The 57,671-nt window shown below is 63.2% G+C and carries 45 protein-coding genes (1 of these 45 only partly in view); 24 read left to right on the top strand and 21 right to left on the bottom strand.

Annotation, left to right across the window (positions count from 1 at the left end; all coding sequences use genetic code 11):
• Positions 1-167: the start of a sigma-54-dependent response regulator transcription factor AlgB gene (algB, locus tag ACQKEK_RS08515; protein WP_046161539.1), read on the bottom strand. 1,180 nt of this gene lie to the left of the window's left edge; the window shows 167 of its 1,347 coding nt (coding positions 1-167); the start codon lies at positions 165-167; its stop codon lies off the left edge, out of view.
• Positions 168-469: 302 nt separating this feature from the next.
• Between algB and ACQKEK_RS08510 the strand changes: the two genes are divergently transcribed.
• From ACQKEK_RS08510 to ACQKEK_RS08495, 4 genes are all read left to right on the top strand, one after another.
• Positions 470-913 (top strand): ferritin-like domain-containing protein, encoded by a 444-nt coding sequence (locus tag ACQKEK_RS08510; RefSeq protein WP_128120458.1) that lies wholly within the window; start codon positions 470-472, stop codon positions 911-913.
• Positions 914-1,094: 181 nt separating this feature from the next.
• Complete coding sequence (locus tag ACQKEK_RS08505) at positions 1,095-1,331, top strand: hypothetical protein (protein WP_499142038.1); 237 nt, start codon at positions 1,095-1,097, stop codon at positions 1,329-1,331.
• Positions 1,332-1,402: 71 nt separating this feature from the next.
• Positions 1,403-1,573: a DUF1328 domain-containing protein gene (locus ACQKEK_RS08500; protein WP_019341907.1), complete on the top strand. Its 171-nt coding sequence runs from the start codon at positions 1,403-1,405 to the stop codon at positions 1,571-1,573.
• Positions 1,574-2,037: 464 nt separating this feature from the next.
• Entirely contained in the window at positions 2,038-3,267 is a 1,230-nt protein-coding gene (locus ACQKEK_RS08495) for a nucleoside recognition domain-containing protein (protein WP_499142035.1), read from the top strand.
• A gap of 75 nt (positions 3,268-3,342) precedes the next feature.
• Here ACQKEK_RS08495 and ACQKEK_RS08490 read toward each other — a convergent pair whose 3' ends face one another.
• The 5 genes from ACQKEK_RS08490 to ACQKEK_RS08470 form a co-directional block, all read right to left on the bottom strand.
• A complete protein-coding gene (locus ACQKEK_RS08490) occupies positions 3,343-4,365 on the bottom strand; it encodes an AbrB family transcriptional regulator (protein WP_499142247.1) in 1,023 nt (340 codons plus the stop codon).
• 1 nt (position 4,366) lies between these two features.
• Positions 4,367-5,881, bottom strand: coding sequence for a tripartite tricarboxylate transporter permease (locus ACQKEK_RS08485; protein ID WP_101152840.1), 1,515 nt, complete (start codon positions 5,879-5,881; stop codon positions 4,367-4,369).
• Positions 5,882-5,883: 2 nt separating this feature from the next.
• The gene (locus ACQKEK_RS08480; protein ID WP_045423533.1) at positions 5,884-6,327 is read right to left on the bottom strand and encodes a tripartite tricarboxylate transporter TctB family protein; all 444 of its coding nucleotides are present in this window, start codon (positions 6,325-6,327) and stop codon (positions 5,884-5,886) included.
• A gap of 61 nt (positions 6,328-6,388) precedes the next feature.
• Positions 6,389-7,363 carry a Bug family tripartite tricarboxylate transporter substrate binding protein gene (locus tag ACQKEK_RS08475; protein ID WP_499142032.1) on the bottom strand — a complete coding sequence of 325 codons (975 nt, stop codon included), beginning with the start codon at positions 7,361-7,363 and terminating at the stop codon, positions 6,389-6,391.
• A gap of 33 nt (positions 7,364-7,396) precedes the next feature.
• Entirely contained in the window at positions 7,397-8,659 is a 1,263-nt protein-coding gene (locus ACQKEK_RS08470; RefSeq protein ID WP_499142030.1) for an OprD family porin, read from the bottom strand.
• A 179-nt stretch (positions 8,660-8,838) separates the two neighbouring features.
• Here ACQKEK_RS08470 and ACQKEK_RS08465 point away from each other — a divergent pair, with 179 nt between their 5' ends.
• The gene (locus ACQKEK_RS08465) at positions 8,839-9,510 is read left to right on the top strand and encodes a response regulator (protein WP_499142028.1); all 672 of its coding nucleotides are present in this window, start codon (positions 8,839-8,841) and stop codon (positions 9,508-9,510) included.
• A complete protein-coding gene (locus ACQKEK_RS08460) occupies positions 9,503-10,921 on the top strand; it encodes a sensor histidine kinase (RefSeq protein WP_499142026.1) in 1,419 nt (472 codons plus the stop codon). Before ACQKEK_RS08465 ends, ACQKEK_RS08460 begins: the two co-directional genes overlap by 8 nt.
• Here the strand turns inward: ACQKEK_RS08460 and ACQKEK_RS08455 are convergent.
• Positions 10,910-12,829: a sensor domain-containing diguanylate cyclase gene (locus ACQKEK_RS08455; protein ID WP_499142024.1), complete on the bottom strand. Its 1,920-nt coding sequence runs from the start codon at positions 12,827-12,829 to the stop codon at positions 10,910-10,912. The two genes, ACQKEK_RS08460 and ACQKEK_RS08455, sit on opposite strands and share 12 nt — an antisense overlap.
• 168 nt (positions 12,830-12,997) lie before the next feature.
• A complete protein-coding gene (locus ACQKEK_RS08450) occupies positions 12,998-14,584 on the bottom strand; it encodes a methyl-accepting chemotaxis protein (protein ID WP_499142022.1) in 1,587 nt (528 codons plus the stop codon).
• 541 nt (positions 14,585-15,125) lie between these two features.
• Here ACQKEK_RS08450 and ACQKEK_RS08445 point away from each other — a divergent pair.
• Both ACQKEK_RS08445 and ACQKEK_RS08440 read left to right on the top strand, forming a co-directional pair.
• A complete protein-coding gene (locus ACQKEK_RS08445; protein WP_499142020.1) occupies positions 15,126-16,091 on the top strand; it encodes a TAXI family TRAP transporter solute-binding subunit in 966 nt (321 codons plus the stop codon).
• 122 nt (positions 16,092-16,213) lie between these two features.
• Positions 16,214-18,766, top strand: coding sequence for a TRAP transporter permease (locus ACQKEK_RS08440; RefSeq protein WP_499142018.1), 2,553 nt, complete (start codon positions 16,214-16,216; stop codon positions 18,764-18,766).
• A gap of 87 nt (positions 18,767-18,853) precedes the next feature.
• Here ACQKEK_RS08440 and ACQKEK_RS08435 read toward each other — a convergent pair whose 3' ends face one another.
• Together ACQKEK_RS08435 and ACQKEK_RS08430 are read right to left on the bottom strand one after the other, a co-directional pair.
• Entirely contained in the window at positions 18,854-20,545 is a 1,692-nt protein-coding gene (locus ACQKEK_RS08435) for a Na/Pi cotransporter family protein (RefSeq protein ID WP_499142017.1), read from the bottom strand.
• 141 nt (positions 20,546-20,686) lie between these two features.
• Positions 20,687-21,577, bottom strand: coding sequence for a cache domain-containing protein (locus tag ACQKEK_RS08430; protein ID WP_499142015.1), 891 nt, complete (start codon positions 21,575-21,577; stop codon positions 20,687-20,689).
• Between the two features lie 229 nt (positions 21,578-21,806).
• On the opposite strand from ACQKEK_RS08430, the gene recC reads away from it, so the two are divergent.
• The 5 genes from recC to ACQKEK_RS08405 all read left to right on the top strand — a co-directional run bounded on the left by recC (position 21,807) and on the right by ACQKEK_RS08405 (position 32,139).
• Positions 21,807-25,106, top strand: coding sequence for an exodeoxyribonuclease V subunit gamma (gene recC, locus ACQKEK_RS08425; protein ID WP_499142245.1), 3,300 nt, complete (start codon positions 21,807-21,809; stop codon positions 25,104-25,106).
• On the top strand, positions 25,103-28,651 hold the full coding sequence (gene recB / locus ACQKEK_RS08420) for an exodeoxyribonuclease V subunit beta (RefSeq protein WP_499142013.1): 3,549 nt from the start codon (positions 25,103-25,105) through the stop codon (positions 28,649-28,651). The genes recC and recB overlap by 4 nt, the downstream gene beginning before the upstream one ends.
• A 175-nt stretch (positions 28,652-28,826) precedes the next feature.
• The gene (recD, locus tag ACQKEK_RS08415) at positions 28,827-30,677 is read left to right on the top strand and encodes an exodeoxyribonuclease V subunit alpha (RefSeq protein ID WP_499142011.1); all 1,851 of its coding nucleotides are present in this window, start codon (positions 28,827-28,829) and stop codon (positions 30,675-30,677) included.
• Positions 30,678-30,815: 138 nt separating this feature from the next.
• Positions 30,816-31,271 carry a hypothetical protein gene (locus ACQKEK_RS08410; RefSeq protein ID WP_499142009.1) on the top strand — a complete coding sequence of 152 codons (456 nt, stop codon included), beginning with the start codon at positions 30,816-30,818 and terminating at the stop codon, positions 31,269-31,271.
• 85 nt (positions 31,272-31,356) lie between these two features.
• Entirely contained in the window at positions 31,357-32,139 is a 783-nt protein-coding gene (locus ACQKEK_RS08405) for a substrate-binding periplasmic protein (RefSeq protein ID WP_499142007.1), read from the top strand.
• A gap of 31 nt (positions 32,140-32,170) precedes the next feature.
• Here ACQKEK_RS08405 and ACQKEK_RS08400 read toward each other — a convergent pair whose 3' ends face one another.
• A complete protein-coding gene (locus tag ACQKEK_RS08400) occupies positions 32,171-33,088 on the bottom strand; it encodes an AEC family transporter (RefSeq protein ID WP_499142005.1) in 918 nt (305 codons plus the stop codon).
• A gap of 165 nt (positions 33,089-33,253) precedes the next feature.
• On the opposite strand from ACQKEK_RS08400, the gene ACQKEK_RS08395 reads away from it, so the two are divergent.
• A complete protein-coding gene (locus ACQKEK_RS08395) occupies positions 33,254-34,435 on the top strand; it encodes a GGDEF domain-containing protein (RefSeq protein WP_499142003.1) in 1,182 nt (393 codons plus the stop codon).
• Positions 34,436-34,442: 7 nt separating this feature from the next.
• Here ACQKEK_RS08395 and ACQKEK_RS08390 read toward each other — a convergent pair whose 3' ends face one another.
• Entirely contained in the window at positions 34,443-34,844 is a 402-nt protein-coding gene (locus ACQKEK_RS08390) for an acyl-CoA thioesterase (RefSeq protein ID WP_045423569.1), read from the bottom strand.
• Between the two features lie 217 nt (positions 34,845-35,061).
• Here ACQKEK_RS08390 and ACQKEK_RS08385 point away from each other — a divergent pair, with 217 nt between their 5' ends.
• The 5 genes from ACQKEK_RS08385 to phoU all read left to right on the top strand — a co-directional run bounded on the left by ACQKEK_RS08385 (position 35,062) and on the right by phoU (position 42,074).
• Complete coding sequence (locus ACQKEK_RS08385) at positions 35,062-36,036, top strand: PstS family phosphate ABC transporter substrate-binding protein (RefSeq protein ID WP_045423571.1); 975 nt, start codon at positions 35,062-35,064, stop codon at positions 36,034-36,036.
• 215 nt (positions 36,037-36,251) lie between these two features.
• The gene (locus ACQKEK_RS08380; RefSeq protein ID WP_499142001.1) at positions 36,252-38,528 is read left to right on the top strand and encodes an ABC transporter permease subunit; all 2,277 of its coding nucleotides are present in this window, start codon (positions 36,252-36,254) and stop codon (positions 38,526-38,528) included.
• A gap of 108 nt (positions 38,529-38,636) precedes the next feature.
• On the top strand, positions 38,637-40,253 hold the full coding sequence (pstA, locus tag ACQKEK_RS08375; RefSeq protein WP_499142242.1) for a phosphate ABC transporter permease PstA: 1,617 nt from the start codon (positions 38,637-38,639) through the stop codon (positions 40,251-40,253).
• Between the two features lie 80 nt (positions 40,254-40,333).
• The gene (gene pstB / locus ACQKEK_RS08370; RefSeq protein WP_045423577.1) at positions 40,334-41,164 is read left to right on the top strand and encodes a phosphate ABC transporter ATP-binding protein PstB; all 831 of its coding nucleotides are present in this window, start codon (positions 40,334-40,336) and stop codon (positions 41,162-41,164) included.
• 184 nt (positions 41,165-41,348) lie between these two features.
• Positions 41,349-42,074, top strand: a complete 726-nt coding sequence (gene phoU, locus ACQKEK_RS08365) for a phosphate signaling complex protein PhoU (protein ID WP_128120437.1) — start codon at positions 41,349-41,351, stop codon at positions 42,072-42,074.
• Between the two features lie 192 nt (positions 42,075-42,266).
• Here phoU and ACQKEK_RS08360 read toward each other — a convergent pair whose 3' ends face one another.
• Positions 42,267-43,181 (bottom strand): LysR family transcriptional regulator, encoded by a 915-nt coding sequence (locus tag ACQKEK_RS08360; RefSeq protein ID WP_499141998.1) that lies wholly within the window; start codon positions 43,179-43,181, stop codon positions 42,267-42,269.
• Positions 43,182-43,271: 90 nt separating this feature from the next.
• On the opposite strand from ACQKEK_RS08360, the gene ACQKEK_RS08355 reads away from it, so the two are divergent.
• On the top strand, positions 43,272-44,210 hold the full coding sequence (locus ACQKEK_RS08355) for a DMT family transporter (protein WP_499141996.1): 939 nt from the start codon (positions 43,272-43,274) through the stop codon (positions 44,208-44,210).
• 141 nt (positions 44,211-44,351) lie between these two features.
• Here the strand turns inward: ACQKEK_RS08355 and ACQKEK_RS08350 are convergent, their stop codons facing one another.
• From ACQKEK_RS08350 to ACQKEK_RS08330, 5 genes are all read right to left on the bottom strand, one after another.
• Positions 44,352-45,725 carry a GTPase/DUF3482 domain-containing protein gene (locus ACQKEK_RS08350; RefSeq protein ID WP_499141994.1) on the bottom strand — a complete coding sequence of 458 codons (1,374 nt, stop codon included), beginning with the start codon at positions 45,723-45,725 and terminating at the stop codon, positions 44,352-44,354.
• Between the two features lie 156 nt (positions 45,726-45,881).
• Positions 45,882-47,276: a DUF2868 domain-containing protein gene (locus tag ACQKEK_RS08345; protein WP_499141992.1), complete on the bottom strand. Its 1,395-nt coding sequence runs from the start codon at positions 47,274-47,276 to the stop codon at positions 45,882-45,884.
• A gap of 63 nt (positions 47,277-47,339) precedes the next feature.
• Positions 47,340-48,818, bottom strand: coding sequence for a tripartite tricarboxylate transporter permease (locus tag ACQKEK_RS08340; RefSeq protein ID WP_499141990.1), 1,479 nt, complete (start codon positions 48,816-48,818; stop codon positions 47,340-47,342).
• A gap of 24 nt (positions 48,819-48,842) precedes the next feature.
• Complete coding sequence (locus tag ACQKEK_RS08335; protein WP_499167577.1) at positions 48,843-49,346, bottom strand: tripartite tricarboxylate transporter TctB family protein; 504 nt, start codon at positions 49,344-49,346, stop codon at positions 48,843-48,845.
• Between the two features lie 10 nt (positions 49,347-49,356).
• The gene (locus ACQKEK_RS08330) at positions 49,357-50,334 is read right to left on the bottom strand and encodes a Bug family tripartite tricarboxylate transporter substrate binding protein (RefSeq protein ID WP_499141986.1); all 978 of its coding nucleotides are present in this window, start codon (positions 50,332-50,334) and stop codon (positions 49,357-49,359) included.
• A 209-nt stretch (positions 50,335-50,543) separates the two neighbouring features.
• On the opposite strand from ACQKEK_RS08330, the gene ACQKEK_RS08325 reads away from it, so the two are divergent.
• Positions 50,544-51,734 carry a CaiB/BaiF CoA transferase family protein gene (locus ACQKEK_RS08325; protein WP_499141984.1) on the top strand — a complete coding sequence of 397 codons (1,191 nt, stop codon included), beginning with the start codon at positions 50,544-50,546 and terminating at the stop codon, positions 51,732-51,734.
• 87 nt (positions 51,735-51,821) lie between these two features.
• On the opposite strand, the gene ACQKEK_RS08320 is transcribed toward ACQKEK_RS08325, so the two are convergent.
• Positions 51,822-52,934, bottom strand: coding sequence for a glycerophosphodiester phosphodiesterase (locus tag ACQKEK_RS08320; protein WP_499141982.1), 1,113 nt, complete (start codon positions 52,932-52,934; stop codon positions 51,822-51,824).
• A gap of 153 nt (positions 52,935-53,087) precedes the next feature.
• On the opposite strand from ACQKEK_RS08320, the gene ACQKEK_RS08315 reads away from it, so the two are divergent.
• Entirely contained in the window at positions 53,088-53,603 is a 516-nt protein-coding gene (locus tag ACQKEK_RS08315; RefSeq protein ID WP_499141980.1) for a dihydrofolate reductase, read from the top strand.
• A 93-nt stretch (positions 53,604-53,696) separates the two neighbouring features.
• Entirely contained in the window at positions 53,697-54,419 is a 723-nt protein-coding gene (locus ACQKEK_RS08310; protein ID WP_499141979.1) for a YitT family protein, read from the top strand.
• Between the two features lie 4 nt (positions 54,420-54,423).
• Here ACQKEK_RS08310 and ACQKEK_RS08305 read toward each other — a convergent pair whose 3' ends face one another.
• Positions 54,424-54,879: a metallophosphoesterase family protein gene (locus ACQKEK_RS08305; protein ID WP_128120429.1), complete on the bottom strand. Its 456-nt coding sequence runs from the start codon at positions 54,877-54,879 to the stop codon at positions 54,424-54,426.
• Between the two features lie 104 nt (positions 54,880-54,983).
• Between ACQKEK_RS08305 and ACQKEK_RS08300 the strand changes: the two genes are divergently transcribed.
• Positions 54,984-56,102 carry an NAD(P)/FAD-dependent oxidoreductase gene (locus ACQKEK_RS08300; protein WP_499141977.1) on the top strand — a complete coding sequence of 373 codons (1,119 nt, stop codon included), beginning with the start codon at positions 54,984-54,986 and terminating at the stop codon, positions 56,100-56,102.
• Here the strand turns inward: ACQKEK_RS08300 and ACQKEK_RS08295 are convergent, their stop codons facing one another.
• Positions 56,103-57,491, bottom strand: coding sequence for a uracil-xanthine permease family protein (locus ACQKEK_RS08295; protein WP_499141976.1), 1,389 nt, complete (start codon positions 57,489-57,491; stop codon positions 56,103-56,105). It lies immediately after the preceding gene.
• Positions 57,492-57,671 lie beyond the last annotated feature (180 nt).

Raw genomic sequence — 57,671 nt, 5'->3', positions numbered from 1 at the left:
CACAGATCGAACACCTGCCGCTGTAGGATCGCTTCGGCCTGTGAAGCGCTGGCCGCCGTGACCACCGTATAACCGCGGTCCTCGAGGCAGTAGCGGAACGTGCGCAGGATCGCTGCCTCGTCGTCCACCAGTAGGATGCGGCCGCCGGTGTCGGTCGTTTGGTCCATGAATGCTCCAGTCAGGCAAAAGCGGTGAATGTTTGGCGAGTCGTTGGGGTGGAACCTGTGTGCTGCAGTGGCGCGCGGTAGTTCAGCGCCTGCTTTAGTCTACGCAAAGCCTTGCAAGTTGCACGGTATACACAGGTCTTTCCTGCAGACTGCAATCGCGCTTCAAGCGCAACGGCGATGCAAGCTGTTGATTATAAAGGCGCCGGGAGGTTTTTGGCGCTGGCATGGGGCTTGCGGTGGTTACCGGCACGCGCGTGGTCGACAGCGGTCGAGGCGCATCGCAATCTGTATTTGGAGGTCCCATGAACCAGAACATGACCCAACTCAACGAGCTCATCGAGATCACCCGCGACGGTCAGCATTTCTATCAGCACGCGATTGACGAGGTGAAAGACGTCGAATTGCAGCATCTGTTCCGCGATATGGCGCAAGCCAAGACGCATATCATCCAAGCGCTGTCGGTAAAGGTTGCGGCCAACCAGCAGCAACCCGCACAAGGCGGCACTACCGCAGGCAAGCTGCGCGAGATGTATGCCGACACCAAGGCGAGGCTCGGCGACAGCGACGCGGTTTACATCGACCAGCTTGACCAGACCGAAGAGCGCATCCTGGCGGCCTTCGAGGATGCACTGAAAACAGCTGACCCTGATGTGAAGGCATTGCTAGCCATTGAGCTGCCGAAAATACGTGCCTGTCATGAGCGCATTCATACCCTCAATCACAGCGACAGGAACCGCAGGGATTAGTCCGTCGTGCAAATCGCCCGGCGCCATGCATGGGCATCGTGCAATATAAATTGGCGCAGCGATGTTTGGTGAATCTAAGTTGTTGAAATTAAAGGATTAATAGGAAGTCTAACGGATGGCACGAGCCCTGCAACATAACCGCTAAGACAGACATGCCCCGCATGCTTAGAAGGAGTTGAGGATGAATCGTCAAGCACGTTTCCTACTGGTTGGAAAAGGTTTTCTTACCGCCGCTGTGGTCACGTTGATCATCGGAGCCGAACAGCCAATGTCGGAACCGCTCAGCCAGACACAGCATGAGTCAGCGGAACGAATCCGCATGTACGACGCTCAACCTGTAGGGATTGTGCAAACCGGACCTGCCCAGCAGACAATTGATTATTTGCGGGAGCGGTCGGAACAACGTTGGGTTTTCTAGTTGGAGATAGGCGACCCGATCCTTGCGGATCGGTCCGCTGAAGATGTCCTGAACCGAAGAGGAGTTACACCATGCTGAGTTGGGCTATTACGTTTCTGATCATTGCCATCATCGCTGCAGTACTGGGCTTCGGTGGTATCGCGGGCACTGCAACAGGTATCGCCAAGATCCTGTTCGTAGTATTCCTGGTGTTGTTTGTTGCTTCGCTGATTTTCGGACGAGGCCGCGGCCCACGAGCCTGATGCGGAACGCCGCTCATCAGAGCGGCTGCAATATTAGGGAAGTAACAGTGGCTGGATGCCTTTTTTCAAAGCCTTCGCTAAAGCGAAGTGCTGGTACTGAGGTCAATCATCCTTCTGGTGATTACCCATCAGCCCCTACAGCGGGGGAGCCAAGGGGTCGGGACGCTCTTAACGGAGCGACCTAGGGGTACAGGGAGTGCCTCCGACATGGACCGGGCTCGGCGAAAGGCAACCGAAGGTGGGATGCTACCTTCGGCTTGCGATTTCTCCACAGCAGGCCACCCCTAGCGCGAATCTCGCCCTCCCATTGGCGTACCGGCCGCTGGCAATAGCGGTTACTGCACGATCTAGTGCAGCGCCCCAGTCAGATTCGCTGCACCTTCTATAGCTTCGCCCTGTTTGGTTCATGGCCGTTCTCCAGCCGCACCGCTATCATCGCCCGCAGTCATTCGTTGGAGAACCCCATGCTCAACGGCCTCTGGCTGGGCTTTTTTCTGATCGCTGCAGTTGCGGCGCTGGCGCGCTGGTTGCTCGGCGACGATCCGGCTGTGTTCGCCGCACTGGTCGAGAGTCTATTCGCCATGGCCAAGCTGGCCGTGGAAATCATGATCGTGCTGTTCGGTACGCTGACACTCTGGCTCGGGTTTTTGCGTATCGCCGAAAAGGCAGGCCTGATCGAACAGCTAGCGCGCCTGCTGGGTCCGCTGTTCAGTCGGTTAATGCCTGAAGTGCCCGCCGGGCACCCTGCATTAGGGCTTATCACGCTCAACTTCGCTGCCAATGGGCTGGGCCTCGACAATGCTGCTACGCCGATCGGCTTGAAGGCGATGCGGGCATTGCAGGAGCTCAACCCCACGCCTCACATCGCCAGTAACGCTCAAATCCTTTTCCTGGTGCTCAACACTTCAGGCCTGACTCTGCTGCCGGTGACCATTTTCATGTATCGCGTGCAGCAAGGCGCAGAGGACCCCACGCTGGTCTTTTTGCCGATACTGCTGGCGACCAGCGCTTCGTCGCTGGCGGGACTGCTCGCCGTGGCGCTGGTGCAGCGTCTGCGCCTGTGGGACCCGGTGGTCCTTGCCTACCTGATACCCGGTGCGCTGCTGCTGGGTGGTTTCATGGCGTTGCTCGCAGGGCTATCGGCCACTGCACTTTCTTCTCTTTCGTCGTTGCTCGGCAATCTCACGCTGTTCGGCCTGATCATTGCCTTTCTGGTCATTGGGGCGCTGCGCAAGGTTCCGGTCTATGAAAGCTTCGTCGAAGGTGCCCAGGAAGGATTCGACGTCGCCAAGAGCTTGCTGCCGTATCTGATCGCCATGCTTTGCGCGATCGGTGTATTTCGGGCATCTGGCGCGCTGGATTTCGGTTTGGACGGCATTCGCTGGCTGGTAGACGCGCTGGGCTGGGACACCCGCTTCGTCGATGCGCTACCCACCGCGCTGGTCAAGCCGTTTTCCGGCAGTGCCGCGCGCGCCATGCTCATCGAGACGATGCAGAGCCAGGGTGTCGACAGCTTTCCAGCATTGGTTGCGGCGACAGTGCAGGGCAGCACCGAGACGACCTTCTATGTATTGGCCGTTTACTTCGGTGCGGTGGGCATCCAGCGGGCGCGGCATGCGGTGGGCTGCGCTCTGGCGGCGGATGCAGCGGGAATCGTTGCGGCGATTCTGGTTTGCTATTGGTTCTTTGGCTGAATCGGTAATTCGCATGGTCTCGCCCAGACCGCCAGCAAGACGCAGGCGCAAAAAAAGAACCCGCCAGTGGGCGGGTTAAAGCGTGGCTCGTTGCCAAAACCTGAATAGCGGCTCAGCCAGAAACATCACCATAAACAGTCTTAGCACCTGTAGCGCGGTCACCAGTGCCACCGAAAGCTGCAGCGCTTCTGCCGTCAGGCACAGCTCGGTGATGCCTCCCGGCATCATCCCCAGCATCAGCGAGGTCTGGTTCAGTGTGGCGGCCCAACCCAGGATCTCGGCAAGGCCGGCTGCGGCGAGCATCGCCAGCACCGTGAACAGCAGGATGCGCAGCATGAATCGCGGTGCGCTGCGGAAGAACGGCCGATCGAAATGACAGCCCAGCGAGCAGCCGATCAGCCATTGGCCGAACTGACCGATGCCCTCAGGCATACCCAGATGCAGATCGAAAGCGGCGCTGGCAACGGCACAGACCGTGAGCGGGCCCAGCATCCAGGGGTTGGGTTGGCCGAGCCGCTTCCACAGCAATGCCAGCAGCCCGCCCGCCGGCAACAACACCGCCAACCAAGGCCAGCTCACCGGCGCCGGTGGCGGGGCGTCCACAGGCGGCAAACTCCAGGTAAACAGGGCGGGGATAATCAGCACCACCAGCAGCAGTCGCATGCTATGAGCAGCGGCGACCATAGCCGGTTGCGCGTCGTGACGTCCGGCCAGGTTGACCATCTCGCTCGCGCCACCCGGCATGCTGGAGAAGAACGCCGTGGCGCGGTCCGTGCCGCTGCGCAGGAGAATGAAGATGCCGATCAGGCTCAGCAGCAGCGTGCATAGCGCACCGGCGAGAATCACGCCGAAGTGCTGAAGTACCTGCTGCATGACCTCGCTGGTGAAATGCAGGCCGATGGCGCTGGCGATCAACCATTGCCCGACCTGCCGACCCCGGGGGACTTCCCTTACCAGCCAGCCACTGCAGCGAACCGCAATGACTGCCAGCAGCGAACCGACCATCCACGGCAGCGGCCAGTTCGCCAGGCTTGCCAGCCAGCCGCCGAGGGCGCCGACCAGAGGCGTCGCCCACCATCCCGGCAACTGGCGTGGCATCTCAGGCATTCGCCTCGTTCAGCTTGCCGCGACGGCGCTGGCGCCACCAGCGTAGGCCCGGCATGGCCAGCATCAGCGCGGCCATCGCCCAGAGCACCAGCGTGATCGGGCTACCCCAGAGGATGCCCAGATCGCCTGCCGAGATCGACAGCGCACGGCGCAGGTTGTCTTCCATCATCTCGCCAAGCACGAAGCCGAGGATCAGTGACGACAGCGGGAATTCCAGCTTGCGCAGCAGGTATCCAAACACGCCAAGGCCCACCATCAGCACCAGGTCGAACGTCGTGCTGTGCACGGAGTACACGCCGACCACGCTGATCGCGGTGATGGCCGGGACCAATACCCAGTTGGGCACGCTGAGCATCTTCGAGAACAGGCCGACCAGCGGGATGTTCATCACCAGCAGGATGACGTTACCGATGAACAGCGAGGCGATCAGGCCCCAGACCACATCGGGCTGCTGCTCGAACAGCAGCGGGCCGGGGGTGATGTTGTACAGCGTCAGTGCGCCGATCATCACCGCGGTAGTGCCCGAGCCCGGCACACCCAAGGTCAGCATCGGGATCAGCGAGCCGCAGGCGGAGGCGTTGTTAGCCGCTTCCGGTGCGGCCAGACCACGCAGGTCGCCCTCGCCGAACTTGCCGCTGTCGCCTGCCATGCGCTTTTCGCTCATGTAGGTCATGGCGCTGGCGATGGTCGCGCCGGCACCGGGCAGGGTGCCGATAACAAAGCCGGCCAGGGCGCTGCGCACCATGGTCCAGAAGGTGAAGCAGAACTCCTTGAAGTTGAACAGCAGGCGTCCGCTGGCCTTGACCGCCTTTTGGCCGCTGTGGGTCTTTTCCAGCATCAGCAAGACTTCGCTGACGCTGAAGAAACCGATCACCACGATCACGAACTGAATGCCATCGGACAGGCTCACGCTGCCAAAGGTGAAACGGTAGACGCCGGTCGTGGAGTCCACGCCAACGGTTGCCAGACCCAGGCCGATCAATGCCGCCATCAGGGTTTTGACCGGCTTGTCGCCAACCATGCCGCCCAGACAGGCGATGGCGAAGATCATCAGTACGAAGTATTCCGCCGGGCCGAAGGCCACCGCCCATTTCGCCAGCAGCGGCGCGAACAGCACCACACCGCAGGTAGCGATGATGCTGCCGATGAACGAACTGACCGCCGACAACGACAGGGCGATGCCCGCCTTGCCCTGGCGCGCCAGGGGATAGCCGTCGAGGGTGGTCATCACAGCTGCAGCGTCGCCAGGTACGTTGAGCAGAATCGCCGAGATCCGACCACCGTACTCGCAGCCCAGGTACACAGCGGCCAGCAGGATCAGCGCGGTCTCCGGCGGCAGGCCTAGCGCAAAGGCGAGAGGCAGCAGCAGGGCTACGCCGTTGATCGGGCCGAGCCCAGGCAGCAGCCCGACAACGGTGCCAACAAAGGCGCCGAACAGCGCCACGAGCAGGTTCATGGGGCGTGTGGCGACGTCGAAGCCTTGCCACAAGAAATTCAAGGTTTCCATTTTCAGCTCTCCAGCAAGCGCAGCACGCCAAGCGGCAGCGGCACATCAAGCAACAGGTCGAACAGGCCAAAGAGCAACACGCCCATCAGCACGCCGCTGATCAGGCTTGGCAACAAGCGCCCGTTGAACAGCAGGCCAAGGGCGAAGGTGGCCAGCGCGGTGGTGATGACGAAGCCAAGCTGCTCGAACAGCAATGCGTACGCCAGCAGAACCAGGACGCAGTACAGGGCGCGCCGGGCCATGGTCCAATCGAACGGCGGCGTTGGGTCGCCGTGTGGTTTGCAGAGCAGCCAGAGCGCGCCGCAAGCCATCAGGAACAGCAGCAATAGCGGGTAGGCGCGCGGGCCGACCGGGTCGTAGGCGAAGGGCGCCTCGAAACCCCAGGCGAGCAGCGCCAGTCCGGCGCAGGCGAGCAGCCAGGCCGCGGCAAAGACACGAACGTACATGGTGGTTACCTCGGGAGGAGCGGGTAGCGGCTGCCCTTGGGAAGCCGCTACCGGCAGGGTGTTACTTGACCAGGCCGAACTCGCCGGCGAGTTCCTTGTAGTCGGCGACCTGCTTGTTGACGAACTCGGTGAGCTCATCGCCTGTCATCGACAGCGGGAACAGATCGCGTTGCTCGCGCAGCTTGGCGAAGTCCTCGTCGGCCAGCAGCGTGTCGAACTGGGTCTTCCACCAGTTGAAGTCTTCATCGCTGACTTCCGGGCCCATGTAGAAGCCGCGGATCACCGGCCAGCTGATGTCGTAACCCTGTTCCTTGGCGGTCGGGATCTCGGACATCTTGCCCGGCAGTCGATCATCGGACAGCACCGCGAGGATGCGGATCTTGCCGGCTTCGAGCTGCGGGGCGACCTCGCCCAGGCCGCTGCTGGTGACTTGCACGTGCCCGCCAAGCATGGCGGTGAGGGTTTCGCCGCCGCCTTCGAACGCGACGTAACGCAGTTTCTTCGGATCCACGCCCGCGGCGCGGGCGATCAGCGCGGTCTGCATCCAGTCCTGCCCGCCAATGGTGGCGCCCGCACCAAAGACAACGCTGGCGGGGTCTTTCTTCACTGCGGCGATCAGGTCGTCCAGGTTCTGGTAGGGCGCATCGGCGCGTACCGAAATGGCGCCGTAGTCGGTGCCGATGCCGGCCAACCAGCGCACGTCGCTCTCGTCATAGCGACCGAACTTGCCCTGCGCCAGATTCAACAGCGAGCCGCTGGAAAACGCGGTAATGGTCGCCGGGTCGTCGGCACGTTGAGCGATCACAGCGTTGTAAGCCACCGCGCCGACTCCGCCAGGCATGTAGGTGACGCGCATGGGCGATTCGAGCAGGCCTTCGTCTTTCAGGCCGCTCTGGGCCAGCTTGCAGGTCAGGTCGAAGCCACCGCCGGGCTTGGCCGGGGCGATGCACTCGGGACGCTTGGGCTCGGCGAACAGCTGGCTGGACAGGACCAGGCAGGACGAGAGCAGGGCGATACGACGGATTGCTGTCTTCATGGGTGTCTCCTCTGATTCTTATTGTGGACGGCTTTACCAGATGGGCAGGCTGTAGCTGACGATCAGGCGGTTTTCGTCAGCGTCACGGGCGAAATCGGAACGGAACATGGCGTTGCGCATGCGCACGGCCACGTTCTTCAGCGGACCGGTTTGTACGACGTACTTGAGTTCGATGTCGCGCTCCCACTCGCTGCCATTGCTGCCGCCGCTGTACTCGGCGTTATCACCGGAGATATAGCGCGTCAGGAAGGTCAAGCCGGGGACGCCGATCGAGGCGAAGTTGTAGTCGTAACGCGCTTGCCAGGAGCGCTCGTCAGCGTTGGCGAAATCGTTGATCTGGACGAAGTTGACCAGGTAAGGGTTGCTGCCGTCGACGTAGGCGTAGCCGGTGTCACCGTTCATTTGCTGATAGGCGAGGCTGACCTTGTGGCCACCCAGGCTGTAGCCCACCATGCCGTTCCAGGCCTGGTTGTCGATCTTGCCGGCATTGGCTGCGCCGGTGTCATCACTGATCATCAGGCGCAGGTCGGCGGTCAGCGACGAATTCTCGCTCAACGGCTGCACAGCCTGCAGGTTGAAGAAGTGTTGACGATAGATGTCGTCCAGCTCGGCGGCGTAGTAGGTGCCGATCAGCTTTTCCGTGAAGTCATAGCGAGCACCGGCAAAGGTCAGGTGATCGGCCTCGGCAGCGCTGTCGAAACGACCATTCTTGTTGTTGACCTGCAGCTCCTGAGAGTTGGTCGAAGCACGGTCGATGACCTTGTCCAGACGCCCGCCGGTCAGGGTCAGACCGGTCACGTCCTGAGACACCACCAGGGTGCCTTCGAACACCTGGGGGAGGGTTCGGCTGTCGCTGGCGGTAACCACCGGCGTTTCCGGGATGTGGCTGCCGTAACGCAGTTCGGTTTCCGAGAACTTCGCCTTGGCCGTTAGACCGAGGCGGCTGAACTCGTCCGGCGTGCTGCCATCGTCGCGCACCGGCAGCAGATCGGTGTTGGTGCGGCCACCGCCGGAATCCAGTTTGACGCCGAGCATGCCCATGGCATCTAGGCCGAAGCCCACAGTGCCTTCGGTAAAGCCTGATTCGATGTTGAGCAGGAAACCCTGCGCCCATTCTTCACGCTTGGACTGGCCGGTGCCCTCGCGGTAATCGCGATTGAGATAGATGTTCTGGGTTTGCAGGGTCGCGCTGCTGTCTTCGATGAAATCGGCCTGGACCATGGGCGCCAGGGAGGCAGCCGCGACGGCGAGGGCAAGACGAGCAGGGGCGGGTTTAATTCTGACGGCAGTCAGCATCCTTCAATCTCCACTATTGTTTTTGTTGTGGCGGCGTTATGCCGCGCCAGGTGGATCGAGCCACCTGATCCCGATCCTAGGCGGCGAAACTTTCGCCAGGCTTTCACCGGCGAAAGCGGCGTGTGATGTGCCTTGCCGCTACACTGGCGGCCCGTTCCGTGTGTGGCAGAGGACAGGCTATGCGGATTCTCCTGGTCGAGGACCACCCCCAGCTGGCTGAAAGTGTGGCGCAGGCGTTGCGCGCGGCTGGATGGACGGTCGACCTGCTCAACGATGGCGTCGCCGCCGACCTGGCGTTGTCCACCGAGGACTACGCGTTGGCGATTCTCGATGTAGGTCTGCCCAGGCTTGACGGCTTTCAGGTGTTGTCGCGCCTGCGTGAACGGGGCAAGACGCTGCCGGTGCTCATGCTCACCGCCCGCAGCGAGGTCACTGATCGGGTCCATGGGCTCAATCTTGGCGCTGATGATTACCTGGCCAAGCCGTTCGAGCTTTCAGAGCTAGAGGCGCGCGTCAAAGCGTTGTTGCGGCGCAGCGTGGCTGCTGGCGAGCGCCAGCAGCGCTGCGGTTCGCTGGTGTATGACCTGGATGCGCGGCGCTTCAGCCTCCAGGGGCAGCCGCTCAACCTGACGTCACGGGAGCAGGCGGTTCTCGAGGCATTGATCACTCGGCCCGGTCGGGTCATGAGCAAGGATCAACTGGCGGCGCAGGTATTCGGCCTCGACGAGGACGCCAGTGCCGACGCCATCGAGATCTACATCCACCGGCTGCGCAAGAAACTCGAAGGCAGCGCGGTGCGTATCGTCACGTTCCGTGGCTTGGGCTATCTGCTGGAGGCAGCGGATGCGTGAAGCGATACAGCCGCGCGCTGGCAGTTTGCGCGGTGGGTTGCTGCGCAGGCTGGCGATGCTGCTGACCCTGCTGATGCTGTTCAGTGGCTGGAGCGCCTACTGGAACGGGCGTGCGGCCGCCGACACTGCCTACGACCGAACCTTGCTGGCTTCGGCCCGGGCCATCGCCGATGGCCTGGTTGCCAATGATGGGCAGCTACGCGCCAATGTGCCCTACGTAGCGTTGGACACCTTCGCCTACGACAGCGCCGGGCGCATCTACTATCAGGTGCTGGATACCGAAGGCCGGCTGGTCAGCGGCTATGAGCATCTGCCCGCGCCGGGTGCCGAGATCCGTCGCACTGACGACTATCCCGCGCTGGCGCGCTTCTACGACGGGGAATTCCGGGGCGAAGGTGTGCGGCTGGTGAGCCTTCTGCAGCCGGTGAGCGAGCCGGAGCTCAACGGCATTGCTGAAATCCGTGTCGCCGAAACGCTGGGCGCTCGTGAGCGCATGGCCCGCAGCCTGCTGGTGGATACGCTGTGGCGTGTTGGATCACTGGCCATTGCTGCGCTGGTGCTGGTGTGGCTGGCGGTCAGCGCGGCGTTGCGTCCCCTGGGCAAACTCAGCGAGGCGGTCGAACAGCGCCAGCCTGACGATCTGCGACCGCTACCGCTGGTGGCCGTGCAACGCGAGCTGAAACCTCTGGTGGCAGCGCTCAATCACTTCACCGAGCGGTTGCGCGGGCAATTCGAGCGGCAGGCGCAGTTCATTGCCGACGCCGCCCATGAGCTGCGCACGCCATTGGCGGCGCTCAAGGCGCGGATCGAACTCGGCCAGCGTGAACAACAGCCGCAGCGTTGGCAGGAGACGCTTGAAGCAGCCGGAGCCCATACCGACCGGGTGATTCATCTGGCCAACCAATTGTTGTCGCTGGCGCGTATCGAAACCGGCGCGCAGTCGATTGCTGAAGGCGGTGCCCAGCGCCTGGACCTCAGCCAGCTGGCGCGGGAACTGGGCCTGGCCATGGCTGCGCTGGCCCACAAACGGGGCGTCGCACTGGCGCTGGAAGCCGAGCAGCCGGTATGGATCGACGGCGAGCCGACACTGCTGACTGAGCTGCTCAGCAATTTGCTCGACAATGCACTGGCGCATACGCCAAGTGACGGCAATGTGGTGCTGCGGGTGACGGACGAGGCTGTGCTGGAAGTGGAAGACGACGGTCCGGGGATTCCCGAGGCGGAGCGCGCCAAGGTCTTCGCCCGTTTCTATCGTGTGCACCAGCAAGGGCGGGGCGCCGGGCTTGGCCTTGCCATCGTTGGCGAAATTGTTCGTGCCCACCGGGCGACTATCGAGCTGGATCAGGGCGCCTTGGGCGGGCTGCTGGTAAAGGTGCGCTTCCCGCCACCGGCTCCCGACTCAACTAGTTGACGGCTCGAGAGCCTCGTCGGCTTCGGCAATTGCCACCTGATTGCGACCGTTGTGTTTGGCCCGATAGAGCGCCGCATCGGCACACGCCAGCAAGTGTGAAGGGGAGCAGTTGGCAGGCGGCTGCAGGGTCGCCACGCCGATGCTGATGGTCAGTTCCAACCGCTGCTCGCCATGAGCGGGCCGTAGCGCTGCCACGGCTGCGCGGACTCGTTCGGCCTGTTCGCCGGCTTCGCGGCTGTTCATGCCTGGCAGCGCGATGACGAACTCTTCGCCGCCATAGCGTGCAACCACGTCGCCGGCCCGTTGGCCGTGTTGCTTGAGCGTATCGGCTACCAGCCGCAGGCAATCGTCACCGAACGCATGCCCGTAGGTGTCGTTGACCCGCTTGAAATGATCGATGTCCAGCAGCAGCACCGACAATGGCGTCTCGGTGCGTTGGGCGCGGCGGATCTCTTCGTCGATCATCAGGTCGAAATGACCCCGGTTCGACAGCTGGGTCAGCGCATCGGTAACACTCATACGGGTCAGTTGCTCGTTGACCCTCTCCAGGCCGCGCTTGGCCTCTTCCAGCGCCCGAGTTCGTTCGTAGACCCGCGCCTCGAGCGCCTCGTTGTTGCGGATCTGCATCTCTAGCGCCTGCTGTTGCGCCTGGAGGCGTGACTCGCGCTCCTGCGCCAATGCATCGGAGGCCTGCAAGGCACTCTGCTGCGCCAAGATCCGGCGGTCACGCTCGTGATTGATGCGCTCGGCCAATGCCATCGACAGCAGCACGAACTCAGCGAACATACCGATCAGTTGGCCATGTAGGGTCAATGCATTCAGCGGCAACAGCCCCTCCAGCGCCAACAGGTGGGCGATGGTGGCGACCAACAATGTCGACCAGGCGATGGTGAACAGGCGTGCTGAACGGTTGCCTCGAATCCACAGGTTGATGACGGTGGCCATCGTCAGGATGCAGTGAACCAGGGCGACCGGTTCGGCCATCAAGTAACGACCCAGCGAGGGTGCGAACAAGGTGACCAGAATCACCACGCCCCAGTAGCCCATCAGCACCCGGGTGACCAGCCAGGGCCAGCCGCCATAACTTCGGACCTTGAGAAAGCGACTGGCGAACAGCAACGGGGTGAAAAAACACAAGGCTGCCGACAGCGCATAGAAGCGGCGGGCGAAAACAGGCGTGTCGGGCCACAGGAATAACTGGCCGAAGCCGGTTATCGTGAGGACGTAAAACAGCGCGCTGAGAAGATAGGCAACATAGAGCAGATAGGCCGCGTCCCGGGTGAACACGAACAGGCTGCTGTTGTAGAGAAGAATCACCAGCATGCCGCCGAAAAACAGGCTGATCATCGCGACGTCGGTAATTTTTTCGGCTGCGAACGCCGTTTCATCGTAAATGCTCAACGGCAACGCCATGAGTTCATGGGCTCGTACCTGCATGTACACCACGGCGCGTTCATTGCTACGCAGCTCTAAGGGGAAGACCAGGTTGTGGTCTGCTAGCGCTTGATCACGCTTGGGAATGTGATCGCCCGCCTGCATCAAGGGACCCCACTCGCCTTCGGCCGGGTAGAACAGACGTACACGCACCTTATCCAGGACAGGCCATTTCAGGCTCAGGTACCAGCGCTCGGCGCTTGTGGCATTGCTATCAACTTCGAAGCGCACCCATGCGCCGTCCCGCTGTTTCTTGAGATTGGGCTTGGCTAACGGCTGCCACTGCCAAGGGGCAGTGTGAGCGGCTGCGAAGTTGGCATCGGGATGTCCGGGTAGCCACTCCACCGCGCCCATATGGAGTTCCGCACCGCTTTTGCTGACGACGCTTGGAACAAAAGCCGCGATGGCCTGGCCCGACATGAGGCCGGCAAAGGCGGTTAACAGGCAGCAGAGCAAGAGCCGGCGGAATCGCATCAGGTGAGAGGTCTCGTCTAACGACCCATCGCGACGCATAGGCAGCCGTGAGGGTCAGGCAGTGGTTTGGCCATCGAAACGATACGGCTAATGTCGTTTTGATACCACTGCTAGGCTACTAACGGCTCGCCCATCCATCGGAACGTCAATCGGAGCCTTCTTGACCGGCTAACCGCGTCGCCGTGTCCAGAATTGCTGCACCAGCATTTCCATGCTGCCAGCCAACTGAGCGACACCCGAAGCAGTCTCTCGGCTGCGCAGCCCACTTTCTACATGCTGATCGGAGCCGCTACGAATGCTCACGATGTTCTGATTGATGTTCTCGCTGACGGCACTCTGCTGCTCGACGGCCGAGGCAATCTGCATGCTCATGTCGCTGATCTCGTTCACTCGATTGTTGATGTCCTGGAGCGAGCGTGCCGCTTGCTCAGCCTGCTCGACACTTTCCATGGCCTGATCTCGGCTGCGTTGCATCACTTGCACCGCTTGACGTGCACCGCCCTGCAAAGCCGCGATCATCGAGTTAATTTCCTGGGTGGACTGCTGGGTTCGAGACGCCAGGCTACGAACCTCGTCTGCAACTACAGCGAAGCCACGCCCCTGTTCGCCGGCGCGGGCGGCTTCGATGGCAGCGTTAAGGGCGAGCAGGTTGGTCTGCTCGGCGATGCCGCGGATGACATCCAACACCTTGGTTATGTCGTTGCTGTGCGCTTCCAGTTCGAGAATGACATCACCGGCGTGCTGAATATCCTGAGCTAACCGGCCGATAGCCGCCCCGGTCTTATTGACAACATCCGTACCGGTTGCAGCTTCGCTGTTGGCTCGGCTGGCTGCCTCGGCGGTGCGCTGGGCGTTGTTGGCGACTTCCTGCACGCTCGTCGCCATCTGGTTGATCGCGGTGGCAACCTGATCGGTTTCGCTCTGCTGACGCGATGCGCTCTGTGCGCTGCTGTCCATGGCACCCACCAGCTCCCGTGCATGCATGCTCAGCTGGCGTGAGGCATCGCCGATTCGGCCAACCATGGCCCCGGCTTCGGTTTCGAGCAGTTTCATGGCATAGCTAATCTGGCCGAACTCGTCGCGGCGCCCCGTGTAGACCAACTGACCGACCGCATCATCCCCCACCTGACGGGCCTGTGCAGCAAGACGCTGCAGAGGCGCAAGCGCCATGTAAGCAAAGACGCTCGCGCTCAAGGTAGCCGCAGCTGCAGCCGCTACGGCCGCCACGAGGCTTGCTCCGCCTAACAGTGCCCCTCCGATAGCGCAGGGAGCAGCACCCAGGGCGACGAGCAGGGCGACGCGGCTACGCACGCCCAAGGGGGAGCGGCGCAGAGCGGCAGGTGGCCGCTTTTCGCGCAGTTGCGCATACAACGTTTCGGCTGCCGCTACCTGTGCGGCCTGCGGCTTGGTCCGCACCGATTGGTACTCGACCACTTTCCCGTTGCGGCTGATGGGGGTGACAAAGGCGCTGACCCAGTAGTGATCGCCGTTCTTGCAGCGGTTCTTCACCATTCCCATCCATGACCTGCCAGCACGAACGCTGGACCAGAGGTCACCGAATGCTTCGGGGGGCATGTCGGGATGGCGGACTATGTTGTGATGCTGACCGAGCAACTCACGCTCTTCGAAACCGCTGATCTTAATGAAGTCGGGGTTTACATAGGTGATATCGCCGTTGAGGTCGGTGGTGGACAGTATGTTGGCTGTCTCACTGAAGGACACGTCGCGTCCGGTGACCGGTACGTTCAAGCGCATGGTGGAATCCTCTGAAACTAAGTGATTTTTCCGCCACGGACGTCTTGACCGATGCCCAGACTGGACATCGCGCAACCCTGCTATCCACCTTGCGGTGAAATCCTCGGACTTCCAAACGGTTCCTATTCGGGCTTGCTAAATCGAGCCTTTAAACGGCCTTGTTGGTGCTTCGGCCTGCACGTTGCTCTGCTTGTAGGGCGCACTCGCACTACACCGAGTGACGTCATTGTGATATCGGCTGCTGGTCAGCCATCCGACCAAAAGACCGACCCCTTTAGTCGGGTAATGGCCCTGTGCTATGAGGCGATCTTATACATATAAATATTTATGTACAGATATTTGTATAGGTATTTCAGGTTTATTCCGCAGACGAGCAACCCCCCATCCCTAAATGGGTCATAGCCATGGTCACAGGGCGCCCATAGCCGTGAGGTTGAGGTCCGAGCTGTTACCGAGGCAGCGGCCTGCTAGACTCCAAACTTCCCGCGTGGCTCACGAGGCCTGCAGGACAATTCCAAAACAACCAATAAGGAGTGGATCCATGAAAGGCAAATCCTTGGCATGGATATTTTCCGCCGCATTGGCGGGGACTGGTCTGAGCGGCATGGCTCAGGCGCAAGAGCAATTCGTCACTATCGGTACCGGCGGCCAGACGGGCGTCTACTACGTTGCCGGTCAGTCAATCTGCCGCTTCGTCAACCGTAACGCCGAGGACCTGAAGTGCAACGCGCCGGCCAGTGGCGGCGGCGTGGCGAACGTCAACGGCCTGCGCAGCGGCGAATTCAATTTCGGCATCATGCAGTCGGACCACCAGTACAAGGCGATGAAAGGCCTGGAGCCGTTCAAGAGCGAAGGCGCCATGGAAGACATCCGTGCCGTGTTCTCGCTGCAGAGCGAGGTGTTCACCGTCCTGGCGCGCCGTGATGCCAACATCAAGAGCCTGGATGATCTGAAAGGCAAACGCGTCAACATCGGCAACCCAGGTTCCGGTCAGCGTGACACTCTTGAAGAGATCATGAAGGAAAAGGGCTGGGACAAGTCGGCCTTCGCGCTCGCCGCCGAACTCAAGCCGGCCGAGCAGGCCAGCGCTCTGGGCGACAACAACATCGATGCCATGACCTACTTCGTCGGTCACCCCAATGGCGCGATTCAGGAAGCCACCACTACTGTCGACGCTGTTCTGGTACCGATCACCGGTCCTGAGATCGACAAGCTGTTGTCCGAGAAGAGCTACTACACCAAGGCTGAAATCCCAGGTGGCATGTACAAGGGCAACGACAGCGCCACTCAGTCGATTGGCGGCAAGGCCGTGCTTTCAACTACGTCCAAGGTCGATGACGAAGTGGTCTACAAGCTGGTCAAGTCGGTCTTCGAGAACATCGAGCGCTTCCAGCGCCTGCATCCTGCATTCAAGGATCTGAAGCCGGAAGACATGATCAAGGTCGGTCTGTCTGCGCCGCTGCATGACGGTGCCGTGCGTTACTACAAGGAACGGGGCTGGATGTAACGGCCTTTACGGCTCGTTGCATCGCTGTGGACGGTCCGTCCACAGCATTTGCCTGAAAACCCGTGTGCTTCGTGCCGCGGGTTTTCGCGGTTTCCGTTCCCTGAAAAAACAGGCCAGATTTCATGCAAGACAACCATCCTTCTACTGAAGAGCTGATTGCCAAGGACGTCGGTGCTCGGCTGCCCAGCGGCGCAATGGCCAAGCTGATCGCCAGCCTTGCGCTGCTCTGGTCACTGTTCCAGCTGTGGATCGCCTCGCCGTTGCCCTTCATGCTGCGCATCGGCGTGTTCAATAACACCGAGGCGCGTTCGATCCACCTGGCGTTCGCCCTGCTGTTGGCGTTCCTCGTTTATCCCGCATTCAAGCGCTCGCCGCGCGACCGGGTGCCACTGATCGACATCGCGCTCGGATTGATTGCCGCCGCGAGCGCAGGCTACCTGTTCATCGTTTATGAGCAGCTGGCCCAGCGTCCCGGCAACCTCACCACCATGGACCTGATCACGGCGTGCATCGGTATTCCGCTGTTGCTGGAAGCGACGCGCCGCGCACTCGGCCCTGCCTTGGCGGTGATTGCCCTGATCTTCCTCGGCTATAGCCTGGCTGGCCCATACATGCCAGGCCTGCTGGCCCATCGTGGCGTCAGCTTCACGGCGCTCGCCAATCACCAGTGGATTACCACCGAGGGTGTGTTCGGCATCGCCCTGGGTGTCTCCACCAGCTTCGTATTTCTCTTCGTCCTCTTTGGCGCGTTGCTTGAGCGTGCGGGCGCCGGGCATTACTTCATCCAGCTGGCGTTCAGCATGCTTGGTCATTTCCGCGGTGGCCCGGCCAAGGCGGCGGTGGTTGCGTCCGGCATGACCGGCCTAATCTCGGGCTCGTCCATTGCCAACGTGGTGACCACCGGGACCTTTACCATCCCGATGATGAAACGCACCGGGTTTTCCGCCGAGAAGGCCGGCGCGGTGGAAGTGGCCTCATCTGTCAACGGGCAGATCATGCCTCCGGTGATGGGCGCGGCGGCATTTCTGATGGTCGAGTACGTAGGCATCCCCTACGTCGAAGTGATCAAGCACGCCTTTCTGCCGGCGTTGATCTCCTATATCGCACTGGTCTACATCGTTCATCTGGAGTCGCTCAAGCTCGGCCTTACAGCCTTGCCGCGGGCCAACGTGGCCAAGCCCTGGATGCAGCGGCTGATTGGCTTCGCCTTTGGCGTTGCGCTGATCTCCGGCGTCTCGCTCGCCGTCTATTACGGCCTTGGCTGGCTCAAGCCTGCGCTGGGCGACGCAGCGATCTGGGTGGTCGGAGCACTGCTGGTGGCGGTCTATCTGGGCCTGCTGAAAATCGCCGCGAGCAATCCGCCGCTGCCGGCCGAAGACCCCGACGCGCCGCTGGAAAAACTGCCACAGACTCGGCCGGTGCTGCTGTCCGGCCTGCACTTTCTGCTGCCGGTGGTGGTGCTGGTTTGGTGCCTGATGGTCGAGCGCCTGTCGCCTGGCCTGTCCGCATTCTGGGGGTCGGTCATCCTGGTCATCATCCTGCTGACCCAGCGACCGCTACTGACCTGGATGCGCCGCGACGGTACTCACGCGCACGGCAACTTCATGGACGGCGTGATCGACCTGCGCGAAGGGTTGATCGCCGGTGCACGCAACATGATCGGAATCGGCATCGCCACCGCAGCGGCAGGGATCATCGTCGGCGCCGTCTCGCAAACGGGCGTGGGCTTGGTGCTGGCCGATTTGGTCGAGCTGCTGTCCATGGGCAACCTGATGTTGATGCTGCTGCTCACGGCATTCCTCAGCCTGATCCTCGGCATGGGCCTGCCCACCACTGCCAACTACATCGTGGTGTCCAGTCTGCTGGCGCCGGTGATCGTGGCGCTGGGGGCGCAGAGCGGGTTGATCGTGCCGCTGATCGCGGTGCATCTGTTCGTCTTCTACTTCGGCATCATGGCTGACGTCACGCCGCCGGTGGGGCTGGCCTCATTCGCTGCGGCTGCCGTGTCCAAGGGTGACCCGATCAAGACGGGTGTGGTGGCCTTCTACTACAGCCTGCGTACTGCCGCGCTGCCATTCCTGTTCATCTTCAACACCGACTTGTTGCTGATCGATGTGTCGTTCTGGCACGGAATGGTGATCTTCGTCATCGCGACACTGGCCATGCTGATCTTTGCAGCCGGTACCCAGGGCTACTTCCTGGTGCGCAGCCGCTGGTACGAAAACGTGCTGCTGCTGTTGATCGCCTTCACGCTGTTCCGTCCGGGCTTCTGGATGGACATCGTGCATGACCCCTACCGTGACATTCCGCCTACGCAGTTGGTCCAGGCGCTCGAAGCAGTCGAGGAAGACAGCCAGCTGCGCCTGCGCATCCGGGGTGAAGACGCCGTGGGTGACATGCGTGAGTTCAGTCTGCTGATAGCCATCCCGAACGGCGAGACCGGCGCGGAAAAGCTGGAGAAGCTGGGCGTGATGACCTATGAGGAAGACGGCAAGGTGCTGATCGACAGCGTGACCTTCGGCAGCCCTGCCGCCGAGCTCGGATTGCAGTTCGATCAGGAAATTCTGGCCGTGCGCGCGCCGACCGACCGCTGGGCCAAGGAGTGGATGTGGCTACCCGCTCTGTTGCTGTTCGGACTGGTGGTGTGGATGCAGCGGCGTCGGCAGCGGGACTGACCCGTTCGCGACGCTGACTTCAACCCCGGCCATGCTCTGCATCGCCGGGGTTTTTCTTGCCCGCACCGACCATCGGACCCGTCGGGATCAGGCCGGCTTGCCCGGCGGCAGCTGCTGCTTGATCCGCGCTTCTCGCACTGCCTGGCTTTCGCCCGAGACGCGCGGCTTTCCGCTGCCGGAGCCCTCCAATGCCGGGTACGCCGCGCTGCAGAACAACGAGTTCAGTCGCTTCATGTCGGCAATCAGCTCCAGATGGGCGGCGCTGGTCTCGATGCTCTCCACCACCTGCTGGTGCAGCCGATGGACATGGGCGTGGGCCAGTTCGCGCTCACGCTTGCGGAATTGACGCTTCTGCTGCAGCAACTGGCGCGCACTGTGGGAATCACCGGAGAGAAACACCGACAGACCCAGGCTCAGATTGGCGCTGAGCAGGCTGTGCAGCTGACCGAGTTCGTCCAGCCCGCTGTCGGAAAACGAGCGCCGCTTGGAAATCTTCAGGTTCTGCACCTTGCCCAGCATGTGCTCGATGATGTCGCCGGCCTGCTCCAGGTTGATTGCCAACTCGATGATTTCGGCCCAGCGCCGGCTTTCCTGTTCGGCCAGGTCCTCGCGCGGCATTCGCGCCAGGTAGAGCTTGACGCCGCTGTAGAGCGCGTCGACATCGTCATCCAGGCGGCGGATGTCCTCGCCCGGCTCCGGCCGGTCTTCACGCAGGGCTTCGAGCAGGTGTACCAGCATGGTTTCCACCAGATCGCCGATGCGCAGCGTCTCGCGTGTGGCGTTGGCCAGGGCCAGCGAGGGGGTGTCCAGCGCAGTGGGGTCGAGATGGCGCGGCTGCGCAATGCCGTTATCCAGAGGCCGTTCCGTCAGCACCCGCTCGCAGAGCCTGGCCATCAGGCCGACCGTTGGCAGTAGCACCAGGCAACGTAGCGAGTTGTACGCCAGGTGGAAGGCGATGACTTGGGTTTGCGCACTGAAGCCGAGCGTTGCCATCCATTCCACCGTCATCGGCAGGAACGGCAGCACCACAAGGCCTGCGAGCTTGTACAGCAGATTGCCCAGCGCTACCCGACGGGCCGGCACCGGTTGCGGCGTCGCATTGAGCCAGGCCAGCACACCGCTACCGACGTTCGCACCGATGACCACACCCAGCGCCACCGGCAGGCTGATCAGCCCGGCACTGGCCAGCGTTGCGGTGAGCAGAACGGCGGCAAGGCTGGAATACGACAGCACCGCGAACAACGCGCCGACCACCACGGCCAGCAGGGTGTCGCCGGCCAGAGAGGAGAACAGCACGCGCATTCCGCGCGCTTCGGTGATAGGTTCGGCGGCGGCAACGATCAGCTGCAGCGCCAGAATGATCAGGCCAAGGCCGATCAGCACGCGACCGAACTGGCCGGCACGGGTCTGTTTGCGCGAGAGGAACAGGCTGACCCCGACCAGGGTGAACAGCGGAGATAGCCACGACAGGTCCAGGGTCAGCACGCGGGCCATCAATGCGGTGCCGACGTCGGCACCAAGCATGATCGCCAAGGCGGTCGGCAGCGCCATCAAGCCCTGCGCCACGAACGAGATGGCCAGTAGGGCCGTGGCGTTGCTGCTCTGTACCAGCGCGGTGACGCCGATTCCAGCCGTGAATGCCATGGGCGCGTTGGCCATGCTGTGGCCGAGCAACCTGCGCAAGTGCGAGCCATACACCCGCATGATTCCGGTGCGCACGATGTGCGTGCCCCAGACCAGCAGCGCGATGGAGGACAGCAGGTGCAGCAGCGTCAACATCGGGCAGGGTCTCCGGCGACAGAATGATCAACAGACACAGCCAGTCTCGCCAAAGGCGGGAGTTCAGCTGTGGGTTATATCCGGTTGACCATGGTCGGCAGCCGCCCGTTCACGAAATCGTCATGAACCGCTGCGCTTGCATCAGTTGGGCGAGTAGTAGCCCACGCCTAGCAGCACGTCGTCGACCCGACGGATCAGCGAGTGCTTTTTCTCCACCGCATTGGTCGCCGGATTGCGCCAGACATAGTCGACGGTTCCGCTGCCCTTGTTCTTGGCCAGTTCGATCATCTGCTTGAACAGCGGCGTACCGGCGGCATCGGTGACTTCGCGAACATCGACACCCACCAGGTTGGGGGAAGCGCCGCTGGCGCGGTACTGGCCGTCTTCCAGGCCGATAACGAATACATACTCGTCATTCATCACGAAGCCGCCCTGGGGGTCGTTGAAGGCCTTGAACGCAGCCTCGCCACCCGAACGTTTCATCAGCGCTACGGCTTCATCCAGCATTTTCTGCGCGTGCTCGGCGGAAGAGCGCGGGATGTAATACCCCACCGCGAGGATTTGATCGCCGACCTTGCGGTACAGACTGGTCTTGTTCTCGACCTTATTGTCGGCCGGGTTCAGCCAGTGGTAGTCCATCTGACCGCTGTCAGCGGTGCGGGCACCGTCGACGATCTGGCGGATGAAGGGTTTACCGGCGGCGTCCTTGAGGTCCATCACGTTGAGCCCAACCAGCGCGCGCGACGCACCGTTGCTGGCCAGCATCGTGCCGCTCGGGTCCAGGACGAACACATAGTGCTGGCCATCGACGAAGCTGCCCTGGCGGTCATTGAACGCGGCCAGTGCCTGCTCGGGTCCGTTCGCCTTCAGGTGAGCGGTGGCGCGCTCAAGCAGCGCACTGGCCTGGCGCGCATGGCTGCGCTCCACTGAGCCTTTGGCTGGCGCGTTGTCGGTCACTGCGTAGGCCAGCGGGCTCGCGCTGATGGCCGCACCCAACATGAGAGTCAGCAGGTTCCGGTTGTTCAATTTCATCGATTGCTCCTAGCCTGAGGCAGGCGACAGGTTGCTGGGGGCATTGGGACTGCCTGTCATGGAATATCCTATGGCGGGTAGGGGATTGATATTGAACACAAGAACCGTTGAGTTCCTGCGAAAGGAGTAGGAAGGAACGCCGCACCGGCTATCTACGCATGCCTTTGCAGCACCGCTGCGCAACCGGAACTTGTTACCCTTGGCCGCTGATCCAGTCGAAGCCGCCGCCATGCTCAGCCTCTACCACGCCCCTGACCTCGAAACCCTCGGCGAACTGGCCACGCGCCTGCTCGCACAGCCGCTCAGCGACCCCTTCGCCCCGGCACTGGTGATGGTGCCGAGCCAGGGCATGGGGCGCTGGCTCACCCTGGAGCTGGCGCGCAAGCAGGGCATCGCCATGCAGCTGGAGATGCAGTTGCCGGCCAAGTTCGTCTGGGACCTGAGCCGCACTGTGCTCGGCAGCCTGCCCGAACAATCGGCGTTCTCCCCGACCACCCTGACTTGGCGCTTGTACGGCTGGCTCTGCGATCCGGGCAACCTGGAACTCGCACCGCGTCTGGCGCAGTATCTGGACGGCGGTGACGAGCGCCGGCGGCTAAGTCTGGCGGCCAAGATTGCTGATGTCTTCGACCAGTACCTGCTTTATCGCGACGACTGGCTGGCCGCCTGGGAGCGTGGCGAAACCTTCGATCTCGGCCCGGACGAGGCCTGGCAGGCATTGCTGTGGCGCGAGCTGACCAAGGATGGCCACCCGCACCGCGCGCGCCTACTAGGCGATCTGCTGCAACGCCTCTACAGCGACGAACCCTTGCCCGGCCTGCCCGAGCGCCTGCTGGTGTTCGGCATCAGCAGCCTGCCACCACATCACTTGCGTGTGCTTGACGGGCTGGCGCGGCATATCGACGTGGTCGTCTGCGCGCTCAACCCGAGCCGCGAGGCCTGGGGCGAGATCCGTGATATCCGTGAGCTGGCACGCCAGCCCGAGAGCGGAGCAGATGACTGGTATCTCGACGTCGGCCATCCGTTGTTAGCAAGCTTGGGCAAGCAGGGCCGCGACTTCTTCGACTCGCTTTTCAGCCTGACCGCCAGCGAAGGCAGTCAGGAGTTCGGCCTGTATTCCGAGGACGAAGACCTGCGCGACGACAGCCTGCTGCACGCGCTGCAGAACGACATCCTGCGCCTGCGTACCCGGCAGCCCGATGAGCGCATCACGCTCGCCGAGAACGATCGTTCGCTGGAAGTGCATATCGCCCATTCGCCGCTGCGCGAGGTGGAAATCCTCCATGACCAGCTGCTGGCGCGCTTCGCCGCCAACCCTGCTCTGACGCCCGATCAGGTGGTGGTGCTGACCCCCGACATCGAGCGCTACGCACCCTTTATCGAAGCCGTGTTTGCGCCGCGCGAAGGCAGCCCGAGGATTCCTTACAGCCTCGCCGACCGCAGCCTGCGCGCCGAGATGCCGCTGATCGAGGCCTTCCTCGAATTGCTGATGCTGGCGCAGAGCCGATTCGCCGCCGAGGAAATCCTCGCCTGGCTGGAACAGCCGGCCGTTGCCCGGCGCGCCGGGATCGAAAGCGAAGACCTACCGCTGCTGCGCGACTGGCTGCGCGAAGCCGGCGTGCGCTGGGGGCGCGACGGCAGCCAGCGTGTTCGCCTGGGCTTGCCCGACGAGTCGGCCTTTACCTGGCGCCAGGGGCTGGACCGGCTGCTGCTGGGCTTTGCCGCACCGCCGCAACTGGCTGGCCACAACGCACCGCTGCTCGGCGAGCACTGGCCGCTGGATGCGCTGGAAGGCGCCCGTGCGCAACTGCTAGGGCGGCTGGTGGAATTCGTTGATCGGCTCGGCACGCTGGCCGACCAGCTGGCGCGGCCGCGGCCGTTGGTCGAGTGGGCAGATGACTTGCAAGTTCTGATCGACACCCTGTTCGACGAGCGTGAAGCCGGCGACACGCTGCTCTTGTTGTCCCAAGCCTGCGCGGCGTTGCGCGATCAGGCCCAGGCCGCGGACCTGACACGCCCCATCGAACTGGAACTGGTTCACCAGCAGCTCAGCGCCGCCTTGCAGCAGGGCGGCGGCGCCTCGGGCTTTCTTACCGGTGCGGTGACCTTCTGCACCATGGTGCCTATGCGTAGCCTGCCGTTCCGCGTGGTCTGCCTGCTCGGCCTGGACGATGGGGCGTTCCCGCGGCGCACACCGCCGTCGGGCTTCGATTTGATCGGCCGGCATCCGCGCCGCGGCGACCGTGCGCGACGCCTCGATGATCGCTACCTGCTGTTGGAAACCCTCCTCTCGGCGCGCGTGGCGCTGTACCTGTCCTATGTCGGCCGCGACCCGCGGGACAACGCTGTGCTGCCGCCTTCGGTGCTGCTCAGCGAAGTGCTGGAGGCAGTGGACATGACCGCGATGCTGCCCGTTGCTGGCGCTTCTGAGAGTGCCGGCCAGTCCGCAGCCAAGACGGCCAGCCAGAAAATTCTTGTCGCCCATCCATTGCAGCCGTTCTCACCGCGTAATTTCGGCGACGGGCTGTGCGCCGGTTTCTCGCTACCCTGGTTTCGGGCCGCCGGGCGTCTGGCCGAGCCACCGCAGACCCAGCCGCAGCCGTTCGCAAGTCTGCTTGCAGAGCCCGATGAGGCCTGGCTGACCATCGAGCCGTCGCAGCTGTTGCAGTGTTTCCGCCACCCGGCGCGCTTTCTGCTCGAGCAACGCCTTGGTCTGCGTCTGGCCGATGACCAGGAATCGCTCGCCAGCGACGAGCCGTTCGATTTGGAGATGCCAGCCTGGAACGGCCTGCGGCGCCTGTCGCTGCAGGCGATGGAACACGGCTGGAGTGACGAAGATGAGCGGCGCATGGCTTGTGCGGCCGGCTGGCTGCCGACGGGCGAGTTGGGCCAGGCGCTGTGGGGCAAGCTGCGCGGACCCGTGCGTGCCTTCGCGCCGCGCCTGTTCGAACTGCGCCCAGACGCAGTGCCTGAGCCGCTGCCGGTGGACATCACCCTGGCCGGCGTGCGCATACATGGTTGGCTCGATGGGGTGACCCCGGCCGGGCTGTTCGGCTGGAAGCTCGGCAAGCTGGGCGAATGGGACCTGCCGCCGTTCTGGCTGCGCCATCTGCTGCTCAACCTGTCCGCCACGCCCGGTATCGAGCGCCACAGCCTGATGTTGTCGCCCGCCGGTGATTGGCAGCTGGGGCCGTTGCCGAACGCGGCCGAGCTGCTTGAACCCTGGCTCGACGCCTATCGCTGTGCGATTCGTGAGCCGCTGCCATTGCTGCCGCGTAGCAGCCATGCGTTCGCCAAGGGCTACCGCAAGCCGGCCCGCGGCAGTGAGCCGCTCGATTGCGCCCGCAAGCGCGCCCGCGAAGCCTGGCTCGGCGCCGAGTTCAGCCCCATCGCCGCCGAAGCCGAAGACCCCTGGAATGCCTTGGCCTTCCGCGACCGCGATCCGCTGGACCAGCGTTTCGAAACCCTGGCCCAGGAACTGATCGGCCCGGCCTTGGATGCCTTAGCCGATGAGGAGGAGGAAGCATGAAACTCGACCTGCTCGACTCGCCCTTCGACGGCCGCTCACTGATCGAGGCCAGCGCCGGCACCGGCAAGACCTGGACCCTGACCGCGCTGTATGCCCGCCTGCTGCTGGAGCGACAGTTGTCCGTAGGTCAGATTTTGGTGGTCACCTACACCACCGCGGCCACCGCCGAGCTACGCGAGCGCATCCGCGCGCGGCTGGCCGATCTACTCGCCGTATATGACGGTACGCCCAGCAGCGACGACTTCCTCAACCGCCTGTATGCCCGCTATCCGGACGAAGCCTCGCGGCGACGCCTGTTGCTGGCCGTGCATGGTTTCGACGAGGCGGCGATCTTCACCATCCACGGCTTCTGTCAGCGTGCCCTGCAGGATGCCGCATTCGAAGCCGGGGGCGACTTCGACAGCGAGCTGACCGCCGATGACCGCGAGATCATCGATGCGCTGCTCAGCGATGCCTGGCGCAGCGAGCTGGCTGATGCCGATCCGGCCTGGGCGCGCTTTCTGGCCAAGAGCCGGATAACGCCGGTGTGGCTGCGCCAGCGGCTGCGCAGTCATCTGGGCAAGCCGTACTTGCGGGTCGAACCGCAGGGTGCGCCGGTCGCCGCCGACCTGCGTCCGGTCGAGGCTGCTTGGCAGCGCGCCGTTGATCTGTGGAGGGAAGCGGGTACCGCCTGGATCGCCGAGCTCCGGGCCCACGGTGGGCTCAGCCAAAGCACCCACAAAGGCATCAAGTTCGAGCCCTGGCGGAGCGAGCTCGACGCCTATTTTGCCGACCCGGCGGTGATGTTCGATCTACCCGAGGGCGCGGCCAAGTTCGGTGTCAGAGCGTTGAGCAAGGCCTGCAAGAAGGGCCATGACGCACCTGTCTGCGAACTGGCCCATGCGCTGGATGAACTGGCCGATCAGGTGGCCGAAGCGCTGCCGGCCGGCAAGCAGCGGTTGATCGCATTGCAGGTCGCGCTGCTGGAACGGCTCAACCATGAGCTGCCAGAGCGCAAGGCGGCGCAGCGGCTGCTGGCCTTCGACGATCTGCTCAATCGCCTGGATCTGGCGCTGAAAGGTCCGGTCGGCGAGGACCTGGCGGCCTCGCTACGCGCCACCTATCCGTTGGCGCTGATCGACGAATTCCAGGACACCGATCCGATTCAGTACGCCATCTTCAACCGTATCTATGCCAAGGCCAGCGAGGCGTCGCTGTGTTTCGTCGGCGATCCCAAGCAGGCGATCTACGCGTTCCGCGGTGCGGACCTGGCGACCTACATGACGGCCAAGCAGCAGGCCGATCGCGAACCCTTCAACCTGCCCACCAACTACCGCTCGACGCCCGAGCTGATTGCCGCGCTGAACCAGCTGTTCGACCATCCGCAGCCGTTCGCCCAACCTGACCTGCGCTACCCACCGGTGGGTGCCGCCGACAAGCCGCGTGCCAGCCTGCATCTGGTGGACGAGGGCGAAGCGGCGCCGCTGGCGTTGGTCTGGCTAGGCGACGACCCGCTGGGTAAGGGAGAGGCCGCGCAATTGGGCGCGAGCGACACCGCACGGCGTATCGCCCTGCAACTGGCGGGCGCCGCCGAGGGTCGTGCTGGCTTCGACAAGGACGGCGTGTTTACCCCGCTCAAGGGCGGTGACATTGCCGTGCTGGTAGCTAACCATCGACAGGCCGGGATGATCGCCGAGGAGCTGGCGGCGCGAGGCGTGCCCAGCGTGCGTCGCGGGCGCGACAGTGTCTGGCGCAGCGAAGAGGCTACAGAACTCGCCGCGGTATTGGCCGCCTATGCGGAGCCCGGTCGCGAAGGTCTGCTGCGCTACGCCCTGGCCACGCGGCTCCTGGGCCGCAGCGCTGCCGATCTTGCCCGCTGCCAGGATGATCAGCAGCAGTGGGACGCCGAGCGCGAGGCCGCCGAGCGCTATCACCAGCTCTGGCAGCAGCAGGGGTTCATGCGCGTGTTCCGGGCCTGGCTCGACGAGCAGGCGGTGGCCGAACGGCTGCTGGCGCGTGTCGATGGCGAACGTCGGCTGACCAACCTCCTGCACCTGGGTGAACTGTTGCAAGCCGAAAGCCTGCTGCGCCCGGGTCTTGAGCCGCTGCTCGCCTGGTTCAACCTGCAGCGCGGCAGCGAAGGCGCCGGCGAAGAAGCCCTGCTGCGCCTGGAAAGCGATGCCGAGCGGGTGCAGATCGTCACCATCCACACCAGCAAGGGCCTTGAATACCCGCTGGTGTTCTGCCCCTTCCTCTGGGACGGCAAGCTGCTCGGCAAGAACCGCGACAGCGCCCGTTGCCACGATGCTAATGGCCAGCCGCTGCTGGACCTGGGCAGCGACGCGCTGGAAGACCACCTCGAACGCGCCCGCCAGGAAGTCTTCGCCGAACAGCTGCGCCTGGCCTATGTCGCCCTGACTCGCGCGCGCGACCGGCTCTGGTTGCACTGGGGGCCCGTGAATCTCTGTAAACCAAAAAAGGATGGCAGCCTAGCGGACGAAGGTCTGCACAGCAGCGCCCTGGCCTGGCTGCTACACGGCCGCGAACTGCCTGGCGAGCAACCGTTGAGTGAGCTGGGCAATCATCTGGCCGATCTCAACGGTGGCAGCCTTCGCCTGGCCATCGAGCGGCTGGTACAGGGGAGCGACGGTCATATGGCCTGCGTGCCGCTGGAGCTGCGTGAAGCCAGTGCCCAAGGGCCCGGCCGTGCGGCGGCGCCTCAGCAGCTGTCGCAGCTCAATCGCAGCCTGCACAGCGCGTGGCGGATCGGCAGCTTTTCCGGTCTTGCAGCCGGCATGCATATGGAAGCGCCCGACCGCGACGCCCTGGCCATCCCAGATGCTGGCGAGCCGGGCAGCGGTTTTTTCGCCTTTCCCCGCGGAGCCCGTGCCGGGACATGCCTGCACGCCATCCTCGAAGACTGGGCGCGGGGCAAAGGCGAGCTGCCGGAGCTGGTCGAACCTGCGCTGCAAGCCTATGGCCTGCCGCTGGAATGGAAGGAGATCGCCACCGGCCATCTGCAAAAGGTGCTCGAAACCGATATGGACGGCAACGGCCTGACCCTCGCCGCGTTGCAATCGGCCAGACGCCTGCCCGAACTCGGCTTCACCTTCCCGGTACAGGAGCTCGACGTGGCGCGGCTGCGCAGCCTGCTGATCGATCCGGCCAACGGCTTAGCTGCCCCTCTGCGCGAAGCGGCGGGGCGGCTGGAATTCGACAGCCTCAAGGGTTTTCTCAAGGGCTTTATCGATTTGACCTTCGAGCACGACGGCCGCTGGTACATCGCCGACTACAAATCCAACTGGCTCGGACCTGACGCGAGTTACTACGGCGGCGAACGGCTGTTGCAGGCGCTGGCGGGCGAGCATTACTACCTGCAATACCTGATCTATCTGGTGGCGCTGCGCCGCTTCCTCCGTCAGCGCCTGGCTGATTTCCACAACGAACAGCTCGGCGGCGCCTTCTACCTGTTCCTGCGCGGCATGCCCGAGGCCGGCGTCTATTTCGCGCGGCCGGACGATGCGTTGCTCGATGCGTTGGATCGATTGTTCGAGGAGGGCAAGTGATGCACGTGGAGTTTGTAGAAAGGCAGCTTGCGTCCGTTGAACGCGCTTATCCTGCCGGGCATATCGGTGGGCTGAAGCCCACCCTACGGAGATATCCGGGCGCACCGCTCGTAGGGTGGGCTTCAGCCCACCGTCGGGATCGTCGTCTGGCACCTTCTGTATCGAGGCCAATCCGATGACGCTTCGTTCAGAGTTACCCCTCGGCCCTCTGGAGCGCGCCTTCGTCGCCAGCCTGCAACGCCTCGAACCGGATGCGCCCGAGCCGGTGCTGCTCGCCGCCGCAATCTGCTGTGAAGCCCTGGCGTCCGGGGATGTCTGCCTGCCGCTCCAACGATTCGCTGGCAAACGGCCCTGGCCTGAGATCGACCTGGCTTTGCCGTTGCTGGCGCAATGGCGGACGCAACTGGAGGCCTCGCCACTGATCGGCGGACCGGACGACTACGCGCCACTGACTCTTGTCGGTGACCGCCTCTACCTGGCCCGTTACCAAGCCTACGAGGAGCAACTGGCCGAACAGCTGCTGACTCGCGCAGCGGACGCACCGGATGTCGATGAAACTCAGCTGAGCGACAGCCTGGCGCGGTTGTTCGCCTTCAATCAGCAAAGCCCCGACTGGCAGCGCCTCGCGGCAGCACAGGCGGTACGCCGGCGACTGGCTGTGATCTCCGGTGGTCCCGGCACCGGCAAGACCACCACTGTGGTGCGCCTGCTGGCGGCATTGCTGGAGCAGCCCGGCGGCGAACGCCTGGCCATCGGCCTTGCGGCCCCCACCGGCAAGGCGGCGGCGCGCATGGCCGAGGCGATCCGTAATGCCAAAGCCGAGCTGCCGGTCAGCGATGCCGTCAAGGACGCCCTGCCGGACGAGGCGCGCACCCTGCATCGTCTGCTCGGTAGCCGCGGCGACAGCCCAAAGGTGCGCCACGATGCGGCCAACCCGTTGGCGCTGGACGTCCTGGTGGTGGACGAGGCATCCATGGTCGACCTGGCGCTGATGGCCAAGCTGGTCGCTGCGCTGCCGCCCAAAGCGCGGCTGATTCTGCTCGGCGACAAAGACCAGTTGGCTGCCGTGGAAGCCGGCGCGGTGTTCGCCGAACTCTGTGAAGGCCGAGGGTTCGATAGCCAGGCCGCGGCCGATCTGCAACGCATTACCGGGCAGCACGTATCGGTCGAACCGCCGCGCTCGCGCCTCGGCGATGCGGTGGTGCTGCTCACCTACAGCCACCGCTTCGCCGGCGATAGCGGCATCGGTGAGCTGGCGCGGCGAATCAATGTCGGCGACGCCAAGGGCACGATTGCACTGCTGCAGGAAGGGCGCGCCGATCTTGCCTGGAATGCCACGCCAACGTCCGCCGCGCTGATCGAACGATTGGAGCAGGGCTATTCGCCCTATCTGCTGGCTGCACGCCAGGCTGATCCAGCCGCCGCCTTCGAGGCCTTCAACGGCTTCCGCGCGCTGACCGCCCAGCGCGAAGGGCCTTTCGGCGTGACCGGTATCAACGAGGCACTGGAAGCGCGCTTCAAGCGTCGCCTCGGCGTGCCGGCGCGCGAACGCTGGTACTCCGGCCGCGCGGTGATGGTCCGGCAGAACGACTACGCCCTGGGCCTGTTCAACGGCGACATCGGGCTGTGCCTTAAAACCGAGCAGGGGCTGCGGGTGTTCTTCGAGGGTGACGAGGGCTATCGCGGCTTCGCCCCGGCGCGCCTGCCGAGCCATGACAGCGCCTTCGCCATGACCGTGCACAAGAGCCAGGGCTCGGAATTCAGTGAAGTGCTGCTGGCGCTGCCCGAGCAGCCCAGCCCATTGCTGACGCGCTCGCTGTTCTACACCGGCATCACCCGTGCCAAGCGCAAGGTGGAGATTTGGGCGCTGCCGGTACGTCTGGGTGAGGCCGTAAGCACCCGCGCCGAGCGCGCGGCCGGACTTGCTGAAAGGCTGAGCCTAGGCAACACGAATCGCACAGGCGAGGGGGATGGCCTGCCGAAGCCGGCCAGCGAGCCGGTGAGCGATCAGCTCAGCCTGTTCTGATGCGTGCGCCGCTGCTCGTAGCGGGCATGATCGCTGCGCATCGCAGCCAGTTTCGTGAAACGGTTGCGCGTATCCACTACCGGTTTCTGTTTCGATGTGGATTCGCCGTCAACCGATAACCGACAACCGGGACATGCGATGAAAATCTTCTTTCTTCTGGTCTGGGGCCTGGTCAGCTTGTCGTTCACAGGAGTCGTGGTGCGTGAACTCTGGCTTGCCCCATCCTGGAGTGGCGCGTTCGTCTTGTTGCTAATCGCCTACTACAGCTTCTGTTTCTTCCAGCTGATCCGCGCGGCCTACCGGCCCTGGGGGTTGTTGGGGCCAAGGCGGCGCGGCGGCTACTGGGTGTGCCTGGTGTTGCTGCCACTTGCGCTGCTGCCGCTGAGGTCCGCCTACGACATTTGGCTAGCGGGCGCCTATCGGCTTGATGCGGACGCTGCGGGGCCAAGCCTGAACCTGCTAATCGTTCGCCAACTGCTCGCCTGGCTGGAGGAGCTGGTCGGCTATCTAGGCCCGACGCTGGTGCTGGCCGCCGCTGGAGTGGGCATGGCACTGCTGCTGTTGCGCTTGTCGCGCGGCCAGGTCGTCCGCTAGCGGCACCCGGTGCGTTAATGGTTGCTGACTTTGATATTCGCTAGGTTGCGCTTCACTCGTTTTCGCAAGGATGGCAAAGGTGGTGATGAAAGGATTTTGTAGCCGGGGCGCTCTGCTGATCCTGGCGGTCAGTCTTGGGGCACATGCCGCGGATGTGCGCCTGGTGACGGGCGATGACTACGCCCCGCTCACTGACCGCGAACTGCCTCGAGGCGGCATGCTCTCGGCGGTCGCACAAGCGGCGCTCGAGCGCAGCGGATTAGCGTCGTCGCTTGCCTGGCAGCCCTGGAATCGGGGCTATCTGATGACCCTTCGCGGCGAATACGACGCGACTTTTCCCTACATCCGTGCGGAGCAGCGCGAGCATGATTTCCTTTACTCGGCGCCGCTCTACGTTTCCGAGCAACACCTGTTCAGTCGCGCCGCGGATGCATTCGAAGTCAATGACCTCGCGGGCGTCAGCGGCAGGCGGCTGTGCCACCCGCTGGGCTGGCAGCTGCCTGCTGGAGTCCAGGCACTGGTTGATCGGGGTGTACTGGTTCGACATTCGCCGCCGAGCCTGAGCGAGTGTGCGTTGTTGCTACTGCTTGGCCGAGATGATGTGTTTCTGGCTGATCGTCTGCTGGGCGTCCACGCCGTGCAATCAACCGAAGTGGATCGGCGGCGTTTTCATGTTTCCGATTCGGTGTTGAGCCGTCAGACGATTCACCTCATCGTCCCGCGCAGCCGACCGGACGCCGGACAGCTGATCGAGCGGTTCGATCGGGGACTCAGAACCCTTCAGGACAGTGGCGATTATCAGCGCTTGATCGAGTCGTTCGCTGCCGACAGCGTTCCAATGGAACGCCGCCCCACGACAGGGCGATAACGGCCGCGATGGCTGGTGTCGGTCACGGTTTTCAGCGTTCGAGCAGTGTCAGCACCAGTGGCAAGCTGGCCGCAGCGAGCAGTGTTTGTAGGGTGATGATGCCGGCCATCAGGTGGCTGTCACCACCGAGCTGCCGGGTTAGCACGTACGCGGTAGGCGCTGTGGGCAGGGCAAAGAACAGGACGATGATGGTGGTTTCCATGGCAGGCAGTTGGAGCAGGTGAGCAACGGCGAAGGCCAGTAGCGGCACTGCCAGAAGGCGCACAGCGCTGTTCCAGCCCAGCGCGGGAATTTCGCCTCCGAGTTCCTTCGGCTTCAGGGCGGCGCCGACACAGAGCAAACCCAAGGGCAAACTGGCTGCGGCCAGCAGACCCAGCAGCCGGTCAGTGCCGCCAGGCAGGCCGAGCCCGGACAGGTTGACCAGGGCGCCCGTGACGCAGGCGACGATCAAGGGGTTTTTCGCGATCGGCAGCAGCAGGGCGCGCGCGCTGACGCCGCGCTCAGCGGTCAGCGCCCAGACTGACATCACATTAACGGTTGGCACCATCAGCGCCAGCATTAGCGCGGCCATGGCCAGGCCCTCCTTGCCGAACAGACTGCCGACAGCCGCAAGGCCCAGATAGGTGTTGAAACGTAGGGCACCCTGGGCAAAGGCGCCGAAGCGCGCCGCCGACCAGCCGCGCAGGCGCTTCATGATCAGCAGTACGATCCACGCCAATCCCAGGGCCAGCAACACGGCAGCAGCCAAGCGGGGCAGCGCCGGGTTGTCCAAAGGTGCGGTGGCCAGACTGCTGAACAGCAGGGCCGGGAACAGCACGAAGTAGTTGATGCGCTCGGCGCCAGGCCAGAAGGCCTCGTTGGGGAAGTCGCGCAGGCGCAGAAAGTAGCCGGCAATGATCAGGGCAAACAGAGGCCATAGGGCGAGCAGAAGGCTGGTCACGCGATACATCCAACAGTGCAGGTGACTCGATAGTGGAGTCTCGTGACGGCGTCGGCAAGAGACGAGCGATGCGGATTGCTCTGCCCCAGAGCGGTTGCAGCACGTTCATCGGGAAAGCCGTCGGGATAATGTCTAAGTGATATCATTGCCCGCGCCATGACCTGAGCAACGTCGATGCAACCCCTAGAACAGCAGTCTGCCGAAGATTTCCGCGATACCCCGCATGGCAGACAACTGCTGGCAGGCTTTCGGGGCCTGCTGTTTGCGCCTGACTTGGAGCGCGAATTTCGCCGTTATTTGGGGCGTCAGGCGCGCTTTGCGCAAGTGCTGGGTGCCTGCCTTTTGCTGGTGGTGGTGGCCGGTTATCACTATGCCGAACGGCAACTGTATGCCGGGTCTGACCCGAGATGGCTGCGCGAATTGACCCTGCTGCGTTTGGTGGAAATGGCGCCGGGTGTAGCGATCCTGGTCATGTCGGTCTTTCATCGGCGGGTCCGGCTGGTTGCCAACCGACTGTTTCCGTTGCTGCTGGTGCTGGTTGGGATCGTTGCGGCGCGCATCGATATCCATTACGAGGTCTCCCAGACAGAGCTGGCGTTCCGCTACGGTGCTGGGCTGTTGATCGTCTGTTCATTCTTCTTTCTCGGCATCACCTTCTGGCGTGCGCTGATCAGTGCGGCGTCGATCATCCTGATCGATATCCTGATGGCGGCGCTCATCCTCTCCTCCAGCGAAATGCAGGTGCATTGGATCTCGGTCAGCTATTACGTGTTGCTGTTGACGATCGGAGCGATCAGCCGCTACATCCATGAATACTCGCAGCGTGAGCAATTCCTGGTACGCCAGCTGCTCGGTTGGGTCGCGCAGCACGACTCGCTGACTGGACTGGCCAATCGCCGTAGCTTTGATGCAGCACTGCGGCAGACGCTGTTACAAGCCCGTCGGGACCGCCAGCCGCTCGCGCTGCTACTCCTGGATCTGGATAACTTCAAGGCCTACAACGACAGCCTGGGGCACCCGGCTGGCGATGCGCTGATCCGCGATTTCGGCGACTTACTGGGCCGTTTCTCCCGGCGGCCGATGGATCTGGCGGCCCGGGTAGGGGGGGAAGAGTTTGCGTTGTTGCTGCTCAATTGCGACGAGAGCTCAGCGCAGGCCATCGCGGCGCAGCTTCTGTCTGCACTCGCTGAGCGTGCCATCCCTCATCCGGCATCGGCCCAGAGCGCATGCGCCACAACGAGTATTGGCATTGCGATGTGGAAGCCAGGGCAGACCGCCGAACATCTCTATCAGGCCGCCGATGCGGCGTTGTACCAGGCCAAGCAGGCTGGAAAGAACCGCTACATGGTGCGCTGAACGGCTTTTAGCGGCGTGGCGTGACCGGGCGGGTGCGGCCGCTGCCATCAATGGCCACAAAGACGAATACCGCCTCGGTGACCTTGCGCCATTCGCTGGACAGCGGGTCATCACTCCACACTTCCACCAGCATGCGGATCGAGCTGCGGCCGACATCCAGCGTCTGGGTGTAGAACGAAAGCTGCGCGCCGACTGCCACCGGCACCATGAAGGCCATGCGGTCGATGGACACCGTTGCCACTCGGCCGGCGGCAACGCGGCTGGCCATGGCGGTGCCGGCCAGATCCATCTGTGATACCAGCCAGCCCCCGAAAATATCGCCGAAACCGTTGGTCTCACGCGGCAGGGCGGTCAGCTGCAAGGCCAGGTCGCCCTGCGGGATTGGATCTTCCTGTTCGTATTCGTTCATCGGTCGGACTCGCGGCGCGTTTGTTTTTCTTGCGCGAAAAGCTCGCAGCAGTGCGGGCGGGGGCGAGTATAGCGGCTGTAGATAGTGACAGCGACCGGGCAGGCCTAAAGTTCAGTATCGTCACCAGATTGTCATATTCAGTTCATAGAGTGTTCACACGGCCTGCAGACAATGGCCCCCGTTCCAAACACTGACACACCCCTGCTAGGAGCATGGAATGAAACTGAATCGTTTGATGGCGGCCTTGACCTTTGTTGCCGCTGGTGTAGGCGCTGCCAACGCAGTGGCCGCGGTTGATCCAGCACTGCCGACCTATGAGAAGACCTCCGGCGTATCCGGCAACCTGTCCAGCGTCGGTTCCGACTCCCTGGCCAACCTGATGACGCTGTGGGCCGAAGACTTCAAGCGTGCCTACCCGAACGTCAACATCCAGATTCAGGCCGCCGGCTCCTCCACTGCACCGCCCGCGCTGACCGAAGGCACGGCCAACCTCGGCCCGATGAGCCGTCCGATGAAGGACAACGAAATCCAGGCCTTCGAAGAGAAATACGGCTACAAGCCGACTGCCGTGCCGGTCGCTATCGACGCCCTGGCCGTGTTCGTCCACAAGGACAACCCGATCAAGAGCCTGGACATCGAGCAGGTCGACGCGATCTTCTCCAGCACCCGCCTGTGCGGTGGCGAAAAGGACATCACTACCTGGGGTGACGTCGGCCTGACTGGCGAGTGGGCGAGCAAGCCGATCCAGCTGTTCGGTCGTAACTCGGTTTCAGGCACCTATGGCTACTTCAAGGAAGAAGCGCTGTGCAAGGGTGACTTCAAGCCTAACGTCAACGAGCAGCCGGGCTCCGCTTCGGTGGTCCAGTCGATCTCCAGCACCCTGAACGCTATCGGCTACTCAGGCATCGGCTACAAGACTTCCAGCGTTCGCGCTGTGCCCCTGTCCAAGGGTGGCGAAGCCTTCGAAGCCAACGAAGAGAACGCACTGGCTGGCAAGTTCCCGCTGGCTCGCTTCTTCTACGTCTACGTCAACAAGGCGCCGAACAAGCCGCTGAGCCCGATCGACGCCGAGTTCCTCAAGCTTGTGCTGTCGAAGCAGGGCCAGGAAGTCGTGGTCAAGGACGGCTACATCCCGCTGCCGAAGAAAGTCGTCGACAAGACTCTCAGCGACCTGGGTCTGCAGAACGACTAAACCCAGCAGCGTTCAGGCCTGCAGCGATCGCTGCAAGGCTTGAGTACGACGCCCGCCACGCTTCTTGCGCCGGTGGGCGTTGTCACGTCACCTCGCTGTAATTTTTCTGTCACACAGCTGCATTAAATTAGGCGCCCGACCGGCCATCAAGCCAGGAAACGACTCGCGCCAACGGCGCAGCAGTTTAAGCGGCCTGAGTGGCCAGGAACCTTCGCATGAACGATATCGAGACCATGAGCGCGAATTCCGATGTGCAACGGCTGGATTTCAACACCCCGGCCCTGCAGCGCAAGCGCCGTATCCGCGCGTTAAAAGACAAGCTGGCGCGCTGGTATGTCTCCATTGGCGGCCTCGCCGTGCTTGGCGCCATCACCCTGATTTTCTTCTATCTCGCGCAGGTCGTAGCGCCCATGTTCCAGGGCGCCGAACTGGAGGCGCGTGAAGTGCAGCAGCCGGCCTGGCTGGCCGATGCCGGCGAGCCGCTGTTGCTGGCCGTGGAAGAGCAGAACAAGGTGGCGATGCGTCTGGGCAGCGACGGAGCCGTTCGTTTCTTCAGCGTACCCACTGGCGACCTGCTGCGTACCGTAGAGTTGCCGCTGCCGGCTGGCAGCCAGATCGTCTCGGTCGGCCAGGACACGCCCGGCAATCGCCGCATGGTGCTGGGGCTGAGCAACGGCCAAGTGTTGGTTGCAGAGCACAATTACAAAGTCAGCTACCCGGAAGGCAAGAAGACCATCACGCCGCAGCTGGACTACCCCTTCGGTGAGGAGCCGCTGAGCCTCGACCCGCAAGGGCGTCCGATCGAGAACGCCGCGATCAGCCTTAATGGTTCGACCCTGATGGTTGCCGGCGCCACGAACGGCGAGCTGCATGCGCTGAAAATCGCCGCCACCGAAAACCTGATGACGGGCGAAACCAGCCTGGAGGAGGAGCGCGTTGCGCTGCCTCAACTGTCCGATCCGATCAAGGCGTTGCTCGTCGACCCGCGGCACATGTGGTTGTTCGCGGTGAGCGGCCGGGCGAACGTGGATGTTTTCGATCTGCGTCGTAATCAGCTCAACGGCCGTTACAAGTTGCTGGGCGGCAAAGGCGAAATCACGACCGTCGCCTCGCTGCTTGGCGGCATCTCATTGATGGTTGGCGACTCGACCGGTGGCATTGGTCAGTGGTTCATGGTGCGCAGCGACGACGGTCAGTCCGAGCTGAAAAACGTGCGCAACTTTCAGTTGGACGGCCAGCCGATCACTCAGATTATTCCAGAACAGCGCCGCAAAGGCTTTCTGGCGCTGGACAGCGACGGCACGCTCGGCATTTTCCACAGCACCGCTCACCGTACCCTGCTGACCGAGCAGGTCGCCGACGGCGCAGCTGTAGCCGCTATGTCGCCTCGCGCCACCCGCTTGCTGGTGGAGTCGGGTGATCAGCTCCAGCGCTTCGTCATCGACAATCCGCACCCGGAGATTTCCTGGAGCGCGCTCTGGGGCAAGGTCTGGTACGAAAGTTACCCTGAGCCGGACTACGTTTGGCAGTCCACGTCGGCTACCGGTGACTTCGAACCCAAGCTGAGCCTTTCACCCCTGGCGTTCGGTACGCTCAAGGCGGCGTTCTACGCGATGCTGCTGGCCGCTCCGCTGGCGATCTGCGCCGCGCTGTATACCGCTTATTTCATGGCACCGGCGCTACGCCGCAAGGTCAAGCCGGTGATCGAGCTGATGGAGGCGCTGCCAACGGTCATCCTGGGTTTCTTTGCCGGCCTGTTCCTTGCGCCCTACCTGGAAAACCACCTGCCCGGCATCTTCAGCCTGCTGTTGCTGATGCCAGTGGGCATTCTCTTGGCCGGTTGGTTCTGGAGCCGGCTGCCGGAAAACATTCGCCTGAGCGTGCCGGATGGTTGGGAAGCGCTGCTGCTGATACCCGTGATCCTTGCGGTGGGCTGGGGCTCCCTGGCCATCAGCGGATACCTGGAAAACTGGTTCTTCGGTGGTGACATGCGCCTGTGGCTGTCCAACGACATGGGCATTCCGTTCGATCAGCGCAACGCGCTGGTGATTGGTATCGCGATGGGCTTCGCGGTGATCCCGACGATCTACTCGATCGCCGAAGATGCCGTGTTCAGTGTGCCGCGCAGCCTCACGCTAGGCTCACTGGCACTCGGCGCAACGCCTTGGCAGACGCTGACCCGCGTGGTGCTGCTGACCGCCAGCCCAGGCATCTTCTCCGCACTGATGATCGGTATGGGCCGCGCCGTGGGTGAAACCATGATCGTGCTGATGGCCACCGGCAACACGCCGATCATGGAAGCCAACATCTTCGAAGGCATGCGCACCCTGGCGGCCAACGTCGCAGTGGAGATGCCCGAATCGGAAGTGGGCAGCACTCACTATCGCGTGCTGTTTCTCGCCGCGATGGTGCTGCTGATGTTCACCTTCGTGATGAACACCCTGGCCGAGCTGATCCGCCAGCGCCTGCGCCGCAAGTACGCCAGCCTGTAATAAAGAACGCAGCCGGCGACGGCTGCGACAAGTTTTCGACAAAGGTATCGATCCGTGAAAAAGGATTCGCTGAAAACCTGGATCAAGAGCGGCAGCCCCTGGGTCTGGATGAACGCGGGCGCCGTGGCGATCGCCGTGATCATGACACTCGGCCTGCTGGCGGTAATCGCCGTACGCGGCCTCGAGCATTTCTGGCCGGACGACGTGATCGTGGCCGATTACCAAGTGCCGGGATCGCAGCCGCGGGTGATGGCTGGCGAGGTGGTGCAGGCTGAAGAAGTGCCGCGTGCACGTCTGGCGGCCAGTGGCCTGCCGGTGGACGTCGAAGGCGGCGAGTTCATGACCCGTGAGCTGCTCAAGGTCGGTAACCGCGAGGTCTACGGTGCGGACTTTTCCTGGGTTGTCGGCGAGTGGCTGAGCAATCCGCGCAAGCCGGCCGATCTGGTGGCCCTGGAGCGCCGCGAGTGGGGCAACTTCTACGGCGAGCTGTTGAACGTCAAAGAAAGCGGTCAGCCGGTGGCCGAGGGCGATGCCGCATGGCCAGAGCTGCAAAAGCGGATTGACCGCATCGACGACCTGCATGCCGGTATCGCCAAGCTGGAAAAGGTCGACATCGGTCGCATCAACCATGGCCTGGAACGCCTGCGTCTGAAGGCCCGCAAGCTGGAGCTGGACGATAAGCTCGATGCGGCCGCACAGGCCGAACTCGATGCTGAGCGGGCGCAGTGGGACGCCGAATACAAAGCGCTCGAGAGCGAGCTGGTCGCGCTCTACACAGGCTTCAATCGCGACAGCATCACCATGCGCACCATGGACGGTCAGGAAAAGGAGATCAGCCTCGGCAAGATCGTCCGTGCCTACCGCCCGAACGCCATGTCGACGCTCGACAAGCTAGGTTTCTACTTTGCCAAGGTGTGGGAGTTCGTCAGCGACGAACCACGCGAGGCGAACACCGAAGGCGGCATCTTCCCTGCGATTTTCGGCACCGTGCTGATGACCATCATCATGGCGGTGATCGTCACCCCGTTCGGCGTGATCGCTGCGGTCTACCTGCGTGAATATGCCAAGCAAGGCGTGTTGACCCGCATCATCCGCATCGCGGTCAACAACCTCGCCGGGGTTCCCTCGATCGTCTACGGCGTGTTCGGCCTGGGCTTCTTCGTCTACGTCCTGGGTGGTTCGCTTGATCGGATCTTCTACCCCGAAGCCGCACCAGCGCCGGTGTTCGGCACTCCAGGCCTGATGTGGGCATCATTGACCCTGGCGATCCTGACGCTGCCGGTGGTCATCGTGGCCACCGAGGAAGGCCTGGCGCGTATTCCGCGGATCCTCCGTGAAGGCTCGCTGGCGCTGGGTGCGACCAAGTCCGAGACGCTGTGGAAAGTGGTCCTGCCGATGGCCAGCCCGGCGATGATGACCGGCCTGATTCTTGCCGTGGCCCGTGCCGCCGGCGAGGTAGCACCCTTGATGCTGGTGGGGGTGGTCAAGCTGGCGCCGAGCCTGCCGCTCAACGGTAACTACCCCTACCTGCACCTGGATCAGAAGATCATGCACCTGGGCTTTCATATCTATGACGTCGGCTTCCAGAGCCCTAATGTCGAGGCGGCGCGGCCGCTGGTCTATGCAACGGCGCTGCTGCTGGTGCTGGTGATCGCGACGCTGAACCTCTCGGCCGTCGTGCTCCGTAACCATCTGCGCGAAAAATACAAAGCGCTCGACCACTAATAGCCGACAGACCCGCTGGTGGCCCGGCGCTGCAACGATCGCAGCCCGAGCTTCTAGCCTCCAGCGATACGGAGACAACCATGTCACAAGCAAAGACGCATTCCATCGACATCTCGGCGCTGGGTCGCGACAAGCGCGCGCTGAGCCTGGCTAACGAAGCCGTGGCCATCGAAGTGCCTGACCTCAGCCTTTACTACGGCGAGAAGCAGGCGCTGTATAACGTCAGCATGAACATCCCGCGCCAACGTGTGACGGCCTTTATCGGCCCGTCCGGTTGCGGCAAGTCGACTCTGCTGCGCTGCTTCAACCGCATGAATGATCTGGTCGACGGCTGCCGTATCGAAGGCGCCATCAACCTCGATGGCCACAACATCTACCGCAAGGGTGAGGACGTCGCCGACCTGCGTCGTCGCGTCGGCATGGTGTTCCAGAAGCCCAACCCGTTTCCCAAGAGCATCTACGAGAACGTCGTCTACGGCCTGCGCATCCAGGGCATCAAGCAGAAGCGCGTGCTGGATGAGACCGTCGAATGGGCGCTCAAAGGCGCCGCGCTGTGGGAAGAAGTGAAGGATCGTTTGCATGAATCCGCACTTGGGCTCTCCGGCGGTCAGCAGCAGCGTCTGGTCATCGCCCGGACCATCGCCGTGCAACCTGAAGTGCTGCTGCTGGACGAGCCGAGCTCGGCGCTCGACCCGATTTCGTCGCTGAAAGTCGAAGAGCTGATCTACGAGCTCAAGGCCAAGTACACCATCGTTATCGTTACCCACAACATGCAGCAGGCCGCGCGGGTGTCCGACTACACCGCGTTCATGTACATGGGCAAGCTGATCGAGTACGGCGACACCGATACGCTTTTCACCAATCCCGAAAAGAAGCAGACGGAAGACTACATCACCGGCCGCTACGGCTAGTCTGGCCATGTCAGAGCGCGCCAGGCGGCGTCGGCGGAATTTGCCGTACAAATCGTACTGTCTGCGTTCCGCCTCCTTGCCTGACACACTCTGCCAAAGTCCAGACGGGTTTGGGTGGAATCCAATTTACAAAGGTGCGCTGCGCACCAGAGCCGCCTAGCGGCAGCCTCCTCGGAGCGAAAAGATGATCAGCAAAGACAGCCACACGCAACACATCTCCCAGCAGTTCAACGCCGAGCTGGAAGAGGTGCGCAGCCATCTCCTGGCCATGGGTGGCCTGGTGGAAAAGCAGGTCAACGATGCGGTTACTGCGCTAATCGATGCCGATTCCGGGCTCGCGCAGCAGGTGCGTGACGTGGATGACCAGATCAACCACATGGAGCGCGACATCGACGAAGAGTGCATTCGTATCCTCGCGCGCCGCCAGCCAGCGGCCTCCGATCTGCGCCTGATCATCAGCATTTCCAAGTCCGTCATCGATCTGGAGCGCATCGGTGACGAAGCGACCAAGATCGCCCGTCGTGCCATCGAACTGTGCGAAGACGGCGAGTCGCCACGCGGCTATGTCGAGGTCCGCCACATCGGTGATCAGGTACGTCGGATGGTGCAGGAGTCGCTGGACGCCTTCGCCCGGTTCGACGCCGAGCTGGCGCTGTCGGTGGCGCAGTACGACAAGACGGTTGACCGTGAATACAAGACCGCGCTGCGCGAATTGGTCACCTACATGATGGAAGACCCGCGCTCGATTTCTCGCGTGCTCAGCGTGATCTGGGTGCTGCGCTCGCTGGAACGTATCGGCGACCACGCGCGCAACATTGCTGAAATGGTGATCTACCTGGTGCGCGGCACCGACGTACGTCACCTGGGCCTTACGCGCATGGCCGAGGAAGTGGCCAACACGCGCAGCTGATTCGATTGCTCGACGGCCCTGGCGGGTGGGCTGAAGCCCACCCTACATGGAGTTTGAGCCAGTGGCTGGTTGCGTATCGACTGCAGAAAGAAAGATGGGGCGCGGCGCTCGGCTTCATTCTATCTGTTAGTCCGAACGCCCCGCCGGTAGGGTGGGCTTCAGCCCACCGAGGGCATGCCCGCTGTCGTGTGCTCAGCGGGGCGCCAAGGTCTCGGTCAGGTAATCGATCAGCACCCGCAGCTTGGGTGGCAGGTGCAAATTCTGCCGCCACAGCAGCCAGGCTGCACCCTGATAGGAACCGGTGTAGCGCCATTGCGGCAGCACCTCGCGCAAGCGCCCCTCTGCCAATGCGTGCGCTGCGGTGAATTGCGGCAGCACCGTGATTCCGATATCGCCAAGCGCTGCCTCCAGCCGCGCTTCGCTGTGGTTGCTGATATAGCGACCGCGCACCATCACCACTTCCTGCTGTTCATCGTTGCTGAAATGCCAGCGGTTATCGCCCGCGTTCTCGCCGAGATACATACAGCTGTGGCGCAGCAGCTCCTGTGGGTGTTGCGGCGTGCCGTGCTGTTGCAGGTAGGCCGGGCTGGCGCATAGCAATTGACGGACTGGTCCGAGTGGCTTGCCGGCCAGGCCTTCGGGTGGTTGATCAGTGACCTTCACCAGCACGTCGAAGCCATCCTCGATCAGGTCCGGGCTCTGGTCGCTGATGTGCAGCTGCACGTCGACATCGGCGTAACGGCGCAGGAAATCCGGCATCAGCGGACTGATGACGAACTTTCCATAGGCTTTTGGCACGCTCAGTCGCACCAGCCCGTGGGGCCGGCTCATCAGGCGTTCGCCGATGGCCAGCGCCTGCTCGGCAGCGTCGAGCATCGCCCGACAATGGGCGTAGAACTCACTGCCGGCTTCGTTCAATCGCAGCTGCCGTGTGGTGCGCTCCAGCAGACGCAACGACAACTCCTGCTCCAGCCGCGCGATCTGGCGGCTCACTGCCGAAGCGGTGGTGCCGAGCTGCCGGGCTGCGGCCGAAAAGCTGCCGGCTTCTACCACGCGCACGAACATCGCCATTCCCGGTAACAGCGCGGCCTTGTCATTTGTTCTCATGCTGCACAAGTCCTTTTCCGAATGGCTGGATTATCGATCTCAGCGTAGCAATGGACAATCCGTGCATTGCAGATAAAGAGGTCGGGCAGCATGAGCGATTGGCAAGGCGTGGTGCGACGCAACCTCTGGCTGGCCGATGCCATGCTGCTGGTCGTCGCGATCATCTGGGGCAGCAGCTATGCGGTAGCCAAGCAGGCGCTATGGTTTTATCCGGTGCTGGGGTTTCTGGCAATTCGCTTCGGACTGACGTTCATCCTGCTGCTGCCGCAGCTGCGCGGAGAGGGGCGGCGGGCGATTCGTCCGGGCCTGCCGCTGGGGCTGGTCATGCTCGGGATCTTCCTTTGCGAAACCTGGGGGGTGATGCTGACCAGTGCCAGTAACGCTGCCTTTCTCATCAGCCTGTGCGTGGTGTTCACGCCTTTCGTGGAATGGGCGATGTTGCGCAAGCGCCCGAGCACTCTGTTGTTTGTGGCTTGTGCCCTGTCGTTGGTCGGCGTCTGGCTGCTGACCGGAGGCATGGCAATCTCGCTCAATTCGGGAGATGGACTGATGCTAGCCGCCGCAGTGTTGCGCGCCGTGCTGGTGTGCCTGACGCGACGGCTGACAGCTGATCAGCAGGTGCCGCCGCTCGCTCTGACGGCGGTGCAAAGCGGGGTCGTGATGTCTGGTTGCCTGCTGCTGGGCCTATCACTGCCGGGTGGCTTGCCGACGTTGCCGCAGAGTCCGGCATTCTGGGCCGCGACCTTGTACCTGGTGGTCTTCGCCACGTTGTTTGCGCTCTATGCACAGAACCTGGCGCTTGGCCGGACCAGCGCGACGCGAGTGTCCCTGCTGATGGGGTCCGAGCCGCTGTTCGGCGCGATTTTCGCCGGGCTCTGGCTGGGGGAGCGGTTGACGCTGACGGAATGGTCCGGCGGGCTGCTGATCATGCTGGCGACGCTGGGCACGTTGCGTTTCGGTGGCGTGGCGGCGCCAGTCGTGGGTGAGGGCAGGGAGCCGGTTGCCTGCCCTGCTACGTCCAGGCATTAGGGGAGGTTAAACACTTATGCGGTAGCGCTACGGTGGGCTGAAGCCCACCCTACGGCCGAGCGTGGTGTCTTCATGTAGGGTGGGCTTCAGCCCACCAGAATCCCCAAGGCTCCTCCGCGCATCAGGGACTGCCGCAACGGCCTAGCTGCGCTGCAGAGTCCGCACCAGTTCCATCAGTTGCTGCTGCCGTTCGGACTGCTCCAGCCGCGCACCGGGGTTCAGAGAAGACCATTGCGGATGGGCGCGACAACGGTGCAGCGCCTCAGGCAGCTTGCCTTCGCGCCACGTCTTGTCGTCCGGTGCATCGAGACGGATTGCCTCCATTGCGGCATGCCCACGAGCGGCGAGGGCGACGAGCAGCTGGCGTTGCCGTACAGCGAGCAGGCGCAGCACGGCATCATCGACGGTGAGTTCGCGTTGTCCCTTGAGCTTGCCCAGCAGGCGATTGCCATAGTGTCTTGCCGTTTGCGCTCCGCCGCCAGCAAGCGCTCCCAGCAGTGCGGCCGCGCCCATGGTGATACCGCCAACCATGAGGTCGACCCCAGCACCGGCGGCAGCGCCGGCTGCCATCCCGCCGCCGATCTTGACCCCCAGCTCCTTGAGCGTTTCGGGATTGAACAGGTCATCACCCCAGCGACCGTCGAGTAGAGGCAAATCGGCAGCCGCCGCATCCTGTGGGCGGAACCCGTATAGCCGCAGTAATGCTTCGACGCAGCGTTGCTCGCGGGAACGCACGGCGTCGTGCAATTCACGGATGGCGCCGCGCTCCAGGTCTGGCTGCGCCGCAACGCTGCGGCGGCAGGCGGCCACATCGACCAGCAGTTCGGCGATCAACCGGTTACCTTCGCTCAGCCGCGCGGCTGCCTGGGCCTCGTGGTCATCGATCAGCCGCTGCAGTTTGGGCCGCGATTGTTCCAGTAGCAGCGCCAGGCTTTCATAAAGTCGGCGCTCGCCATCGATCGGTGGTGCCACGCTGTCGAAGCGCACCAGCGCATGCAGGCCCAGGCGCGCCAGCGCTTCGCGCCATTGCTCTTCGCGGTGTCCGGTTTGTGCGACGAAGTTGAGCACCGGCAACAGCGGCTTGCCACAGCCGGCCAGCACCGCCAGCTCATCCTTGTATTTCGCGAGCACCGGTTCGCGGGCATCGATCACATAGAGCCCGGCATCGCTGGCCAGCAGCTGGCGCAATACCTTGGCCTCCTGTTCGAAGCGCTGGCGCGCCTCGCTGCCGTCGAGGAAACGGGCGGTGCGGGCCGGCCCGTCGAGGCGCTCGCCGGGGCGTTCGATGCACTCGAGATGATCGAGCAGAGCGATGGCGTCCTCCAGACCGGGCGTGTCGTAGAGCTCCAGTAGCGGTTCGCCGTCGACGGACAATCGTGCACCTTCGACGTGGCGGGTGGTACTCGGCCGATGCGAGACCTCGCCAAAGCTGACGTCGCGGGTCAGGGTGCGCAGCAGCGAGGTCTTGCCGACATTGGTGTGTCCGACCAGCGCGAGTTTCAGGGGCGCGCTCATGGCCGCGACTCCAGGTTGGCGCTTATGAGCGACGCGGCATATTGCGCGGCTGCCGCGTGCATCCGCTGCCTGTGTAGAAGCCAGCTTGCTGGCGATCCCTGCCGTGCGGCCGATTTGATCGCCAGCAAGCTGGCTTCTAGCGGAACCGAGCCGAGCTTAATCATGGCCAGTCTCCAACCAAGTCATGGGTGCGCTGCCCGAATGAGGCAGACCGAGGCTATCGAGCGCCTGATGCCAATCATGCAATCGATGGCTATCCAGCGCTTCGCCAGCGGGAGGTTGCAGCAACCAGACGCGGCTCTGGGCCGCGCAACGGCTCAGCTCACCGATCAAAGCCAGGGTGCCGCGGTCCGGCGAGCGACGCGGATCGCAGGCGATGGCCAGGCGTTGCGGTGGGAAGCGGGTCAGCTGCTCGAGCAATCGCCGACGTTGCTCGCGGTCATCCAGCACGCCCGCATCAGCCACGGACGTCGGCAGCTTTGGCGGCCACGCTTGGCTCTGGTCCAGCTCGATGCCGACCAGCACCGCGCCCTCGCTGCCGTCCAGTTGCGCACCGGCATTCGGTGCATGCAACTCTGCCGGCGCCGCGTCAGTGATGCCAAGGTGCTCGCTGGGTGGCTGAAGGCGCTCACGCAGCAGCCGGTAGGCCGGTAGTTGCAGGTCGAGCCGCAGCTGTGCCCGTCCACGTCGCCAACGCCACAGACAGAGCAATGCCAGCAGCAGGCGCGGCAGCAGGCCGTAGATCAGTACCACGCCAACCAGCCAGCCCGCCCAGCTTTGACGCGCGCTTTCTACACCGTTGGCCAGATCACCGCTGGCGCGGATCTGTTCGATGTCCGGCACGCTGAAACCCAGCAGCGACGGCAGCACGCCGAGCGCCTGTGTCAGACCGACGAATGCGCCTTCGCCAAGGATGGTGGTTTCCCAGACGAAGCCGTAACGCCGCGTGGCGAGCAGCGCGAGCAGCGTTACCAGGGCGCTGCTCATGGCAACCAGCCATAAGCCGTGCACGCCAAGCCCCAAGACCCAACGCCCGAGCCGTCGCTGTTCCAGTACCGTCAGCAGGGCCGGCGCCAACTGCACCGCGCGGGCGTCGCGGGCCAGTTTTTCGCTGAGCCAGAGCCACAACCGACCCAATGCACCGCCAGCGTCGCCCGCGAAGAGAAAGCCCAGCAACCAGCCCAGCAGCGTCAGTAGATTCAGGCCGAGCAGGCTGCTCAGTGCCCAGAACACATTGACCGGCCGTATTCCGTCGCCCAGCGCCGCAAGCGCCAATCCGGCCCCGGTAACCAGCGCCAGTAGCATCAGCGCATACCCGGCCAGCCGCGCGCCCTGCCGCCAATGATGCAGCGCGTCGACCAGCCCGTCGCGGCGCGCCAGCCACAGCGCCCGGTGCTCGATCAGGTCTGGCAGTGCCCCACCTTGCGCACGGGCTTGCCGGTTGGCCTCGGCATCATCGAGCGGGCCGGCATGTTCTTCCCGCAGGCGCACGGCTTCGGTCAGCCAGAGGCGGTCGAGGGGATTCGGTGAGGCTGGGAGAGGTGCAGGCACACGGTTTCTCGTAGAAGGGCTAGGCCCTGAGGATAACCGCTGCCGGTCACAAGGGTGAAATGGTCAACGAGCCCGGATTCGCTCCTGCCAATAACGCCGAACGGCGAAGAAAAGCGACAAGCCGGTGAGCACGATGAAGATCCAGGTAATCGGCCCGCGGAAGAAGATCATCGGGTCGCCGCGGCCGATCAACAGCGTGCGCCTGAGGTTGTCCTCGAACATTGGCCCGAGGATAAAGCCGAGAAGAAAGGGCGCTGTCGCGAACCCGGTACGGTTGAACAGATAGCCAATCACGCCGAAGAGCAGCATCAGGCCGATGTCGAACAGGCTGTTGTTCACCGCAAAGGCACCGTAAACGCAGAACATCAGCACGATGGGCAGCAGGATGGCCTTGGGGATCTCGGCGATCAGTGAAAAATACTTGATCACGCCGTGACCGACGAACAGCAGCACCGCCGAGCTCAGCATGATCCCGCAGAACAGTGCGTAGACCAGCGTCAGGTTTTCCTGGAACAGCACCGGGCCCGGCGTCAGCCCATGGATCATGAAGGCGCCGAGGATGATCGCAGTGATGACATCGCCTGGGATGCCCAGCGACAGCAGCGGAATGAGGGTTGCGCCGGCCACGCCATTGTTGCCTGACTCGGCCGCGGCGACGCCTTCGAGTTCGCCTTTGCCGAAGTTCGCCCGGTTGGCCGAGCGCCGTTTGGCTTCGCTATAGGAGATGAAAGACGCCGCCGTGGCGCCGGCGCCTGGAATGGCGCCGATGATCACGCCGATGAAGGAGCCGCGCACGATGGTGACCAGGCTGGACTTGAGTTCGGCAAGCGTCAGGCCAGCCCCGCTGGAGGCGGCGCGGAGATGCGGGCCGGCCTTCTTCAGATAGAAATCGATCACCTCGGGGATAGCGAACAGGCCGATCAGTAACGGCACGAAGGAGACCCGGTCCATCAGGTTGTAGTTATCGAAGGTCAGGCGTTGGCTGCCGTACACCGCATCCATGCCAATCATGGACACGATGACGCCGAAGCTGGCAGCGATCAGACCCTTGATCGGCGAGTCGCCTGCGATGGAGACGATGATGGTCAGCGAAAAGCAGATCAGCCAAAAGAACTCTGGCGGCCCGAAATTGAGCGCGACCTTGGCCAGGTAGGAGGCGAACAGGATCAGCGCCAGGTTCGATAACACATCGGCGATGCATGACGAGTAAAGCGCCATCTGCAGCGCCTTCTTCGCCTTGCCCTGCTGCGTCAACGGATAGCCGTCGAGCAGCGTGCAGGCGGCGGCCGGCGAACCGGGCGTGTGGATCAGAATGGCGGTGATCGAACCGCCGTACATGCCGCCCTTGTAGATGCCCACTAGCAGCAGGATCGCCGTCACCGGCTCCAGCGAAAAGGTGAAAGGCAGGGCTAGCGCAACGGCCATGGTCGCGGTAAGGCCAGGAATCGCGCCGATGACCACCCCAATCAACACGCCGATGAAGATGGCGATGAAATTGTCGACGCTGAGAAACAAGTCCAGGACTTCGGAAAAACCTTCCATTCGGTTACTCGCGTAAGGGCGCCGTCAGTTCCATAGCGTGCCGGAGGGCAGCGGGACATTCAGTACGTGGATGAACAGCAGGCTTACCAGCCACGGCAATGCGATCGCCAGCAGATACAGCCAGGGCTTGCGAACCGGATGAGCGGCAAACAGCAGCAGCGTGCCGAGAATACCGGCGACGATGGCGCCGAGCAGATCGAACAGCAGCCAATAGGCGCCAAGCCCGGCCAGCATCAGCAGCCAGCGCCGGGCCGGCGCACGCTCGGATTCGACGGCTGCGGTCCGGGCCGGCGGTCGCAAGCAGCCTTCAACGATCAATGCCAGGGACAACGCCGCGATCAGCCAGCCCGCCACGCTGGGCAGCCAGCGTGGCGACTGCATGGGGTTGTCGACCATCGGGGCTTCGTCGATATGGTTCGGCACCAGGTAGAACAGAAACACCAGCGCCGCGATCAACCAGAACACGCCCAGCCATGTGTTGAGATTGGCCCAGCGCGGGCGGCTCACCGCAGCATCGGTGGTCATCATGGGCCTCCGATCAGTTCAGCTCGGCCTGACCGGCTACACGCTGCCAGCGCTGAACATCCTCAGCGACGTAGTCACGGAAATCATCGCCTTCCTCGGTCGCCGGCTCGCCACCGATCTGTGCGGCGAAATCCTTGAAGCCCTGATCGTCCATGACTTTGTCTAGCGCGGTTTGCAGCGTCTGGACAGCCTGGTCGGACATTTGATCATCGGCGATCAGCCCGAACCAGGCGGTCGTGACGAATTCGCCCAGGCCCAGGTCCGCGCCGATTTTGGACAGCGGCTCGACATCCGGCAGGTAGGGGGATGCCTCCTTCGAGGTGACGGCCAGGGCCTTGAGCTTGCCGGACTGGATGTGCGAGAGCACGGTCGGCATGTTTTCGAAGGAGACGTCGACGTCGCCGCTGAGCAACGCAGGCAGTGCCTCACCGCTACCACGGAAGGGCACGTGGGTCATCTGGGTGCCGGTCATGGTCTTGAACAACTCGCCGGACATGTGGATCGAGCTGCCAATGCCGGCGGAGCTGAAGGTCATCTCCTTGGTCTTGGCCGCCTCGATGAATTCTTCTACCGAGTTGTACGGGCTGTCAGCCGGAACCACCATCACGTTGGGGATTTCGATGATGTTGCGGATGAATTTGAAGTCTTTCACTGGCTCGTAAGGCAACTTCTTGTAGATCACCGGGCCGATGGTATGCCCGGGAGACGCCATCAGAATGGTGTGGTCGGCGCCCCGTCCGCCGCGGGCCAGTTGTCCGGTGGCCATGGTCGAGCCGGCGCCCGGACGGTTTTCCACGACGACCGTGCCGATCTGTTGCTGCAACAGGTCGGCAACCTTGCGCGACAGGACGTCCGTGGTCCCGCCCGGTGCATAGGGCACCACCAGACGGACGGTGTCGGTCGGCCATTCGGCGGCCTGGGCCAGCGAGGCGAGGGGGAGCGTGGCGGCCAGGAGGAACAGGCTCAGGGTGCGCTTCATAGTCAGGGGCATGGTGGTGTTCTCTTCTTGTAGTTGTTGTAAGACTGCGCGGGTGGCGATCAGGCGACGCTGTCACCTTAAAAGGATCGAACCCTGACGGGAGTCCGATGAACGCAAAACGGTTCGGTAATCGCACAGATGTTTGCAGGCCATCTGTTGTGGTTTCGACCCGCTTGCGCCAGTTTCGACTCCGTTGCCCGTTCAGATTAGAAGGAGAGTCGATGAGCGTTCTGCAAGGCATCAAGGTACTGGATCTGACACGCATCCTCGCCGGGCCCTGGTCGACCATGGCCCTGGCGGACCTCGGCGCCGAGGTGTGGAAGATCGAAAGCTTGGAGGGTGATGACACTCGCAGCTGGATGCCGCCAGCCAAGGCCGGCATCTCCACCTACTACCTCAGCACCAATCGCAACAAGCAGAGCCTGGCGGTGGACTTGCGTAAACCCGAGGGGCGTCAGCTGATCCTTGATCTGGCCGCGCAGGCCGACGTCGTGGTCGAAAACTTCCTGCCGGCGAGCCTCAAGCGCCTCGGGTTGGATTACGAAACGCTGGCAGCGGTCAATCCTCGGCTCATCCATTGCTCGATTACCGGATACGGGCGCGGCAACCCTATGGAAAACCGGCCTGGCTACGACTTCATCATCCAGGCCGAAAGCGGCTTCATGTCGATCACGGGCGAGAAGGAGGGCGAGCCCATGCGCCTGGGCGTGGCTTTCATCGATCTGGTCACCGGCATGAATGCGGTTCAGGGCATCCTGGCGGCGCTGTTCGAGCGCGAGAAGTCCGGGCTCGGTCAGTCGGTGGATATCGCGCTGTCCGACAGTGCGCTGCACTTTTTGGCCAATGTCGCGTCCGGCTACCTCAACACAGGTAAGGTGCCGCAACGCTACGGCAATGCTCACGCCAGCATCGTGCCCTACCAGCTGTTCAACACCGCCGATGGCAGCGTCGCCTTGGCCGTGGGCAACGACGAGCAGTATCGCCGCCTGTGTCTGGACGTGCTCAAGCGTCCGGAGCTGTACAGCGACCCGCGCTTCGCCCAGAACAAGGGCCGCACCGAGAACCGTGAGGTGTTGCTCCCGATACTTCAGAACGCCTTTGCGGGTTGGAACAACGAGGCGTTGATCGGCGCATTGCGCGCGCAGGCGATTCCGGTCGGTGAAGTGAAGGATGTCGCTCAGGCGCTGGAGTCGGAAACGGCAGGCTATCGCGACCTCGTCATCAGCGCCGAGCATCCGGTCGCCGGTGAGGTGCGCATGGTGCGCAGTCCGCTGCGCTTCTCGCGTACGCCAACGGTTGTCGCCAAGGCGCCGCCGCTGCACGGTCAGCACACCGATAGCGTGCTCGCCCGTGTGCTCGGCAAAAGCGAAGCGGAACTGGCCGAGCTGCATCAAGCGGGCGTGATCGGCTGACTCGCTCGCTCAGCGCCGATCACTTGGCACGACAACCCGGACGTAGGAGTGCCCGGCCATCCTGGCCGGGCGGGGTCGCGCTGGGTATTACTGCCCGCGCACTTTTACCGCGATATCCGGCTGATCGATGAACAGCCCGTCGATGCCAGCGTCGAGGAAGGCCTGTATGTCAGCTTCGATATTGCCGCGCTCGGTTGGGGAGTCGCCTTTGCGCAGATTGGCCGGAAGGAACACGTTCTCGGCGCGGAAGGTGTACGGGTGCACCTTCAGGCCAGCGGCGTGGGCGTTCGGCACGAAGTCGGTGGGCTGGCCGAGATTGCCGTTGGCGTCACGCGGAATGATGTAGCTCTTTTCCGGGCCGACGCCCGCGGCGTAGCGCGAGATGGCCTTCAGGCCTTCTGCGGTTGCCATCTGCGCGTAGGTCAGTTTGCTGCCGCGTACTTTCTGATCGTAGGGCTGTCCACCGCCAAACAGCTGGACTAGGCGCAGCTGCGTCAAGCCGCTGAGGGTTTTGAGGTTTTCCACTTCGAAGGACTGGATGTAGACCGGCGCGCTGCGGCCTGCATAGCCGTTGCGGTGGAGGACGCGCACCAGTGGTTTTTCCATAGCCAGGCCAAGCTTCTGGAAGTGCGTCGGGTGCTTGGTTTCCGGGTACAGACCGATGCGGCGGCGCTCGCTCAGCTGCATGGTTTTCACCAGATCGATGATCTCCTGCAGCGTCGGGATTTCCAGGCTGCCGTCGAGCCGCGCGTTACCGGGACGGATCGTCGGGATGCGCTCGATGGCGCGCAGTGTCTTCAGCTCGGCCAGGGTGAAGTCCTCGCTGAACCAGCCGGTGAGCTTCACGCCGTCGACCATTTGCGTGCGCTTGCGCTCGGCGAATTCGGGGTGCTGTGACACATCGGTGGTCAACCCCAGCTCGTTGTCGTGACGGGCGACCAGCTCGCCGTCGCGGGTCATGACGAGGTCCGGCTCGACATAGTCGGCGCCCTGCAGAATGGCCAGCGCGTAAGAGGCAAGGGTGTGCTCGGGCACGTAGCCACTGGCGCCGCGGTGGGCAATGACCAGCGGATGGGGCTCGTCGCGGCCGTTCTTGGCAGCGACCGAGGCGTCGGGCGTGGCGGCAAACGCGGCGATCGGCAGCAGCAGGCTGCAGGCGGCAAACAGGTGGCGCAAGGTAGGGCGGCTGTGGCGGGCCATTGTGGGCGTCTCCGTGGAAGGGGAGCGGTAAGCCTGAAGCGTGACAATGACGATAGCTTGACGCTTTGGTAAAGCGAAGATGACCGTTCGAGGTTGTTGACGTGTATCTGACGGCGCTGACTGCTCCGCGGGCGCTCTGTTATTCTCGCCGCCATGAATCAGACCTCACTTCCCCTCGCTATGATCGCGGCCATGGCGGACAACCGCGTCATCGGCCTCGACAACACGATGCCTTGGCACCTGCCGGCCGACCTCAAACACTTCAAGGCGATGACCCTTGGCAAGCCGATCATCATGGGGCGCAAGACCTGGGATTCCCTTGGCCGCCCATTGCCGGGTCGGCTGAATCTGGTGGTCAGCCGCCAGCAGGACCTTCAGCTCGACGGTGCCGAAACCTTTACTACGCTCGACGCTGCGCTGGTTCGCGCGGAGCAGTGGGCGCGCGAGCAGGGCGTCGACGAGCTGATGCTGATTGGCGGCGCGCAACTCTACGCCCAGGCATTGCCGCAGGCGCAGCGCCTCTACCTCACCCGAATCGATGCGGCCCCTGAAGGCGACGCCTTTTTCCCCGCCTTCGATGAAGCCGAATGGCAGCGTACCGAGAGCCAGTCACATCCGGCCGAGGGCGAGGCGCCCGGCTATCGCTTCGAGACCTGGCAGCGTCGCTGACCCGAGGCATCCCCAGACTTCCTTGACTGACGCCAAGTCCTCGCCTGGCGTCAGCTTCTATGCTTTCCCTCCGCTTCTCACGAGACACCTTTCATGCAGAACGACAAACAGGGCGCAGTGCAACGTGGCGCAGTGCAACGTGGTGCAGCGGACGCGGACGTCAACCAGCGTGACGCTGAACGCGAGGACGCGGAGCAGGCGGAAACCATCGCCGCGATCTTCGTCCGCCATCCGCTCTGGGAGGATGCGCTGGCGCTACTGCTGGGCACCGCGATGGTGGCGTTGGGCATTGCCTTCTACAGCCATGCCGGGCTCTTGACTGGCGGCACGGTCGGTCTGGCCTTTCTGCTCAAGTATTTCGCCGGCTGGCCCTTCGGTCTGGTGTTCTTCACCCTCAATATCCCGTTCTACCTGTTGGCGATCTGGCGCATGGGCTGGAGCTTTACGCTGCGCACCGTCATTGCGGTGGGTCTGGTGTCGCTGCTGGCCGAACTGACACCGAACTGGATTCGCTTTGCCGAGCTGAACATCTATTACGCCGCGTTGTTCGGCGGCTTCGCCATGGGCGTCGGGCTGCTGATGCTGTTCCGCCACCGCGCCAGCCTCGGGGGCGTGAACATCCTTGCGCTGTTCCTGCAGGAGCGGTTCGGCGTGCGTGCTGGGACCTTTCAGATGGGCATCGATGCGCTGATCGTGCTGGCGGCGGTGTTCATCGTGCCGCTGGATAAGGTTGCGCTCTCGGTGCTGGGTGCGGTGGCACTGAATCTGGTGCTGGCAATCAATCACCGCAGCGATCGCTATATGGGCGTCAGCTGAGCGATTAACCCAGCGTCACTAGCTGCGCACGCGGCTGGCCGTCCTCGATGTCCAGCAGGGCCAGGCTGATCGGCAGTGTGAAGCGGCGACGCCCGGCGCTCCCCGGGTTGAGGTAGAGCACGCCGTTGATCTGCTCGATCTTGGGCTGGTGCGAATGCCCGGCGATGACCACGTCGACCCGCTCGGCGACCGGGTCGATCCCCATCGTCTTGACGTCATGGGTGACGTGGATGCGCAGCCCGCCGATTTCCATATTCAGGTGCTCCGGAACCGCTGTAGCCCAATCACCGCTGTCGACGTTGCCACGAATGACGTCCAGTGGCGCGAGCTCACGCAACCTGTCCAGCACCTCTGGTTTGCCGATGTCACCGGCATGGATGATGCGCTCGCAACCCTGCAGCGCAGCGATGGCTTCAGGGCGCAGCAGGCCGTGGGTGTCGGAGATGACGCCTATGCGCATGGTGGCTCCCTTTTTCATGAGTGTATGGATGTTGGGCAAGCGAGGCTTGGCCGCGGTTCGATCTTGCGGCAGTCTGGCGCTCGCCTATTTGCAGGGGAGCGGGAATGGAGCAGGTCGATTGTGTGGTCATCGGTGCTGGCGTGGTGGGGCTGGCGGTAGCGCGGGCACTGGCCCAGGCCGGACGCGAGGTCGTGATACTGGAAGCTGAAGCCGCCATCGGCACGGGCACCAGTTCGCGCAACAGCGAGGTCATTCACGCCGGCATCTACTATCCGCAAGGTTCGCTGAAGGCGCGGCTGTGCGTGGCCGGGCGCGATGCACTCTATGCGTTCTGCGACAGTCACGGCGTGCCTTATCGGCGTTGCGGCAAGTTGATCGTCGCCACCGATGAGTCCCAATTGGCGGGGCTCGATGCGCTACAGGCTCATGCCTTGGCCAACGGCGTCGACGATTTGCGCAGACTCCATGCGGACGAGGTGAAGACGCTGGAGCCGCAGCTCAATGCCGTGGCTGGATTGCTCTCGCCGAGCACTGGAATCGTCGACAGTCACGCCTTGATGCTGGCGCTGCAAGGCGATGCCGAAGCCGCGGGTGCGCTGCTGGCGCTGCATGCACCGGTCACGGCAATGGCGGTGATGGAAGCGGGGTTGCGCGTCGAAGTCGGCGGCGACGCGCCCATGGCGCTGCTTGCCGCCAGCGTCATCAACTGCGCCGGTCATGCCGCGCCTGAGATCGCCGCGCGCACGGCGGGGCTTGCCGCCGAATCGGTGCCGGCGCGCTACTTCGCCAAGGGCAGCTATTTCAGCCTGGCGACCCCGACGCCATTCCGGCACCTGGTTTATCCACTGCCGGAACCCGGCGGGCTGGGCGTGCACCTGACTCTGGACCTCGGTGGTCAGGCGCGTTTCGGCCCGGACGTTGAGTGGGTCGACGGCCTCGATTACACGATGGATGAAAGCCGCGCGAATCGTTTCTACGCCGCGATCCGCCGTTACTGGCCGGGATTGCCCGATGGTGCGCTGCAACCGGCATACACCGGCATTCGCCCGAAGATCAGTGGACCCGGCGAACCGGCAGCGGATTTCCGTATCGACGGGCCTGCCGAGCATGGCGTTGCGGGGCTGGTGAATCTGTTCGGCATCGAATCGCCCGGGCTTACCGCGGCCCTGGCGATCGCCGATGAGGTCTGCCAGCGCCTCGCTCACGAGGCGCGTACCAGTTGATCAGACCGGGTCTTGCTCTGTGCTTGCCGGCGACTCGGGTAGGAACCAGTTCATCACCAGGGCGCAAATGCCGCCGGTTGCAACCCCGGATTCCAGCACGTTGCGCAGCTCGCCCGGCAGGTTTGCCAGGAACTCCGGCACCTGAGAAAAGCCCAGGCCCAGCGCCAGCGAGACCGAGATGATCAGCAGCGCGCGGCGATCCAGCTGGATGCCCGCGAGAATGTTGATGCCCGCAGCCGCCACCGCACCGAACATCACGATCGCGGCGCCGCCGAGCACTGGCTCGGGCACCGCCTGCAGCACGCCGGCCACCGCCGGGAAAAGCCCGAGAATCACCAGCATCACCGCGATCCACATGCCCACGTATCGGCTGGCGATGCCGGTGAGCTGGATGATGCCGTTGTTCTGCGCGAACACCGAGCTTGGGAAGGTATTGAAGAAGCCCGCCAGCAGCGAGTTGGCGCCGTTGACCAGCACGCCGCCCTTGATGCGCTGCATCCACAGCGGGCCTTCCACGGGTTGGCGTGAGAGCTTGCTGGTGGCGGTGATGTCGCCGATGGCCTCGAGCGACGTGACCAGATAGATCACCACCATCGGAATGAACAGACTCCAAGAGAAACCGAGGCCAAAGTGCAACGGCATCGGAATCTCGAACAGCTCGGCTTCGTGCATGCCGGTGAAGTCCAGGCGGCCCAGATAAGCGGACAGCGCATAACCGATGCCCAGCGCGATGATGATGGCGCAGCTGCGCATCCACTGGACCGGCAGCCGGTTGAGCACGACGATGGCGGCCAGCACCACGCCTGAGAGCAGCAGGTTCTCGCGGCTGGCGAAGGTGCCATCGCCCATGGCCGCGTAGCCGCCCCCCATGCTGATCAGCCCGACTTTGATCAACGTCAGGCCAATCATCAGGACGACAATGCCGGTCACCAGCGGTGTGATCAGGCGTTTGATGAACGGCAGGACGCGTGAAACGCCCATTTCGATAAAGGACCCGGCAATCACCACGCCGAAGATCGCTGCCATCACAGCTTCGACCGGCGTGCCCTGCTTGACCATCAGTACGCCGCCGGCAATCAGCGGGCCGACGAAATTGAAGCTGGTGCCCTGCACGATCAGCAGCCCGGCACCCAGCGGGCCGAAGCGCTTGCACTGAACGAAGGTGGCGATGCCGGAGATCACCAGGGACATGGAGACGATGATGTTGGTGTCACGGGGCGATACACCGATCGCCTGACAGATCAGCAGACCAGGCGTAACGATCGGCACGATGATCGCCAGCAGATGCTGCAGCGCGGCGAGAAAGGCGATCCAGGGCCGGGGCCGATCGTCGAGGCCGTAGACCAGATCGTTACGAGGCTCTTCGGGGGAGGACTTCAGCGCGCTCATGGCATGCTCCAGAAAAGAGCGCGATTCTACGTGGCGACGTCGACGGATCACAGCTGAACCCGTCGACTGATGCAGCAGGCCTGATCGCGAGCGAGCTCGCTCCTACGAAAAGCGGGACGGCGGGCGCTGACGGCTGTACACCTCGCCAGCCTCTGTAGGAGCCAGCTTACTGGCGGTCCG

Origin of the sequence: Pseudomonas sp. NPDC077408, from assembly GCF_050269105.1 — a bacterium.
Lineage (GTDB): Bacteria > Pseudomonadota > Gammaproteobacteria > Pseudomonadales > Pseudomonadaceae > Stutzerimonas.
Note: the sequence above shows the minus strand (reverse complement) of the source record. Positions and strands in the feature narration are given on the sequence as shown.

What these genes read in the sequence shown, in the direction of transcription:
- ACQKEK_RS08510 (WP_128120458.1), top strand. Translation starts at nt 470, where the DNA reads ATGAACCAGAACATGACCCAACTCAACGAGCTCATCGAGATCACCCGC.
- ACQKEK_RS08505 (WP_499142038.1), top strand. Translation starts at nt 1,095, where the DNA reads ATGAATCGTCAAGCACGTTTCCTACTGGTTGGAAAAGGTTTTCTTACC.
- ACQKEK_RS08500 (WP_019341907.1), top strand. Translation starts at nt 1,403, where the DNA reads ATGCTGAGTTGGGCTATTACGTTTCTGATCATTGCCATCATCGCTGCA.
- ACQKEK_RS08495 (WP_499142035.1), top strand. Translation starts at nt 2,038, where the DNA reads ATGCTCAACGGCCTCTGGCTGGGCTTTTTTCTGATCGCTGCAGTTGCG.
- ACQKEK_RS08490 (WP_499142247.1), bottom strand. Translation starts at nt 4,365, where the DNA reads ATGCCACGCCAGTTGCCGGGATGGTGGGCGACGCCTCTGGTCGGCGCC.
- ACQKEK_RS08485 (WP_101152840.1), bottom strand. Translation starts at nt 5,881, where the DNA reads ATGGAAACCTTGAATTTCTTGTGGCAAGGCTTCGACGTCGCCACACGC.
- ACQKEK_RS08480 (WP_045423533.1), bottom strand. Translation starts at nt 6,327, where the DNA reads ATGTACGTTCGTGTCTTTGCCGCGGCCTGGCTGCTCGCCTGCGCCGGA.
- ACQKEK_RS08475 (WP_499142032.1), bottom strand. Translation starts at nt 7,363, where the DNA reads ATGAAGACAGCAATCCGTCGTATCGCCCTGCTCTCGTCCTGCCTGGTC.
- ACQKEK_RS08470 (WP_499142030.1), bottom strand. Translation starts at nt 8,659, where the DNA reads ATGCTGACTGCCGTCAGAATTAAACCCGCCCCTGCTCGTCTTGCCCTC.
- ACQKEK_RS08465 (WP_499142028.1), top strand. Translation starts at nt 8,839, where the DNA reads ATGCGGATTCTCCTGGTCGAGGACCACCCCCAGCTGGCTGAAAGTGTG.
- ACQKEK_RS08460 (WP_499142026.1), top strand. Translation starts at nt 9,503, where the DNA reads ATGCGTGAAGCGATACAGCCGCGCGCTGGCAGTTTGCGCGGTGGGTTG.
- ACQKEK_RS08455 (WP_499142024.1), bottom strand. Translation starts at nt 12,829, where the DNA reads ATGCGATTCCGCCGGCTCTTGCTCTGCTGCCTGTTAACCGCCTTTGCC.
- ACQKEK_RS08450 (WP_499142022.1), bottom strand. Translation starts at nt 14,584, where the DNA reads ATGCGCTTGAACGTACCGGTCACCGGACGCGACGTGTCCTTCAGTGAG.
- ACQKEK_RS08445 (WP_499142020.1), top strand. Translation starts at nt 15,126, where the DNA reads ATGAAAGGCAAATCCTTGGCATGGATATTTTCCGCCGCATTGGCGGGG.
- ACQKEK_RS08440 (WP_499142018.1), top strand. Translation starts at nt 16,214, where the DNA reads ATGCAAGACAACCATCCTTCTACTGAAGAGCTGATTGCCAAGGACGTC.
- ACQKEK_RS08435 (WP_499142017.1), bottom strand. Translation starts at nt 20,545, where the DNA reads ATGTTGACGCTGCTGCACCTGCTGTCCTCCATCGCGCTGCTGGTCTGG.
- ACQKEK_RS08430 (WP_499142015.1), bottom strand. Translation starts at nt 21,577, where the DNA reads ATGAAATTGAACAACCGGAACCTGCTGACTCTCATGTTGGGTGCGGCC.
- recC (WP_499142245.1), top strand. Translation starts at nt 21,807, where the DNA reads ATGCTCAGCCTCTACCACGCCCCTGACCTCGAAACCCTCGGCGAACTG.
- recB (WP_499142013.1), top strand. Translation starts at nt 25,103, where the DNA reads ATGAAACTCGACCTGCTCGACTCGCCCTTCGACGGCCGCTCACTGATC.
- recD (WP_499142011.1), top strand. Translation starts at nt 28,827, where the DNA reads ATGACGCTTCGTTCAGAGTTACCCCTCGGCCCTCTGGAGCGCGCCTTC.
- ACQKEK_RS08410 (WP_499142009.1), top strand. Translation starts at nt 30,816, where the DNA reads ATGAAAATCTTCTTTCTTCTGGTCTGGGGCCTGGTCAGCTTGTCGTTC.
- ACQKEK_RS08405 (WP_499142007.1), top strand. Translation starts at nt 31,357, where the DNA reads ATGAAAGGATTTTGTAGCCGGGGCGCTCTGCTGATCCTGGCGGTCAGT.
- ACQKEK_RS08400 (WP_499142005.1), bottom strand. Translation starts at nt 33,088, where the DNA reads ATGTATCGCGTGACCAGCCTTCTGCTCGCCCTATGGCCTCTGTTTGCC.
- ACQKEK_RS08395 (WP_499142003.1), top strand. Translation starts at nt 33,254, where the DNA reads ATGCAACCCCTAGAACAGCAGTCTGCCGAAGATTTCCGCGATACCCCG.
- ACQKEK_RS08390 (WP_045423569.1), bottom strand. Translation starts at nt 34,844, where the DNA reads ATGAACGAATACGAACAGGAAGATCCAATCCCGCAGGGCGACCTGGCC.
- ACQKEK_RS08385 (WP_045423571.1), top strand. Translation starts at nt 35,062, where the DNA reads ATGAAACTGAATCGTTTGATGGCGGCCTTGACCTTTGTTGCCGCTGGT.
- ACQKEK_RS08380 (WP_499142001.1), top strand. Translation starts at nt 36,252, where the DNA reads ATGAACGATATCGAGACCATGAGCGCGAATTCCGATGTGCAACGGCTG.
- pstA (WP_499142242.1), top strand. Translation starts at nt 38,637, where the DNA reads ATGAACGCGGGCGCCGTGGCGATCGCCGTGATCATGACACTCGGCCTG.
- pstB (WP_045423577.1), top strand. Translation starts at nt 40,334, where the DNA reads ATGTCACAAGCAAAGACGCATTCCATCGACATCTCGGCGCTGGGTCGC.
- phoU (WP_128120437.1), top strand. Translation starts at nt 41,349, where the DNA reads ATGATCAGCAAAGACAGCCACACGCAACACATCTCCCAGCAGTTCAAC.
- ACQKEK_RS08360 (WP_499141998.1), bottom strand. Translation starts at nt 43,181, where the DNA reads ATGAGAACAAATGACAAGGCCGCGCTGTTACCGGGAATGGCGATGTTC.
- ACQKEK_RS08355 (WP_499141996.1), top strand. Translation starts at nt 43,272, where the DNA reads ATGAGCGATTGGCAAGGCGTGGTGCGACGCAACCTCTGGCTGGCCGAT.
- ACQKEK_RS08350 (WP_499141994.1), bottom strand. Translation starts at nt 45,725, where the DNA reads ATGAGCGCGCCCCTGAAACTCGCGCTGGTCGGACACACCAATGTCGGC.
- ACQKEK_RS08340 (WP_499141990.1), bottom strand. Translation starts at nt 48,818, where the DNA reads ATGGAAGGTTTTTCCGAAGTCCTGGACTTGTTTCTCAGCGTCGACAAT.
- ACQKEK_RS08335 (WP_499167577.1), bottom strand. Translation starts at nt 49,346, where the DNA reads ATGATGACCACCGATGCTGCGGTGAGCCGCCCGCGCTGGGCCAATCTC.
- ACQKEK_RS08330 (WP_499141986.1), bottom strand. Translation starts at nt 50,334, where the DNA reads ATGCCCCTGACTATGAAGCGCACCCTGAGCCTGTTCCTCCTGGCCGCC.
- ACQKEK_RS08325 (WP_499141984.1), top strand. Translation starts at nt 50,544, where the DNA reads ATGAGCGTTCTGCAAGGCATCAAGGTACTGGATCTGACACGCATCCTC.
- ACQKEK_RS08320 (WP_499141982.1), bottom strand. Translation starts at nt 52,934, where the DNA reads ATGGCCCGCCACAGCCGCCCTACCTTGCGCCACCTGTTTGCCGCCTGC.
- ACQKEK_RS08315 (WP_499141980.1), top strand. Translation starts at nt 53,088, where the DNA reads ATGAATCAGACCTCACTTCCCCTCGCTATGATCGCGGCCATGGCGGAC.
- ACQKEK_RS08310 (WP_499141979.1), top strand. Translation starts at nt 53,697, where the DNA reads ATGCAGAACGACAAACAGGGCGCAGTGCAACGTGGCGCAGTGCAACGT.
- ACQKEK_RS08305 (WP_128120429.1), bottom strand. Translation starts at nt 54,879, where the DNA reads ATGCGCATAGGCGTCATCTCCGACACCCACGGCCTGCTGCGCCCTGAA.
- ACQKEK_RS08300 (WP_499141977.1), top strand. Translation starts at nt 54,984, where the DNA reads ATGGAGCAGGTCGATTGTGTGGTCATCGGTGCTGGCGTGGTGGGGCTG.
- ACQKEK_RS08295 (WP_499141976.1), bottom strand. Translation starts at nt 57,491, where the DNA reads ATGAGCGCGCTGAAGTCCTCCCCCGAAGAGCCTCGTAACGATCTGGTC.